At 72.6% G+C, this 51,343-nt stretch carries 45 protein-coding genes; 27 read left to right on the forward strand and 18 right to left on the reverse strand.

Annotated elements, in window-relative coordinates; genetic code table 11:
- Nucleotides 1-307: 307 nt before the first annotated feature.
- The 4 genes from NJ376_RS03980 to NJ376_RS03995 all read left to right on the forward strand — a co-directional run bounded on the left by NJ376_RS03980 (nt 308) and on the right by NJ376_RS03995 (nt 5,609).
- Nucleotides 308-2,884, forward strand: coding sequence for an MMPL family transporter (locus tag NJ376_RS03980; protein ID WP_252951931.1), 2,577 nt, complete (start codon nt 308-310; stop codon nt 2,882-2,884).
- A 140-nt stretch (nt 2,885-3,024) separates the two neighbouring features.
- The gene (lnt, locus tag NJ376_RS03985) at nt 3,025-4,515 is read left to right on the forward strand and encodes an apolipoprotein N-acyltransferase (protein WP_252951932.1); all 1,491 of its coding nucleotides are present in this window, start codon (nt 3,025-3,027) and stop codon (nt 4,513-4,515) included.
- 233 nt (nt 4,516-4,748) lie between these two features.
- Nucleotides 4,749-5,201: a helix-turn-helix domain-containing protein gene (locus NJ376_RS03990; RefSeq protein WP_252951933.1), complete on the forward strand. Its 453-nt coding sequence runs from the start codon at nt 4,749-4,751 to the stop codon at nt 5,199-5,201.
- A 57-nt stretch (nt 5,202-5,258) separates the two neighbouring features.
- Complete coding sequence (locus NJ376_RS03995; RefSeq protein ID WP_256476138.1) at nt 5,259-5,609, forward strand: GFA family protein; 351 nt, start codon at nt 5,259-5,261, stop codon at nt 5,607-5,609.
- A 32-nt stretch (nt 5,610-5,641) separates the two neighbouring features.
- On the opposite strand, the gene NJ376_RS04000 is transcribed toward NJ376_RS03995, so the two are convergent.
- Complete coding sequence (locus NJ376_RS04000; protein WP_252951935.1) at nt 5,642-6,145, reverse strand: DUF2244 domain-containing protein; 504 nt, start codon at nt 6,143-6,145, stop codon at nt 5,642-5,644.
- A 137-nt stretch (nt 6,146-6,282) separates the two neighbouring features.
- Here NJ376_RS04000 and nth point away from each other — a divergent pair, with 137 nt between their 5' ends.
- A complete protein-coding gene (nth, locus tag NJ376_RS04005) occupies nt 6,283-6,930 on the forward strand; it encodes an endonuclease III (protein ID WP_252951976.1) in 648 nt (215 codons plus the stop codon).
- 271 nt (nt 6,931-7,201) lie between these two features.
- Here nth and NJ376_RS04010 read toward each other — a convergent pair whose 3' ends face one another.
- Together NJ376_RS04010 and NJ376_RS04015 are read right to left on the reverse strand one after the other, a co-directional pair.
- Entirely contained in the window at nt 7,202-9,007 is a 1,806-nt protein-coding gene (locus NJ376_RS04010) for a UdgX family uracil-DNA binding protein (protein WP_252951936.1), read from the reverse strand.
- The gene (locus NJ376_RS04015) at nt 9,004-10,260 is read right to left on the reverse strand and encodes a putative DNA modification/repair radical SAM protein (protein WP_252951937.1); all 1,257 of its coding nucleotides are present in this window, start codon (nt 10,258-10,260) and stop codon (nt 9,004-9,006) included. Before NJ376_RS04015 ends, NJ376_RS04010 begins: the two co-directional genes overlap by 4 nt.
- Nucleotides 10,261-10,389: 129 nt before the next feature.
- On the opposite strand from NJ376_RS04015, the gene NJ376_RS04020 reads away from it, so the two are divergent.
- The 4 genes from NJ376_RS04020 to NJ376_RS04035 all read left to right on the forward strand — a co-directional run bounded on the left by NJ376_RS04020 (nt 10,390) and on the right by NJ376_RS04035 (nt 14,042).
- Nucleotides 10,390-10,785: a hypothetical protein gene (locus NJ376_RS04020; RefSeq protein ID WP_252951938.1), complete on the forward strand. Its 396-nt coding sequence runs from the start codon at nt 10,390-10,392 to the stop codon at nt 10,783-10,785.
- Between the two features lie 219 nt (nt 10,786-11,004).
- Nucleotides 11,005-12,063, forward strand: coding sequence for a type III polyketide synthase (locus NJ376_RS04025; protein WP_252951939.1), 1,059 nt, complete (start codon nt 11,005-11,007; stop codon nt 12,061-12,063).
- Nucleotides 12,063-12,749: a methyltransferase domain-containing protein gene (locus NJ376_RS04030; protein ID WP_252951940.1), complete on the forward strand. Its 687-nt coding sequence runs from the start codon at nt 12,063-12,065 to the stop codon at nt 12,747-12,749. The genes NJ376_RS04025 and NJ376_RS04030 overlap by 1 nt, the downstream gene beginning before the upstream one ends.
- Before the next feature lie 210 nt (nt 12,750-12,959).
- Entirely contained in the window at nt 12,960-14,042 is a 1,083-nt protein-coding gene (locus NJ376_RS04035; protein ID WP_252951941.1) for an NAD(P)/FAD-dependent oxidoreductase, read from the forward strand.
- A gap of 260 nt (nt 14,043-14,302) precedes the next feature.
- Here the strand turns inward: NJ376_RS04035 and NJ376_RS04040 are convergent, their stop codons facing one another.
- From NJ376_RS04040 to NJ376_RS04050, 3 genes are all read right to left on the reverse strand, one after another.
- Nucleotides 14,303-15,286: a Bug family tripartite tricarboxylate transporter substrate binding protein gene (locus tag NJ376_RS04040; RefSeq protein ID WP_252951942.1), complete on the reverse strand. Its 984-nt coding sequence runs from the start codon at nt 15,284-15,286 to the stop codon at nt 14,303-14,305.
- Between the two features lie 36 nt (nt 15,287-15,322).
- The gene (locus NJ376_RS04045) at nt 15,323-16,294 is read right to left on the reverse strand and encodes a tripartite tricarboxylate transporter substrate binding protein (RefSeq protein WP_252951943.1); all 972 of its coding nucleotides are present in this window, start codon (nt 16,292-16,294) and stop codon (nt 15,323-15,325) included.
- A 346-nt stretch (nt 16,295-16,640) separates the two neighbouring features.
- A complete protein-coding gene (locus NJ376_RS04050; protein WP_252951944.1) occupies nt 16,641-17,609 on the reverse strand; it encodes a tripartite tricarboxylate transporter substrate binding protein in 969 nt (322 codons plus the stop codon).
- Nucleotides 17,610-17,765: 156 nt separating this feature from the next.
- Here NJ376_RS04050 and NJ376_RS04055 point away from each other — a divergent pair, with 156 nt between their 5' ends.
- Nucleotides 17,766-18,380, forward strand: a complete 615-nt coding sequence (locus tag NJ376_RS04055; protein WP_252951945.1) for a PadR family transcriptional regulator — start codon at nt 17,766-17,768, stop codon at nt 18,378-18,380.
- Entirely contained in the window at nt 18,380-18,688 is a 309-nt protein-coding gene (locus NJ376_RS04060) for a DUF2218 domain-containing protein (protein WP_252951946.1), read from the forward strand. Before NJ376_RS04055 ends, NJ376_RS04060 begins: the two co-directional genes overlap by 1 nt.
- Before the next feature lie 225 nt (nt 18,689-18,913).
- Here NJ376_RS04060 and NJ376_RS04065 read toward each other — a convergent pair whose 3' ends face one another.
- The gene (locus tag NJ376_RS04065; protein WP_252951947.1) at nt 18,914-19,861 is read right to left on the reverse strand and encodes an SMP-30/gluconolactonase/LRE family protein; all 948 of its coding nucleotides are present in this window, start codon (nt 19,859-19,861) and stop codon (nt 18,914-18,916) included.
- Between the two features lie 125 nt (nt 19,862-19,986).
- Here NJ376_RS04065 and NJ376_RS04070 point away from each other — a divergent pair, with 125 nt between their 5' ends.
- Nucleotides 19,987-20,838 (forward strand): hypothetical protein, encoded by an 852-nt coding sequence (locus NJ376_RS04070; RefSeq protein ID WP_252951948.1) that lies wholly within the window; start codon nt 19,987-19,989, stop codon nt 20,836-20,838.
- Between the two features lie 54 nt (nt 20,839-20,892).
- Here the strand turns inward: NJ376_RS04070 and NJ376_RS04075 are convergent, their stop codons facing one another.
- Nucleotides 20,893-21,894, reverse strand: a complete 1,002-nt coding sequence (locus NJ376_RS04075; RefSeq protein WP_252951949.1) for an SMP-30/gluconolactonase/LRE family protein — start codon at nt 21,892-21,894, stop codon at nt 20,893-20,895.
- Nucleotides 21,895-21,967: 73 nt separating this feature from the next.
- Between NJ376_RS04075 and NJ376_RS04080 the strand changes: the two genes are divergently transcribed.
- The 6 genes from NJ376_RS04080 (at nt 21,968) to NJ376_RS04105 (ending at nt 28,530) form a co-directional block, all read left to right on the forward strand.
- Complete coding sequence (locus tag NJ376_RS04080) at nt 21,968-23,659, forward strand: acyl-CoA dehydrogenase family protein (protein WP_256476132.1); 1,692 nt, start codon at nt 21,968-21,970, stop codon at nt 23,657-23,659.
- The gene (locus NJ376_RS04085; protein ID WP_252951950.1) at nt 23,656-24,414 is read left to right on the forward strand and encodes a 2-keto-4-pentenoate hydratase; all 759 of its coding nucleotides are present in this window, start codon (nt 23,656-23,658) and stop codon (nt 24,412-24,414) included. Before NJ376_RS04080 ends, NJ376_RS04085 begins: the two co-directional genes overlap by 4 nt.
- Nucleotide 24,415: 1 nt before the next feature.
- A complete protein-coding gene (locus tag NJ376_RS04090; protein ID WP_252951951.1) occupies nt 24,416-25,030 on the forward strand; it encodes a TetR/AcrR family transcriptional regulator in 615 nt (204 codons plus the stop codon).
- 214 nt (nt 25,031-25,244) lie between these two features.
- Complete coding sequence (locus NJ376_RS04095; RefSeq protein ID WP_252951952.1) at nt 25,245-26,399, forward strand: Gfo/Idh/MocA family protein; 1,155 nt, start codon at nt 25,245-25,247, stop codon at nt 26,397-26,399.
- A 63-nt stretch (nt 26,400-26,462) separates the two neighbouring features.
- Entirely contained in the window at nt 26,463-27,620 is a 1,158-nt protein-coding gene (locus NJ376_RS04100; RefSeq protein ID WP_252951953.1) for a dihydrodipicolinate synthase family protein, read from the forward strand.
- 73 nt (nt 27,621-27,693) lie between these two features.
- The gene (locus NJ376_RS04105; protein ID WP_370287835.1) at nt 27,694-28,530 is read left to right on the forward strand and encodes a sugar phosphate isomerase/epimerase family protein; all 837 of its coding nucleotides are present in this window, start codon (nt 27,694-27,696) and stop codon (nt 28,528-28,530) included.
- 13 nt (nt 28,531-28,543) lie between these two features.
- Here the strand turns inward: NJ376_RS04105 and NJ376_RS04110 are convergent, their stop codons facing one another.
- The 3 genes from NJ376_RS04110 to NJ376_RS04120 form a co-directional block, all read right to left on the reverse strand.
- Nucleotides 28,544-29,800, reverse strand: a complete 1,257-nt coding sequence (locus NJ376_RS04110; RefSeq protein ID WP_252951954.1) for an alpha/beta fold hydrolase — start codon at nt 29,798-29,800, stop codon at nt 28,544-28,546.
- An 80-nt stretch (nt 29,801-29,880) separates the two neighbouring features.
- Nucleotides 29,881-30,096 carry a hypothetical protein gene (locus NJ376_RS04115; protein WP_252951955.1) on the reverse strand — a complete coding sequence of 72 codons (216 nt, stop codon included), beginning with the start codon at nt 30,094-30,096 and terminating at the stop codon, nt 29,881-29,883.
- Nucleotides 30,093-30,755, reverse strand: a complete 663-nt coding sequence (locus NJ376_RS04120) for a ribonuclease HII (protein WP_252951956.1) — start codon at nt 30,753-30,755, stop codon at nt 30,093-30,095. The genes NJ376_RS04115 and NJ376_RS04120 overlap by 4 nt, the downstream gene beginning before the upstream one ends.
- Before the next feature lie 276 nt (nt 30,756-31,031).
- Here NJ376_RS04120 and NJ376_RS04125 point away from each other — a divergent pair, with 276 nt between their 5' ends.
- From NJ376_RS04125 to NJ376_RS04140, 4 genes are all read left to right on the forward strand, one after another.
- Nucleotides 31,032-31,676 carry an SRPBCC family protein gene (locus NJ376_RS04125; RefSeq protein ID WP_252951957.1) on the forward strand — a complete coding sequence of 215 codons (645 nt, stop codon included), beginning with the start codon at nt 31,032-31,034 and terminating at the stop codon, nt 31,674-31,676.
- Nucleotide 31,677: 1 nt separating this feature from the next.
- On the forward strand, nt 31,678-33,342 hold the full coding sequence (locus NJ376_RS04130; RefSeq protein WP_252951958.1) for a thiamine pyrophosphate-binding protein: 1,665 nt from the start codon (nt 31,678-31,680) through the stop codon (nt 33,340-33,342).
- 153 nt (nt 33,343-33,495) lie between these two features.
- A complete protein-coding gene (locus NJ376_RS04135; RefSeq protein WP_252951959.1) occupies nt 33,496-35,037 on the forward strand; it encodes an ATPase domain-containing protein in 1,542 nt (513 codons plus the stop codon).
- Nucleotides 35,015-36,736, forward strand: a complete 1,722-nt coding sequence (locus NJ376_RS04140; protein WP_252951960.1) for an ATP-binding protein — start codon at nt 35,015-35,017, stop codon at nt 36,734-36,736. Before NJ376_RS04135 ends, NJ376_RS04140 begins: the two co-directional genes overlap by 23 nt.
- A 121-nt stretch (nt 36,737-36,857) precedes the next feature.
- Here NJ376_RS04140 and NJ376_RS04145 read toward each other — a convergent pair whose 3' ends face one another.
- Entirely contained in the window at nt 36,858-37,838 is a 981-nt protein-coding gene (locus tag NJ376_RS04145) for a Bug family tripartite tricarboxylate transporter substrate binding protein (protein WP_252951961.1), read from the reverse strand.
- A 282-nt stretch (nt 37,839-38,120) separates the two neighbouring features.
- Nucleotides 38,121-39,092, reverse strand: coding sequence for a TAXI family TRAP transporter solute-binding subunit (locus tag NJ376_RS04150; RefSeq protein WP_252951962.1), 972 nt, complete (start codon nt 39,090-39,092; stop codon nt 38,121-38,123).
- A gap of 140 nt (nt 39,093-39,232) precedes the next feature.
- Between NJ376_RS04150 and NJ376_RS04155 the strand changes: the two genes are divergently transcribed.
- A complete protein-coding gene (locus NJ376_RS04155; RefSeq protein WP_252951963.1) occupies nt 39,233-39,931 on the forward strand; it encodes a CBS domain-containing protein in 699 nt (232 codons plus the stop codon).
- 143 nt (nt 39,932-40,074) lie between these two features.
- Here NJ376_RS04155 and NJ376_RS04160 read toward each other — a convergent pair whose 3' ends face one another.
- On the reverse strand, nt 40,075-41,322 hold the full coding sequence (locus tag NJ376_RS04160) for an MFS transporter (protein ID WP_252951964.1): 1,248 nt from the start codon (nt 41,320-41,322) through the stop codon (nt 40,075-40,077).
- Nucleotides 41,319-41,879, reverse strand: coding sequence for a mismatch-specific DNA-glycosylase (locus NJ376_RS04165; RefSeq protein WP_252951965.1), 561 nt, complete (start codon nt 41,877-41,879; stop codon nt 41,319-41,321). Before NJ376_RS04165 ends, NJ376_RS04160 begins: the two co-directional genes overlap by 4 nt.
- 82 nt (nt 41,880-41,961) lie before the next feature.
- On the opposite strand from NJ376_RS04165, the gene NJ376_RS04170 reads away from it, so the two are divergent.
- Nucleotides 41,962-43,182, forward strand: a complete 1,221-nt coding sequence (locus NJ376_RS04170; RefSeq protein ID WP_252951966.1) for a cupin domain-containing protein — start codon at nt 41,962-41,964, stop codon at nt 43,180-43,182.
- Nucleotides 43,179-43,589: an OmpA family protein gene (locus NJ376_RS04175; RefSeq protein WP_252951967.1), complete on the forward strand. Its 411-nt coding sequence runs from the start codon at nt 43,179-43,181 to the stop codon at nt 43,587-43,589. The genes NJ376_RS04170 and NJ376_RS04175 overlap by 4 nt, the downstream gene beginning before the upstream one ends.
- A gap of 105 nt (nt 43,590-43,694) precedes the next feature.
- On the opposite strand, the gene NJ376_RS04180 is transcribed toward NJ376_RS04175, so the two are convergent.
- From NJ376_RS04180 to NJ376_RS04190, 3 genes are all read right to left on the reverse strand, one after another.
- On the reverse strand, nt 43,695-45,101 hold the full coding sequence (locus NJ376_RS04180; RefSeq protein WP_252951968.1) for an alginate O-acetyltransferase AlgX-related protein: 1,407 nt from the start codon (nt 45,099-45,101) through the stop codon (nt 43,695-43,697).
- A gap of 199 nt (nt 45,102-45,300) precedes the next feature.
- A complete protein-coding gene (locus NJ376_RS04185) occupies nt 45,301-46,734 on the reverse strand; it encodes an amidase (RefSeq protein ID WP_252951969.1) in 1,434 nt (477 codons plus the stop codon).
- A 43-nt stretch (nt 46,735-46,777) separates the two neighbouring features.
- Nucleotides 46,778-47,731: an NAD(P)H-dependent flavin oxidoreductase gene (locus NJ376_RS04190; protein WP_252951970.1), complete on the reverse strand. Its 954-nt coding sequence runs from the start codon at nt 47,729-47,731 to the stop codon at nt 46,778-46,780.
- Nucleotides 47,732-48,124: 393 nt separating this feature from the next.
- On the opposite strand from NJ376_RS04190, the gene NJ376_RS04195 reads away from it, so the two are divergent.
- Together NJ376_RS04195 and NJ376_RS04200 are read left to right on the forward strand one after the other, a co-directional pair.
- Nucleotides 48,125-49,954: a di-heme-cytochrome C peroxidase gene (locus tag NJ376_RS04195; RefSeq protein WP_252951971.1), complete on the forward strand. Its 1,830-nt coding sequence runs from the start codon at nt 48,125-48,127 to the stop codon at nt 49,952-49,954.
- Nucleotides 49,951-51,204 (forward strand): cytochrome P450, encoded by a 1,254-nt coding sequence (locus tag NJ376_RS04200; protein WP_252951972.1) that lies wholly within the window; start codon nt 49,951-49,953, stop codon nt 51,202-51,204. The genes NJ376_RS04195 and NJ376_RS04200 overlap by 4 nt, the downstream gene beginning before the upstream one ends.
- The last annotated feature ends 139 nt before the right edge of the window (nt 51,205-51,343 follow it).

Raw genomic sequence — 51,343 nt, forward strand, 5'->3', positions numbered from 1 at the left:
TAGCCCGCCGCAGGAAGGGGAGGGCAGGGGACTCCCCCCTCCGGCCGGGGATGGCGGCGGGCCAGACCCGGCTACCGTGCCCCGGCCCGAAGCGACGCATCGTCCTGTCCTCCCATCGACGCCGGAACCACCCGGCAGCGTGACCGCGGGAGCGCCGGCCCTTTCTGGGCTGCCGGTTCCCCTTCGACCAGCATGGAGCTAGGAGGCGCGGCCATGCCAGACACGGTCCTCCCGACCCCGCCCTTGCCGCAGGTGGCAGGCTGCACCCCTGCCACGGCCCCGGCGCCGCAGTGAGCCGGCCCCAGCCATGACCACCGCGTGGCCGGCGCGCCTCGCCGCCGCGATGGTCCGCGCCAGCATCGCGCGGCCGCGCCTCGTCCTTCTCCTCTCCCTCCTGCTCGGCGCCTGGGCCTGCTGGGTGGTGGCGACGCGCTTCGCCATGGACACCGACGTGGTGAAGCTCTTCCCGGCCGAGCTGGCCTGGCGGCAGACGGAGGAGGCGATGGACGCCGCCTTCCCGAACCGCGTCGATGTCATCGCCGTGGTGCTGGATGCCCGCACCCCGGACGAGGCCGACCGCGCCGCCGGCCAGCTCGCCGAGGCGCTCGCCAACCGTCCCGGCCTGTTCCACGGCGTCTCCCAGCCCGGCGCCGAGCCCTTCTTCCGCCAGAGCGCCCTGCTGTTCCTTGAGGAGAAGGAGGTGCAGGCGGCGACCGAGCGCATCATCGCCGCCCAGCCCCTGCTCGGGACGCTGGCCGCCGATCCCAGCCTGCGCGGCCTGGGCAAGGCGCTGGAATTGCTGGCGGAGGGGCTGAAGCGGGAGGAGGGCGACCGCGCCCTCACCGCCCCGGCGCTCGCCGCGTTGACCGAGGCGGCGCAGCAGGCGGAGGCCGGCCGGGTCGCGCCGGTGGACTGGGCCGCGCTGTTCACCGGCCGGGCCTCCGATCCCTCCTCCCTGCGCCGCTTCCTGCTGCTGCGGCCGGTGCCGGATTACAGCGCCCTGGCCCCCATCGCCGATGCCATCGCGACGGTGCGGGCCGAGGCGCGGCGCCTCGGCCTGACCGAGGAGAACGGCATCCGCATCCGCCTGACCGGCGACCTGGTAATGGGGGACGAGGAATTCTCCACCGTCTTCGGCGGCGCCATCGAGGAGAACATCCTCTCCCTGCTCTCCGTCGCGCTGCTGCTCTGGCTGGGGCTGCGCTCCGGAAGGCTGATCTTCCCCATCCTCGGCACGCTGGTGCTGGGGCTGCCCATCACCGCCGCCTTCGGGCTGATGGTGGTGGGGCCCTTCAACCCGCTCTCCATCGCCTTCGCCGTGCTGTTCATCGGCTTCGGGGTGGATTTCGGCATCCAGTACGCCGTCTGCCTGCGGGAACAGCGGCATGTGCTGCAGGACCAGCCCCTGCCCGCCGCCCTCGTCGCCGCTGCCGGCACGGCGGGGGAGGGCATCGCGCTGGCCGCCCTGGCGCTCGGCATCGGCTTCCTCGCCTTCCTGCCGACGGACTACCGGGGCCTGTCGGAACTCGGCCTGATCGCCGCCGCGGGCATGCTGATCGCCGTCATCATCAGCCTGACGACGCTGCCGGCCTGGCTGGTCTTCACCAAACCGAAGCCGGAGAAGGAGGGGGTGGGCTACGCGATGCTCGCCCCGCTGGATGCCTGGCTGACGCGCCATGCCCGGGGTGTCGCCGGGGCGGCGCTGCTGGTCGGGGTCGGCTGCCTGCTGGCCCTGCCGCTGCTGCGGTTCGACACCAATCCGCTCAACCTGCGCGATCCGCATACCGAGGCGGTTTCCACCTTCCGCGAGCTGATGCGGAACCCGGACACCACGCCGAACACGCTGGAAGCCCTGGCCCCGGACCTGCCGGCCGCCGAGGCCCTGGCGCGGCGGCTGGAGGCGCTGCCGGAGGTGGCGGACACCCTCACCCTGGCCAGCTTCGTGCCGCAGGACCAGGCGCCGAAGCTCGCCCTCATCCGCGACGCGGCCGACCTGCTGGGTCCGACGCTGGAGCCGCCGGCGGTGGCGCCCGCACCGGACGATGCGGCGGCGGCGGAGGCGTTGGTGAAGGCCGGGACGGCGCTGCGCGAGGTGGCGGCGCCGCTCTCCCAGGCGCTGGAGCGCCTGGCCGGGGGCGATGCTGCCGGCCGCGCCCGGCTGGCGGCCGCCCTGCTGCCAGGTCTCAGGGACACGCTGGCGACGCTCCGCCTCGCCCTCCGGGCCGCGCCGGTGACGGTGGAGAGCCTGCCGGACAGCCTGAAGCGGGATTGGATCACGGCGGATGGAAGGGCGCGGGTGGAGATCCGGCCGCGCGACCTTTCCGACCGGACGGAGGCGATGGCGGCCTTCGCCACGGCGGTGCAGCGCGTGGCCCCAGCGGCGAGCGGCACGGCCATCTCCGTCCAGGCCAGCTCCGCCACCATCGAGCGCAGCTTCCTCATCGCCGGGGCGCTGGCGACGGCGATGACGGTGGTGCTGCTGCTGGTCTCGCTGCGGTCCTGGCGGCTTGCCCTGCTGGCCCTGGCGCCGCTGGCCCTGGCCGGGCTGCTGACCCTCGTCACCTGCATCCTGATCGGAATGCCGCTGAACCTGGCGAACATCATCGCCCTGCCGCTGCTCTTTGCCCAGGGCGTGGCCTTCGACATCTACTACGTCGCGGCCTGGCGGCATGGGGAGAGGCGGCTGCTGCCCTCCTCCCTGACCCGGGCGGTGCTCTACAGCGCGCTGACCAATGGGACGGCCTTCGGGACCCTGGCGCTGTCGCCGCATCCCGGCACGGCCAGCATGGGGGTGCTGCTGACGATGAGCCTGCTCTATGCGCTGGTGGCGGTGATGTTGACCCTGCCCGCGCTGCTGCCGCTCTTCGCGGGAGAGAAGAAGTAGGAGAAGGCGAGGCCCAAACTCACACCGGGGTCCGGGGCCAGGTCCTGGCCCCGGCGGGAGGGCAGAGGGCAGAGCCCTTTGCCGGGGGCATGGGGGCGGAGCCCCATTGACCACAGCCGCAACCCCGCCCTACTGGCCCCGTGCCCCCGCTCCTCCTTGCTTTCGGCCTCGGCCTGATCTCCGCCCTGGCCCTGCCGCCCGTGCACGCCGTGCCCGTGCTGCTCCTCGCCATTCCCGGCCTCATCCGCCTGGTCGCCGCCGCCCCGAATTGGCGCCGCGCCGCCTGGCTGGCCTTCGCCTGGGGCTGGGGGCACAGCCTGGCGGGCATCTACTGGGTCACCCATGCCATCCTCACGGATGTCGAGCATTACTGGTGGCTGGTGCCGCTGGCCGCGCCGGCCCTCGCCATTCCCCTGGCGCTCTTCGTCATTCCCCCGGCGCTTGTCGCCCGGGCCCTGCCGCCCGGCTGGCGGCGCCTGGCCGGCTTCGCCGGCGCCTGGGTGCTGGCGGAGCTGGCCCGCGGCGTCCTCTTCACCGGCTTCCCCTGGAACCTGATCGGCACGGTCTGGGCCTTTGCCGCCCTGCCGGTGCAGGCGGCTGCCCTGATCGGCGTGCACGGGCTTTCCCTCGTCACCATCCTCCTGGCCGGGTTGCCCCTGCTGCCCGGCTGGCGGCCCTGGGCGGTGGGTGCGGCGGTGCTGGCCCTGTTCGCGGGCTTCGGCGCCTGGCGCCTGGCGCAGCCCCAGCCGGAGGCGCCGGGGGTGCAGGTGGCGCTGGTGCAGGGGAACATCACTCAGGAGGTGAAGTGGCGCCCGGAGGAGCGCCTGCCGAATTTCCGCCGCTACCTGGAGCTGACGGCGGAGGCCGCCCGCGCCGCGTCGCCGGACCTTCCCCTCGCCGTCATCTGGCCGGAGACCGCCAGCCCCTTCCTGCTGGCCCAGGATCCGGAGGCACGCCGCTTGGCCGCGGAGGCGCTGACGCCCAATGCCCGGCTGCTCGGCGGCACGGTGCGCGCGGTTTGGGATACGGGGGGCGCGCTGCGGGAGCTCTACAACAGCCTTGCCGTGCTGGATTCCGCCGGGGAGGTGCAGGCGGTCTATGACAAGGGGCATCTCGTCCCTTTCGGGGAGTACATGCCGCTCGCGGGCCTCATCCCCATCCGGATGGTGACGGGGGGGATGGATTTCTCCGCCGGTCCCGGCCCGGTGACGCTCTCGCCCCCCGGCCTGCCGCCCTTCGGCGCCCTGATCTGCTACGAAGTGATCTTTCCCGGCGCCGTCACCCCCACCCCCCGCCCCGCCTGGCTGGTGAACATCACCAATGATGGCTGGTTCGGCATCTCCGCCGGGCCCTGGCAGCACTTGGCGGCGGCCCGGCTGCGGGCGGTGGAGGAAGGGCTGCCCCTGGCGCGGGCGGCACAGACCGGCATTTCGGCCCTATTCGATGCGAGAGGGGAACGTCTATTGATGCTTCCCCTCGATGTGAAGGGGGTGGTGGCGGGGCCATTGCCCGGGGCCCTGCCGCCCACGCCCTTTGCCCGGTTCGGGCTGGCGTTGCCGCTGTCCCTGGCCTTGCTGGCGGTTGCGCTGGGGGTGCTGCGCGGCCGCGGTACGGCTGCCGTATTTTGTTAGGACGCCCTACCGGTTCACGCCTGTAAGATTGGTTGTATCCAGACCTGCTAGACCACCTGGTCCGCGAGTGTGATCTTTATTGAGAATTCTCAAAAGTATTGACGCTTTGCTAATGCTCCCGTAAAAGGGGCCCATCGCCCGCGGGTCGATGGTCCCCCCGAAGCCTGTCGGCGTCCGCCTTTCAGCAGAATCACCGCCCTAGAAGGGGTTGGCGCGCTATGGGATCGACGGCGATGGCAAGTGAGGAAGGCGTGGAACGCGTCGAACGCGAGCATCGTCCCAGCCCCATCGATGTGCATGTCGGCGGCCGTGTCCGCCTGCGCCGAACCCTCCTCGGCATGAGCCAGGAGAAGCTCGGCGAGGCCCTCGGCCTCACCTTCCAGCAGGTGCAGAAGTATGAGCGGGGCGTGAACCGCATCGGCGCCAGCCGGCTCTTCGACCTGGCCCGGGTGCTCGACGTGCCGATCGGCTTCTTCTTCGACGACATGCCCGATGCGCTGGGCGGCGGCATGAACGCCATGCGCCGGGCCGTCGGCGGCTTCGCCGAGCAGCAGGAAGGCTTCGAGGACGACACGCTGCACCGGCGCGAGACGCTGGAGCTGGTGCGCGCCTATTACCGCATCACCGACAGCTCCGTCCGCAAGCGGGTCTTCGAACTCATCAAGAGCCTCACGCCGACCGACTAGGCCATGGCGTTCCGCGGCAGCTGCCTCTGCGGCACGGTGCGCTAGGAGATCGACGGGCTGGACACGCCGCCCGGCCATTGCCACTGCGCCGCCTGCCGCAAGGCCCATGCGGCGCCCTTCACCACCACCGCACGGGTGGCGCGCAGCCGCTTCCGGCGGCTGGCCGGGGCGGAGGCGCTGCGCGATTTCGAATCCTCGCCGGGCAAGCTGCGCCGCTTCTGCGGCCGCTGCGGCACCCATATGCTGGCCGAGCGGCCGGCCGAGCCGCATGTGGTGCTGCGGGTCGCGACGCTGGACGACGATCCCGGGCTACGCCCGGTCCTGCATGTCTGGACCACGCATGACGTGCCGTGGCTGAGCGAGGAGACCCTCGCGCCGCGCCACCCGGAATGGCCGCCGGGCCGCTGACGCGGCACCACCGCCAGGCGCGAAGCGCACGGCTAACGCAGCTGCGGGTTGTCGAAGACCGGCTCGCGCCAGCGCCGCAGCGCAGCGTCCAGCGCGGCGGCCAGGTCGCGCTTCTGATCCTCGCCCAGCAGCCGCCCGATCTCCACCGCCTCGCCCCGCCGCCGCAGCACCAGCAGGCTGACCCGCCCCGGCCGCTCCTCCAGCCGGAGGCGCGTCCAGTAGGGGTCCAGCACCAGCTCCTCCCGCCGTCCGCGCGCATCGGTGCGGCGGATGGTCAGCGCCCCCTCGGTCAGCACCAGCACCTCCGCCGTCCGCGCCGCCCAGCGCCGGTGCAGCGCCAGCAGGCCCAGCACCAGCATCGCCTCCCCGCCGGAGAAGCCGAGGACCGGCCAGGCCCCCAGCCACAGGAACAGGCCGCCGGTCACCGCCGAGGCCAGGCCCAGCGCCAGGCAGAGCGCCAGCATCCCCCGCTGCCCCAGGCTGCGGGCCGGGGTGCAGATCGCTTCGAACAGGACCGTGTCGGCGCGGGATGACATCGGCCCCATCATCTGGGATAGGCGGGGTGTCCCGCTACCCCCGCCGCCACCCGCCGAGCCCCCGCATGCCCCGTGCCTCCGCCAAGCCCGCCGCGCCGCTGCACGGCACGGCCGACGCCCCCCGCCGCGCCCGGCGCATGTCGGCCGAGCAGGCCGCCGCCTTCATCCGGGCGCTGGCCGTCGCCAACCCGGCGCCGGAGACGGAGCTGCTCTACGATACCCCCTTCACCCTGCTGGTGGCCGTGGTGCTCTCCGCCCAGACGACCGATGCGGCGGTGAACAAATGCACCCCCGCCCTGTTCGCCGCGGCGCCCACCCCGGCCGCCATGGCGGCGCTGGGGGCGGAGGGGATCGGCCCCTATATCCGCCGCATCGGGCTGTGGCAGGGCAAGGCGAGGAACGTCGCCGCCCTGGCGGCCCAGCTTGTCGAGAAGCATGGCGGCGAGGTGCCGCGCGACCGGGCGGCGCTGGAAGCCCTGCCGGGGGTGGGGCGGAAGACCGCCAATGTGGTGTTGAACGTCGCCTTCGGCGAGAACACCATGGCGGTGGACACCCACATCTTCCGCCTCGGCAACCGCACCGGCCTGGCGCCGGGGAAGACCCCGCGAGAGGTGGAGGAAGGGCTGATGAAGCGCTGCCCGCCGGAGCTGCTGCGCGATGCGCATCACTGGCTGATCCTGCACGGGCGCTATGTGTGCAAGGCGCGGGCACCGGAATGCTGGCGCTGCGTTGCCGCGGCGCATTGCAACTACCGGGACAAGGTGCTGGCGCCGCTGGCGCGGTGACGGGCGGAAGACCTGGCGCCATCGCTTCGAGAGGGGCGCCGCCCCGCATGCGACGGACCAGGCTGTGGAGCGCAGTGGGGCCCAGGGGCGGAACCCCGCAAGCCCCCACCGGGGGCCAGGACCTGGCCCCGGACCCCGGTCTGCGTTTCCGGCCCGTGGGTCGCACCTGCAAACTCACACCCGGATCCGGGGAGGGGTGGGGGATGGCGGCACTGCCGCCAACGGGCCGAGCCCCCAATGGGGTTTCAGGGGCGAAGCCCCCATCGGCCCCTCACGCCACCTCCCGCCGCGCCGCCTTCAGCTCCCCGACGAAGCGCGCATATTCCCGCGTCTTGCTCTCCGCATCCGGCAGCCGCAGCAGGTAGCTGGGATGCACCGTGGGAAACAGGCGGATGCCGTCCGGCGAGGTCATCACCGCGCCGCGGTTCTTGCCGATCGGCAGCGGCTTGCCGGTCATCGCCCGGAGTGCCGTGGCGCCGAGCGTCACGACGAGTTGCGGCCCGACCAGCTCGACCTCCCGCTTCAGGAAGGGCCGGTAATAGGCGATGTCGCCGGCATCCGGGCTCTGGTGCAGGCGGCGGCGCCCGGTCGGCTTGAATTTGAAGTGCTTCACCGCATTGGTCACATAGGTCTGCGGCCGCTCCACCCCCGCCTCCAGCAGCGCCTTGTCGAAGAGCCGCCCGGCCGGGCCGACGAAGGGCTTGCCGGCCAGGTCTTCCTCATCCCCCGGCTGCTCCCCCACGAAGAGCAGGGGGGCGCCGGGCGGGCCCTCCCCGAACACCAGCTGGGTCGCCTGCGCCGCCCAGGGCGGCAAATCGTTGCGGCGCTCCAGCTCCTCGCGCAGGGCGCGGAGGGCGGTGGCGGGGTCCTCGGTGGCGGCGAAGAGGTCGGCGGGCATGTCCGTGGCAACGTCCGGCGCGGGGCGCAGATGCAGCGGGCGCTGGCGGCGGGGGGCGGGCGGCGAGGCGCCGCGCGCCACCATGGCCGCCTCCCGCGACCGGGCCTCTGCCATCAGCCGGGGAATCTCGCGCGCTTCCGGCAGGTTCTTCCAGTACCTCACCGGCATCTGCGCCCGCATGGCGGCGGGCTTGAGGCGGGCGGGATTGAAGATGCTGGCGTAATAGGCGCGCCAGAGTTCCTCATGCGCATCCTCGGGCGGCGCCTCGGCGCGGGTGCTGCCGGGGCCCATCGTCAGCGTCTCCCCATCCCAATGCGCGCTGGCGGTGGGCGTGAGGATGGACCAGCGGAGCGCGGCGAAGCGGCGGATGAAGAAGCCGGCCTCGGCTTCCAGAATGTGGTGCTCAGGCTCGAACCAGGCGATGTAGCAGGGGCTGTCCGGATCCGGTTTGGCCGGTTCGTGCCCCGGCGCGCTGTCTTCCGGCGATAGGGTGGCGGTGTCCGCTCGGGCCGAGCCATGCCTCCAGGTGTCGTCTTCCGGCGATGGGGTGGTGGCGTCCGCTCCGGCGAATTCACGCCTCCAGGCACCGTCTTCCGGCGGGCGGCCGGCGGCAGCCGCCCTGGCTGATTCAAGCCTCCAGGCTTCATCCTCCTGCGACCGGGCGGAAGTCCCCGGTCCGGCCGATTGAGCCGTCCAGGCGTTGCCCTCCGCCGACCGGGCGGACGGATCCGGCATGGCCGGTCCATGCCGGCCGGCCTCGCCCGCCGGCGACCGCGTGGGCAGGTTCACGGCGCGGAAGCGGATGAAGGCATGCAGCTTGTGCGCCTCCCGCTGCACCGCCTTCTCCATCGCCTCCAGCCGCAGGATGTCGGGGTCGGTCGCCGCCTCCAGCAGGTGGCGCTCGCCATGGGTCAGCCGCCAGAGCAGGCGGTAGAGCAGGGCAAAGCGCGCCGGGTCGCGGTGGCGGATGGCGATCTCCGCCCGCGGCAGGAAGGCGCGCGGCACGACGACGGGCGGGCCCTCCGCCCGGGGCGGGGGCGTGCCGCCGAACAGGCCCGGCGCCTCCCCGGCCACGCACCATTCCACCTGCTCCGGCGGGATGCCGGCCTGCAGCAGGCGCCGCGCCTGCTGCCGCCAGGCGGGGAAATCCGCCGGGCCGGGAAGGACGACGGTAATCACAGCAGGCTGAGCTGGCGCGGCTGCACGGCGCGGAGGAAGCCGGTCTCCGGCGCCACCAGACGGCGCAGCCCCGCGCTGTCCAGCACCCCGCCGCGCGGCCGGTGGTCCGCGGTGATGAGGAAGGGCAGCAGCTTCGGCAGGGAGAGCTTCAGCCGCGCGAGATCGGCCGCCCGGATCGCGCCATGCCGCCGCGCCGCCAGCAGCCGCTCCACCGTCTTCGCGCCGAGGCCGGGGACGCGCAGCAGCGCCTCCCGCGGCGCGCGGTTCACGTCCACGGGAAACTCCCCGCGATGCTTCAGCGCCCAGGCAAGCTTCGGATCCACCCCGAGATCCAGCATCCCGCCCTCGCCGCCGGCCAGGATCTCCTCCAGTTCGAAGCCGTAGAAGCGCAGCAGCCAATCCGCCTGGTAGAGCCGGTGCTCCCGCACCAGAGGCGGCGGCGCGGGCGGCAGCAGGCGGGAGGCATCCGGGATGGGCGAATAGGCGGAGTAGTAGACGCGCTTCAGCCCGTAGCTGGCATAGAGGGTGGCGGAGCTGCGCAGCACCGCGGCGTCATCCGCGGCATCGGCGCCGATGATCATCTGGGTGCTCTGCCCGGCCGGGGCGAAGCGCGGGGCGGGGGCGCGGCGCTCGGTGCGCTTCGCCTCCTGCGCCGCCGCGATGCGCTCCCGCATCCGGGCCATGGCGCGGCGGATGCCGGGGGCGTCCTTCTCCGGCGCCAGGGTTTTCAGGGAATGCGCCTCCGGCAGCTCCACATTGATGGAGAGGCGGTCGGCATGGCGCCCGGCCTCGGCCAGCAGCTCCGGCGCGGCATCGGGGATGGTCTTCAGGTGGATGTAGCCGCGGAAGCCGTGCTCCTCGCGCAGCAGCCGCGCCACCTCCACGATCCGCTCCATCGTGTAGTCCGGGGAGCGGATGATGCCGGAGGAGAGGAACAGCCCCTCGATGTAGTTCCGCCGGTAGAAATCCAGCGTCAGATTGACCAGCTCCCGCACCGTGAAGCGGGCGCGGGGCACGTTGGAGCTCGCGCGATTGATGCAGTAGGCGCAGTCATAGACGCAGGCATTGGTCAGCAGCACCTTGAGCAGGGAGATGCAGCGGCCATCCGGCGTATGGGCGTGGCAGATGCCCATGCCCTCCGTGCTGCCCAGCCCGCCGCCGCGGCTGTCCCGCCTCTCCGTGCCGGAGGAGGCGCAGGAGGCATCGTATTTCGCGGCATCGGCGAGGAGTTCGAGTTTGCGGCGAAGGTCCATGGGGGCGCTCATGTTCATTATATGTTCTTGTTGGCGCGCATTCAAGCTTGGCGGGCCTCGCCCGGCGCATCCGGCACGAGCCGCTCGGCCTCGGATGCAACCTTTCGCGTGCCGGCGGATTAACCGGCCATGCGCAGCCTTCTCCTTGCTCTCCTTCTGTTCTCTTCCCCGGCCCTGGCGCAGGAGCCCGCCTGGCTGAATCCGGACCAGGTGCGCGTTATCCTGACCGCCCGCGGCTTCAGCGACGTGCAGGGGCTGGAGCGGGAGGGCCCGGATTACGTGGTGCGCGAGGCGAAGCGCTACGGCCAGCCGGTCGGGAACCTCCGGCTGGATGCGCTGACCGGCCTGCCGCGGGAGACCCCGCCCCTGACGGACCGGGAAGCCGAAGCCATGCTGCGCGACCGCGGCTACACCGATGTGGAACCGCTGGGCCGCGAGGGCGACGTGATCCGCCTGCGGGCGAAGCGGGAGGGCGCGGCGGTGGAGCTGGCGGTGGATGCGCGGACCGGGGCGGTGCGGCAATAGCGCGGTGCCGGGCCGGGCGCCGCCCTTGGCATTCCCGACCTCCATGGGCTGCCAGAGGGTGGACTGCCCTCCGGCCCCCGCTGCGGGTTCCAGGCCTGCGGAGCTGAACCTGCCGGACGGCGAAGCCGCGCCCTGCCCGCGCTGGACGCCGGATGATATCCGCCACAGGCGCTGCCGCCCGCCCTTCCGCGGCAAGACCGCTGCCCCATCTGTCCGGGCGTGACCCCTCGCGCCCATATCAACCGCATCGCCACCGCCCTGCCGCGGCATGAGGTGCACGAGGCCTTCCGGCGCTTCGCCGGGCGGCAGATCGCCGATTCCCGCACCCGCATCGCCTTCGCCCGGCTGGCGGAGCGCTCCCAGATCGCCCGGCGCTATTCCGTGCTGCAGGCCGATGCGGCGGCGACCGGCACGGTGGACGGCTTCTACCGCCTGGACCACTTCCCCCCGACCGGCTCGCGCATGGCGCGCTACGAGGCCGAGGCGCCCGCTTTGGCCGAAGCCGCCTGCGACGCGCTGGGGCTGGCGGCGGAGGCGCCGCGCCTCACCCACCTCATCCTGGCGAGCTGCACCGGCTTCGCCGCCCCCGGCCTCGATCACCATCTGATCCGCCGCTACGGCATCCCGGGCGGGGTGGAGCGCAGCATCGTCGGCTTCATGGGCTGCCAGGCGGCGGTGAACGCGCTGAAGCTCGCGCATCACATCGTGCGCAGCGAGCCGCGCGCCCGCGTGCTGGTGCTGACCCTCGAGCTCTGCACCCTGCACCTGCAGCCTTCCACCGAGATCGAGCAGCTGCTCTGCTTCCTGCTGTTTGCCGATGGCTGCGCCGCGGCGCTGGTGACGGCGGAGCCGGAGGGGCTGGCGCTGGAAGGCTTCCACGCCGCCCTGGTGCCGGAGGCGGCGAGGCAGATCACCTGGCGCATCGGCGACCTCGGCTTCGACATGACGCTCTCGGGTTTCGTGCCGCTGACCCTGGCGCGCGCCCTGCCGGCGGAGGCGGGGGCCATCCTCGGTGGCGTCCCGACGGCGGAATTCGACCTCTGGGCGGTGCATCCCGGCGGCCGCGCCGTGCTGGATGCGGTGGCGCATGGGCTGGAACTGCCCGATGCGGCACTGGCGGAAAGCCGGGCGGTGCTGCGAGACTGCGGCAACATGTCCTCCGCCACCCTGATGTTCGTGCTGGCGCGCATGCTGGCGGCGCCGCGGGGCGCCCGTGGCGTGGCGCTGGCCTTCGGCCCCGGTCTCTCGGCCGAGAGCTTCCGCTTCCGGGTGGCATGATGCTGCGCACCCGCCGCGAGGCCGCCGAATGGATGGACGATCCGGCGGCGACGGAGGCGGATTTCGCTGCCGCGCTGCGCGACCTGGGCCGCATCAACCGCGCGACCTTCGCCTATCGCCCGGCGCTGCGCTTCCTGGAGCGCGTGGTGGCGGAGACCGGGGCGCGGCGGCTCTCCGTGCTGGATGTGGGCTGCGGCGGCGGCGACACGCTGGCGGCAATCGCCGATTGGGGCGCACGGCGCGGGGTGGAGCTGGCGCTGACGGGCCTCGACCGCTCGCCCCATGCGGCGCGCTACGCCGCAGCGCGCGGGGTGCCGGCGCGGATCGTCACGGCGGATCTCTTCGAGCTGGACCCGGCGGAGCGGTTCGACGTGGTGCTCTGCGCGCTCTTCACCCATCATCTGGCGGAGGCCGAGCTGGTGCGCTTTCTCGGCTGGCTGCGGGCGCGGGCGGTGCGGGGTTGGCTGATCTCCGACCTGCACCGGCATTGGCTGCCCTATGCCGCGGTCTGGGCCGGGTTCCGGCTGCTGCGGCTGCACCCGATGGTGGTGCATGACGGCCCGCTCTCCTTCGCCCGCGGCTTCGTCCGGGCGGATTGGGAGAGGGCGCTGGCGGCGGCGGGGGTGACGGCGGAGGTCAGATGGGAATGGGCCTTCCGTTGGGTGGTCTCGGCGCGGGCGGCATGATGGCGGCGGCGGTCGCTGCGCGGCGTGGCAGGAATGACCCCGCTGCCAGGCAGCTTCGCTGCGGCTGCCATGGCCGCAATTCCGGATGCGGGATTTGCTGCCAGCGCGGCGGCGCTGCGGCGCGGATTGGCCGGCGCCCGGTGGCTTCCGTGCGGGGGCCATGATCGCGGCGGCGGGCACGGGGCTGGCAGGCAAGGCGGCGACCTTGCCATGGGCGCGGCCCCGCCATCGGGCGGCTGCGGTGCCGGCGCCATGATCGCGGTGCTGGGCGCCGGGCCGGCAGGCTGCGCGGCGGCCATCGCGCTGGCGCGGGCGGGGCGGCGGGTGCTGCTGCTGGAACGCCAGGCGGTCCCGCGGGAAAGCGTCTGCGGCGAGTTCCTGGGTCCCGATGCGCTGGCGGCGCTGGCGATACTGGGCGTGGCGCCGGCGGCGCTGGGCGCGGTGCCGCTGCACCGGCTGCGTGTGGCGCAGGCGGGGCGGGAGGCGGCGCTGGACCTGCCCTTCCCCGCCTGCGCCCTGCCGCGCCAGGTGCTGGACGGCGCGCTGCGCGAGGCGGCCGTGGCAGCGGGCGCCGAGTTGCGGACAGGGGTGCAGGTGACCGAAGCCACGCCCGTGCCCGGCGGCTGGCGTCTGCGCTGGGCGGAGGGCGAGGCGATGGTGCCGCGCCTGCTGCTTGCCACTGGCAAGCACGCGCTGCGCAGCCTGCCACGCCTGGGCGCCCCGCGCGGCGCGGTGGGGCTGAAGCTGCATCTGGATGGCGTGGCGGCCGGCGAGGCCGTGACCCTGCTGCCCTTTCCCGGCGGCTATGCCGGCCTGCAACCGCTGCCGGATGGCGGCGCCAATCTCTGCGCCGCGCTGTGGGACGCGCCGCCGCAGGGCGTTGCCGCCTTCCTGGCGCGGGTGGCGGAGGGCTCGGCCCTTGCCGCGCGGCTGCTGGACGGGGCGCGGCCGCGCTGGGAGAAGCCGCTGGCGGTGGGCGGCCTGCCCTATGGCTGGCGGCAGGGGGCGGGCGGGCCGGAGGGGCTGTACCGCCTCGGCGACCAAGCGGCGGTGATCCCGAGCTTCACTGGCGCCGGCGTGGCGCTGGCGCTGCACTCCGGGCTGGCGGTGGCGGAGGCGATCGCGGCGGGCGCCTCGGCGGCCGACTTCCACGCGGTCTGGGCTCGCCGCATCGCCGGGCCGATGCGCTGGGCCGGGCTGGGCGCGGCGGTGCTGCGCCGGGCGCCCTGGGCACTAGTGCCGGGGGCGGCGCTGGCGGCAGGCAGGCTGGCCCGGGCAACGCGGCTGGCCTGACGGGGCACCCCACCCAGAGCATTTTCGGTTCACATGCGTTCACCGAAAGCGCCCTACGCCTTTGTTAGCAGCGGGCGGTGCCGCCCTACGGCGATCTGCTCCAGATGCGCACCGCAACGGTTCTGTGCTTCACGTGGAACAAGGGGGGCGCAGGAGCCCGCCATCGCCCCTGCCGCGGCTTGGCCGCGGCAGGCTGCGCAAGGCCGCTGACATCAGGCGCCTTCCGGGGGCCGCAGAGTCGTGCAGCGGCTCGGGCGGCGTCAGTCGATGCTCAGATTGAGCCGCGCCACCATCCGCTTCTCGTACTCCACCCGCTCCCGTGCGAAGGAGAGATAGGCCGCCGGCCCCAGATATTCCTTCGGCATGTCCCAGCGCCGGATGATCGCCTGGCTCGCCTCGTCCTCATAGGCCTTGCGGAAGGCGCGGTGCAGGAACTCCACCAGCTCCGCATCCATCCCCTTCGGCCCGACGATCCCGTAGGGCGAGGTGACGGTCATGCCGTAGCCGAGGTCGTGCAGCGTCGGCACATCGGGGAAGGCCGCCAGCCGCTCCCGCGTCCAGACCGAGAGCAGCCGCAGCTCCCCCGCCTCCACATTGGGGCGCCAGGAGGAGCTGTCCGCCACCACGTCGATCTGCCGGCCGAGCAGCGCCGTCACGCCTTCCTGGCTGCCGCGGAAGGGCACATGCGTCATCTGCACGCCCTCGCGCTCGCAGATCTCCTCCATCGCCAGGTGGTTGGTGGTGGCGATGCCGCTGGTGGAGAAGGTCAGCTCGCCCGGCTTGCGCCGCGCCGCGGCGATCAGGTCCTGGAAGCTCCTGTACGGCCCGTCGCTCCGCACCGCCGTGCCGAAGAGGAAGCCGCTGACCTGCATGATGTAGCTGAAATCCGCCACCGGATCCCAGGTGCGCGCCTTGGTCAGGAAGGGGTGGCGCAGGATGGAGAGGTGGTGGTGCGCCAGGGTGTAGCCATCCGGCTGCGCCTGGTTGATGAGGAAGAGGGCCGCCTGGGTGCCGCGCGCGCCGGGCCGGTTCTCGATCAGCACCGGCTGGCCGAGATCCTTGTGCATGATCTCGAACATCTGCCGGTGCAGCGCATCCAGCGCCCCGCCCGGCGGCCAGGGGATGAGGAAGCGGATCGGCCGGTTGGGAAAACGCCCCTGGCCGAGCGCCGGTGCGGCAAGGGGGACAGCGCACAGGGCGGCCGCCGCGCCGAACAGGGCGCGGCGGTGCAGCGGATGAGTCATTCTTGTCGTTTCCTCCTGCGGTGAACCCCGATGGCGTCAGCCGTCCAGGGAGAGATTCAGCCGGCGCACCATCGCCTTCTCATACTCCACCCGCTCCACCACGAAGCGGCGGTAATCCTCCGTGTTGTAGTAGACCAGCGGCATGTCGAATTGCCCACGCACCCGGGCATTCTCGGCATCGAACAGCGCCGCCTTCAGCGCGTCGTGCAGCACCCGCACCACGCCTGCATCCATGCCCTTCGGGCCGCTGATGCCATAGGGGCTCGTCACCTCCATGTCGTGGCCCAGCTCCTTCAGCGTCGGCACGTTGGGGAAGCGGGAGGCACGCTCGGCGGTCCAGACGGAGAGCGCGCGCATCTGGCCGGATTCGACGAAGGGGGCCCAGGCGCTGCTGTCGCAGACCATGTCCACCTGCCCGGCCAGCACCGCCGTCACCCCTTCATTCGCGCCGCGGAAGGGGACATGCGTCAGCTCGATCCCCGCCTGCTCCTGCAGCGTCTCCATCGCCAGGTGGTTGCTCGTGCCGATGCCGCTGGTGCTGTAGGTCAGCTTGCCGGGGTTGCGCTTGGCGTAGGCGATCATGTCGGCCCAGCTCTGCAGCGGGCTGTCCGCCTTGATGGCGGTGCCGAACAGCCAGCCGGTCAGGCCGATGATGTGGGTGAAGTCCCGTACCGGGTCCCATTGCGGCGTGCGCATCATCCAGGGTCGGCGCAGCACGGAAAGGTGCATCTGCGTCAGGCTGTAGCCATCCGGTCGCGCCTGCTGCGCGACGGTCATCGGGCCCAGCGTGCCGCCGGCGCCGGTGCGGTTCTCCGCCACCACCGGCTGGCCCAGCGCCTTGCCGGCAAGCTCGGCGAGGGAACGGAGCTGCGCATCCGAGGAGGTGCCGGCCGGCCAGGGGATGACGAGGCGGATCGGGCGATCGGGGAAGCGGGGCTGCGCCAGGGCGGGGGTGGCCAGGGCAGCGGCGCCGAAGGCAAGGGCGCCGCGGCGGGTGAGTTGCGTCATTCCTGCGTCGTCTCCGACTGGTCGAGGCTTCCAGATGGGACGTCCCCGCGCCGCTTGGCAAGCCTGCCCGCCCGGCTCCGGCGCGCATCCGCGCGGCGTGCCGGACGGGCGGGAGGGACGGCCGGCGAGCGCGGGTTTCGCCCGAGGGATCGGGGCGCGATCCGGCACGCCGTTGCGGATCCCGGGCGTCCGCCCCAGGGCCTCCGGCCGGGACGATGGCGGCTGGCCGAATGTCGCCCAGGCCCGCCCCCGAGGCCCTGTGCGCTCCGCTCCAGGCCGCCAGCCCGCATCCCTGCCGTCTGCCGGTTCCTTTACCGGGCAGGCCTGCGAAGCCCGGGGCCGGATGCTAGTCGATCCGCAGGTTCAACCGCTCCGCCATCGTCCTCTCATAGGCGGCGCGGCGCGCGACGAAATCGCGATAGGCCTCCGGGTCGTAATACTCCAGCGGCATGTCGAATTGCGCCCGCACCGCGGCGTTGGCGGAGTCGAACAGCGCCGCCTTGAAGGCCTCGTGCAGGCTGCGCACCACGCCCGGATCCATGCCCTTCGGTCCCGCGATCCCGTAGGGCGAGGTGCCGACCATGTCGTGCCCCAGCTCCTTCAGTGTCGGCGCCTGGGGGAAGCGGGGGGAACGCTCGGCGGTCCAGACGCAGATCAGCCGCAGCGCGCCGCTGTCCACCAGCGGCGCCCAGGCGGAGCTGTCGGCGACGCTCATCACCTCGCCGGAGGCGACGGAGACCGCCGCCTCGTTGGAGGCGCGGTAGGGCACATGGGTCAGCTCCACCCCCTCCTTCGCCGAGAGCTCCTCCATCGTCAGGTGGTTGGTGGTGGCGATGCCGGAGGTGGCGTAGGTGAGGCGGCCGGGATGCGCCTTCGCATAGGCGATGTAGTCGGCCCAGCTTTTGATCGGCCCGTCCGCCTTCACCACGATGCCGAACAGCCAGCCGGTGAGGCCGATGATGTGGGTGAAATCCTGCACCGGATCCCAGGGCGGGTTGCGCACCAGGAAGGGCCGCCGGATCACCGAGAGATGCATCTGCGCCAGGGCGTAGCCATCCGGCCGCGCCTGGGTGGTGAGGAATTGCGCGCCGAGGGTGCCGGAGGCGCCGGCGCGGTTCTCCGCCACCACCGGCTGGCCCAGCGTGCGGCCGGCGAGTTCCGCGAGCGAGCGGAGCTGGGCATCGGCGGAGCCGCCCGGCGGCCAGGGGATGATCAGGCGGACCGGCCGGTCCGGGAACCGGCCCTGCGCCAGGGCGGGGGCGGCGAGGGTGGTGGCGGCAAGGCTGAGGGCGGCGCGGCGCGTCGGTCCCGGCATCTGGTTCGGTCCTCCCGGTTGGTTGGCGCCAGCCTAGCAACGGGGAGGGTGGGGCAATCCACCGAAATCGCAAGGTACCGGGCGCCATGGGATTCCCTTGCAACCGAGCTATACTAGATATATCTAAACATATTCTGGAACAGATTAGAGGACAGCATGCATCCCAGACACGGCCATTCCGAGCGCCGCCACCACGGGCCCCACCACAGCCACTGCCATCCCGAGCATAATCGCCGCTTCGCCCGCGGCGAGCGGGGCTTCGACGGGCCCTTCGGCCATCGCCGCCATGGCGGCGGCCGCGGCGGGCTCGGCCGCCTCTTCGCCCATGGCGATCTTCGCCTGGTCCTGCTGCAGCTCATCGCGGAGAAGCCGCGCCATGGTTATGAGCTGATCAAGGCCATCGAGGAGAAGGTGGGCGGCGCCTACAGCCCGAGCCCGGGCGTGATCTACCCGACCCTGACCCTGCTGGAGGAGCAGGGCTACGTCACCGCCAGCACGGAGCCGGGCGGGACGCGCAAGCTGCACGACGCCACGCCGGAGGGCCGCGCCTTCCTCGCCGCCAACCAGGCGGCGGTGGAGGCGCTGCTGGCCCGCATGGCGGAGGCAGCGGAGCGCCATGGCGGGGAGCCGGCGCCGCAGATCATCCGCGCCATGGAGAACCTGAAGCTCGCTCTCCGGCTGCGCCTGCACCGCGGCAGGCTGAGCGAGGACGCGGCCAATGCCATCGCCGCCGCGCTGGACGAGGCGGCGCGCGCGGTGGAGCGGAGCTGATGGCGGCCGAACCCTGGGCGGTGGCGGAGGCGCGCTTCCCCACCGCGACGGCGGGCCGTTACCTCGGCCAGCTCTGCGCCCATTTCGGCCACCGCATCCCGGCGGTGCGGGAGGGCGATCGCGGCAGCCTGGAATTCCCCGATGGCCTCTGCACGCTGGAGGCCGATGCCGAGGCGCTGCGGCTGCGCCTGGCTGCGGCAGATGCCACGGCGCTGGCGCGGCTGCAGGAGGTGGTGGGCAGCCACCTGCTGCGCTTCGCCTTCCGCGAGGCGGCGGCGGCGCTGGAGTGGCAGCCGGGCGCGGCCTGACCGCGCCCGGCAGGGGAGCTAGAGCAAACTCCGATCAGATGGAATCATCTAATCGGCGGTATTTGCTCGCTATAACACCAACCTGGAGCGGGCTCCGTGAGCCAGTGCGAACGGAAACCGCTCTAGAGCAGATCGCGTGCAGATGGAATCATCCGAACGCGTCAAGATGCTCGCAAAACAACGGCCGAGAGCATGCTGCGTGAGCGCAAGCGAACGCAGCATGCTCTAGGCCCCCGCCGCGCCCTGGGTGTTCACGTAGAGCGCATAGAGCGACTGCGCCGCCGACATGAACAGCCGGTTGCGGTGGCGCCCGCCGAAGCAGAGATTGGCGCAGCGCTCCGGCAGGTGGATATGGCCGATATAGGCGCCGGCGGGGTTGATCACCCGCACGCCGTCATACTCCGGCGTCATCCCCCAGCCGCACCAGAGATTGCCGTCGATATCCACGCGGAAGCCGTCCGGCGTCTCGCCCGGCCGGCATTCCACGAAGACCCGGCGCTTCGCCAGCCTGGTCCCGCCCACCACGTCGTAGACCAGGATGTGGCGCGGCTCGCTGCGGCTCTCGATGACGTAGAGCAGGCTTTCATCCGGGCTGAAGGCGAGGCCGTTCGGATGGTTCACGTCGTCGGCGACGCAGGTGATCTCGCCGGTCTGGCCGTCCACCCGGTAGACATTGGTGTGCGGCAGCTCGGCCTCGGTCTTGATCCCCTCATAGAAGGCGTAGGTGCCGAAGGGCGGGTCGGTGAACCAGATGCTGCCGTCGCTCTTCACCACCACGTCGTTCGGGCTGTTCAGCTTCTTGCCCTGGTAGCTGTCCGCCAGCACGGTGATGCTGCCGTCGTATTCGAAGCGCACCACGCGCCGCCCGGCATGCTCGCAGGCGATGATGCGGCCCTGGCGGTCCCGCGTATGGCCATTGGCGTTGTTGCTGGGCTTCCGCCATTCGGAGACGGTGCCGGTGGTCTCGTCCCACTTCAGCACGCGGTTGTTCGGAATGTCCGACCACAGCAGGCAGCGGGCATCGCCCAGCCAGACCGGGCCTTCCCCCCAGCGGGAGCCCTGCCACAGCCGCTCCACCGCGGACAGTGCCAGATGATACTTCCTGAAGGACGGATCGAGGGCGACGATGGCGGGGTCCGGGTAGCGCTCGCTCGGCTGCCAGCGTTCGGTCATGGCGGTCTCTCTCCCCTGATGGCGGCGCGATCCTGGCCCCGCCCGGGGGGCGGCGGCAAGCCTGGCAGGGCGGGGCGGCGCCGGCTATGTTCCGGATGCGGTGCAACCCAGGGAGGGGGCAGGTCTTGCTGCATCAGCGCGTCCATATCCGTCTGGGCGGGCGCCGCTGGCGCCTCTCCGCCAATCCGGAAGACCGCTTCGACGGCTTCCACGATGCCGGGCTGCTGGAGCTGGCCATGGGCGACCAGACGGCGATGGAAGCGCTGCGCCGGCTGCACCATGACCACCATCCCGGCGCCACCATGGCGCCGATCCCGGATGACGAGGTGATCCGGCAGGTGGGCGGGCTGCTCCAGACCGGCCGCATCTGCATGATCGCGGACGGGCAGTTCGACAGCTATGTGGCGCCGTTCGAGCCGCGCTACAGCGGCAGCGCCTGGTGGCATGCGCATGAGGGGAAATACCCCAACAGCACCAGCATCGACGACCTGTCCGACCTGTTCCGCCCGCGGGTGAGGGCCTTCGTCGATGCGCTGGAGGAGGCCGGCGCCATGGTGCAGGTGGAGGCGACGCGGCGCGACAAGATCCGTGCCTTCCTCATGCATTATGCCTGGCTGGTGGCGCATGGCGGCATCCTGCCGAAGAAGGTGCCGAAGCGGGACGGGCTCAGCATCATCTGGGACCACGGCAACCTGAAGGCGTCGAAGAAGGCCGCCATGGAGATGGTGAAGCTGTTCGAGATGGCGCATATCGCCGCGCTCAGCTCCAACCACATCGCCGGCAATGCCATCGACATGAGCATCACCTGGAGCGGCACGCTGGAGGTGAAGAACGCCAAGGGCAAGGTGGTGAAGGTGAAGGCGCCGCGGAATGGCGGGAAGAACACCACCCTGCATGCCGTCGGCGCCAGCTACAAGGTGTACAAGTTGGTGAAGGACCCGCCGGACGACCCGCACTGGTCGCACAATGGCGGATGAGGCCGGCGCGCCCGGCGAAGCCGCTGCCTGGCTTCGCCGGGCGCCGGGTTCCGCTCAGGTATAGGGCAGGCCCTGGGTGTTCACGTAGAGCGCATAGAGCGACTTGCTCGCCGGCATGAACAGCCGGTTGCGGTGCCGCCCGCCGAAGCAGAGATTGGCGCAGCGCTCTGGCAGCCGGATATGGCCGATCGGCGCGCCTTCCTTGTTCAGCACGCGGACGCCGTCCAGCGCCTCGCTGCCCATGCCCCAGCCGCACCAGAGGTTGCCGTCCACATCCACCCGGAACCCGTCCGGCGTCTCGCCCTCCTTGCACTGGTGGAAGACGCGGTTGTTGGAAAGGCGGCCATCCTCGGCGACGTCGAAGACGCGAATGACGCGCGGCGTTGCCGCCGCCTCCACCACATAGAGCTTCGATTCATCCGGGCTGAAAGCCAGGCCGTTGGGGCGGCCGACCTCGGCGGTCGCGACCGTGATGCGGCCGGTCTGGCCATCCACGCGGTAGATGTGGGTCGGCAGCTCCGGCTCCGCCATCTCGCCTTCATAGAAGCCGAGCACGCCGAAGGGCGGGTCGGTGAACCAGATGCTGCCGTCGCGCTTCACCACCACATCGTTCGGGCTGTTCAGCCGCTTCCCCTCGAAGCGGTCGGCGATGACGGTGATGGCGCCGTCCGGCTCGGTCCGCGTCACCCGCCGCGTCAAGTGCTCGCAGCTCAGCAGCCGGCCCTGGCGGTCCCTTGTGTTGCCGTTGCTGTTGTTGGCGGGGGCGCGGAAGACATCCACGCGGTTGCTCGCCTCGCTCCAGCGCAGCATGCGGTTGTTCGGAATGTCGGACCAGATCAGGCAGCGCTGATCGCCGAACCAGACGGGGCCCTCGCTCCAGCGCGCGCCGGTCCAGAGCCGCTCGACGCCGGCCAGCAGCAGGCGGTAGCGGTTGAAGGCGGGGTCCAGGACCTGCACGGCGGGGTCGGGGTAGCGTTCGACGGGCTGGGCAAGGGCCGGGCGCGCAAGCGGCGCCAGCAGCCCGGCGCCCAGCAGGGCGCGGCGTGACGGATTCATCGGTTTCCTCCCTTGGCCGGGGTCCGGCGGCGCGACGCTAGCACAGGGGGCGCCATCGGGGCATGCTGCCAGCATGGATACGCTGCCTCATCCCCTGCCAGCTCCCACCGGCGCGGCGGCCGTGCCGGACAGTGCCGGCCTCAACCTCTGGCGCGCCGACCCCTGGGGCCAGGCGCTGCTGCGCCTCTATTTGCCGGCCGATCTCGCCGCGCATCTCGCGCCGCACCTGGACCGCATGGGGGCGCTGGCCGGGGGTGAGCTGGACGCGCTGGCGGCCGAGGCGGACCGCAACCCGCCCGTGCTGCAGCCGCGCACGCGGCGGGGCGAGGATGCGCCGCACCGCATCGCCTACCATCCCGCCTACCGCGCCATGGAGCGCATCGCCTTCGGGGAATACGGGCTGGCGGCGATGTCGCATCGCGGCGGGGTGCTGGGCTGGCCGGCGCCCATGCCGCCGGCGGCGAAATACGCGCTGACCTATCTGTTCGTGCAGGCGGAATTCGGCCTGTGCTGCCCGCTCTCCATGACGGATGCGCTGGCCCGCACCTTGCGCCGCTTCGGCGACCCCGAACTCGTCGCGCGCTACCTGCCGGCGCTGACGGCAACCGACCTCGACGCGCTGCGCCAGGGCGCCATGTTCATGACCGAGCAGGGCGCGGGCAGCGACATCGCCGCGACGGCGGTGACGGCCCGGCCGAATGATGACGGAAGCTGGTCGCTCTCCGGCGACAAGTGGTTCTGCTCCAACCCGGATGCCGGCATGGCGCTGGTGCTGGCGCGGCGGGAGGGCGGCGCGCCCGGGCTGCGCGGCGTCTCCCTCTTCCTGCTGCCGCGGGAACGGCCGGATGGCACGCCCAACGCCTACCGGATCATCCGGCTGAAGGACAAGCTCGGCACCCGCAGCATGGCTTCGGGCGAGATCCGGCTGGAGGGGGCGATGGCCTTTCTCGTCGGCGCGCCGGAGGCCGGCTTCAAGCAGATGGCGGACATGGTCAATGCCTCCCGCCTCTCCAACGGCATGCGCGCGGCGGGGCTGATGCGCCGGGCGGTGACGGAGGCGATGTTCATCGCGCGGAACCGCATCGCCTTCGGCAGGCGGCTGGTGGAGATGCCGCTGATGCGGCGGCAGCTCGGCAAGCTGATCCTGCCGGCCGAGCAGGCGCGCAGCATGATGTTCCAGGCCGCCGAGGCGATGCGCCGCAGCGATGCCGGGGAGGAGGGCGCCTATGCGCTGCTGCGCATCCTGACGCCGCTGCTGAAATTCCGCGCCTGCCGGGATGCGCGGCGCGTCACCGGCGATGCGATGGAGGTGCGCGGCGGCTGCGGCTACATCGAGGAATGGGCCGACCCCAGGCTGCTGCGGGACAGCCACCTGGGCAGCATCTGGGAAGGCACCAGCAACATCGTGGCGCTGGACGTGCTGCGGGCGGCGGAGCGGGAAGGCTCGCTGCCGGTGCTGCGGGCGCATCTGGCGGGGCTGCTGGGCAACGGTGCCGCGCTGCCGGAGGCGCTGCCGCTGTTCGATCGCGCGGCGGCGCTGGCGGCGGCGGCGCAGGGCAACCCGGCCCTGGCGCGGCAGGCGGCGAGCGCGCTCTATCACCTGACCAGCGCCGCGGCGATGGCCTGGGAGGCGGCGCGGCTGGAGGACCCGGTGCGGGCGGAGCTGGCCCGGCTGGTGCTGCGCCACCGGCTGCGGCCGAAGGACCCGCTGGCGGCGGAGGACGACCCTGTGCCGGAGGCGCTGCTGGCGCGGGTGCTGGCATGAGCCTCGCCGCCATGCTGCTGGCCGCGCGGCGGGAGGCGCGGCAGATCGCCGTGCTGCCGCCCGACCTGGTGCCGCAGGATGCGGATGCCGCCTATGCGGTGGCGCTGGAGGTGGCGGGCGCGCTGGGCTGGGCGCCGCTCGGCTGGAAGATCGCCGCGACCACGAAGGTGATGCAGGCGCGGCTGCGCATGGCGGAGCCGATCTTCGGCCGCAGCTTCGCGCGCTTCCTGGTCGAGAGCCCGGCGCGTTTCGCCCATGCCGCGCTGCTGGACCCGATCGTGGAGGCGGAGTTCTTCTACCGCCTGAACCGCGACCTGCTGCCGCGCGCCACACCGTACGCCGAGGCGGAGATCGCCGAGGCGGTCGCCGTGGTGCATGCGGGGGTGGAGGTGGCGGAATGCCGCTTCCCCACCTCTGCATTGCCGCCGCCCAATGCGGTGCTGGCCGATGGCAGCGGCAATGGCCGGTACGTGCTGGGGCCGGCCATCCCGCCCGGCACGGATCTGGCGGCGATGGAGGTGGTGGTCGCGGTGGATGGGGTGGAGCGGCGCCGCGGCAGCGGGGCGGAGGTGATGGGCCACCCGCTGCGGGCGCTGACCTGGCTGGCCAACCGCCTGCCGCGCGCGGGCACCCATCTGCGGGACGGGGAATGGGTCAGCACCGGCACGGCGAGCGGGATGTTGGCCGCGCGCCCCGGCCAGCGCGTGACGGCGCGCTTCGGGGCGCTGCCGGAGATCGTGATCGATTTCGCCTGAGATGCCGGAGCTGTCCCCCCGTGCCGCCGCCACGCGCCAGCGCATCCTGGACGCGGCGACGGCGGAATTCGCCGCGCATGGCCTGGCCGGGGCGCGGGTGGACGAGATCGCGGCCCGGGCCGGCGCCAACAAGCGCATGCTCTACGCCCATTTCGGCAACAAGGAGGAGCTGTGGCTGGTGGTGCTGGAGACCGCCTATGCCGCCAAGCGCGCGGAGGAGCGGGCCCTGGCGGTGGAGGCGCTGCCGCCGGCGGAGGCGATGCGCCGGCTGGTCGCCTTCAACCTGCGCTACACCGCCGCGCATCCGGAATTCGTCGCCCTGCTGAACCAGGAGAACATCCACCGCGCCGCCTATCTGCAGCGCTCGGAGCAGGTGCCGGCGCTGTATTCGCCGCTGCTGGAGCAGCTGCGCGCGGTGCTGGCGCGCGGCGCGGCCGAGGGGGTGTTCCGGGCGGATGTGGACCCGGTGCAGCTCTACATCAGCATCGTCGGGCTGGGGCATTTCTACCTAGCGAACCTGCACACCCTCTCCACCATCTTCGGCGCCGGCATCGGCACGGTGGAGGAGCGGGAGGTGCACTGCATCGAGGTGGTGCTGGGGTATCTGCGGCCTTGACTCACGGCCTGGGTAACTGGTTGGTTACCTGAAGGATGAGAGGGGCGCTGCCCCTCTTACACTCTCCCCGCCAAGGGCCGAAAGGCCCTTGGAACCCTTGAGGCGGCAGGTTGACCCGCCGGGCCTGAACTCATGGTTTCCAAAGGCCCTTCGGCCTTTGGCGGGGTGAGCCCGAGAGGGGCAGAGCCCCTCTCGGAACCACGGGAGGACTCACATGGCGCAACGTCGCCTCGGCATCGTCATGAACGGCGTCACCGGCCGCATGGGCACCAATCAGCATCTGGTGCGCTCCATCGCCGCCATCCGGGCGGAGGGCGGGCTGCGCCTGGCCAATGGCGACCGGCTGGTGCCCGACCCCATCCTGGTCGGCCGCAACCGGGAGAAGCTGGAGGCGCTGGGGCGCGCCCATGGGGTGGAGCGCATCTCCACCGACCTCGATGCCTGCCTGCGGGACGAGCGGGACGAGCTGTTCTTCGACGCCGCCACCACCCAGATGCGCGCCGGCCTGGTCGCCCGCGCCATCGCCGCCGGCAAGCATGTCTATGTGGAGAAGCCGACCGCCGATCGGCTGGAGGATGCGGTGAAGCTGGCCCGGCTGGCGAAGCAGGCCGGCATCAAGCATGGCGTGGTGCAGGACAAGCTCTTCCTGCCCGGCCTGCGCAAGCTGAGGATGGTGATCGAGAGCGGCTTCCTCGGCCGCATCTGCAGCGTGAAGGGGGAGTTCGGCTACTGGGTGTTCGAGGGCGACCTGCAGCCCGCCCAGCGCCCGAGCTGGAACTACAAGAAGGCGGAGGGCGGCGGCATCATCCTCGATATGCTCTGCCACTGGCGCTACGTGCTGGACAACCTCTTCGGCGAGGTGGAGGCGGTGAGCTGCCTCGGCGCCACGCATATCCCGACGCGCATCGGGGAGGATGGCAGGCCCTACGCGGCGGATGTGGACGATGCCGCCTATGCCACTTTCCAGCTCAAGGGCGGGATCGTGGCGCATATCAACTCCTCCTGGGTCACGCGCGTCCGGCGGGACGACCTGGCCACCTTCCAGGTGGACGGCACCCATGGCAGCGCCGTGGCCGGATTGCAGAAATGCTGGACGCAAAGCCGCGTGGCGACGCCGAAGCCGGTGTGGAACCCGGACATCCCCCAGCCCATCGACTTCTTCGCCGGCTGGCAGGAGGTGCCGAACACGGAGGACTACCCCAACGGCTTCCGCGCCCAGTGGGAGATGTTCCTGCGCTACCTGGCGGGGGAGGTGCCGAGCTTCCCCTGGGACCTGACCGCCGGCGCCAAGGGCGTGCAACTGGCCGAAGCCGGGCTGTGGAGCTGGCGCGAGCGCCGCTGGATCGACATTCCTGCGCTGGAGGTGTGACGCGATGGCCGGAGCGCCGCAGGGCGCGGCGGCCTGAATCGCCTCGCCGAAAGGGAGAACGCCATGCCCACGCTGAACCTGCCGACGCCGGAGGGGCTGCGCCCCTTCACCACCAGCACGCCGCGGGCATTCCCGCAGGCGACGCCGCCCTTCCCGCGCATCGCCCTGGCCGCCGCGCATGTGGTGGCGGACCCGCTGGCGGCGCAGGATCCCTGGCTGGATGCCAAGGTCGATTGGGACGCCACCATCGCCTATCGCCGCCATCTCTGGTCGCTCGGCCTGGGCGTGGTGGAGGCGATGGACACGGCGCAGCGCGGCATGGGGCTGGACTGGGTGGCGGCGCAGGAGCTGATCCGCCGCTCGCTCGACGCAGCGAAGGACGTGCCGGGCGCGGTCATCGCCAGCGGCGCCGGCACGGACCATCTGGCGCCCGGCCCGGATGTCACCATCGACGACGTCATCCGCGCCTATGAGGAGCAATGCGAGGCGGTGGAGCGGCTGGGCGGTCGCATCATCCTCATGGCCTCCCGCGCCCTGGCGAAGGCGGCGCGCGGCCCGGCGGATTACGAGCGCGTCTATGGCCGCATCCTGGCCGGGGTGAAGCAGCCCGTCATCATCCACTGGCTGGGCGAGATGTTCGACCCGGCCCTCGACGGCTACTGGGGCAGCGGCGACCACTACCAGGCGATGGAGACGGCGCTTGCCGTCATCGCCGCCCATGCGGCGAAGGTGGATGGGGTGAAGATCTCCCTGCTGGACAAGGAGAAGGAGATCGCCATGCGCCGCCGCCTCCCACGCGGCGTCCGCATGTACACCGGCGACGACTTCAACTATGCGGAGCTGATCGCCGGCGACGGGCAGGGCCATTCGGATGCGCTGCTCGGCATCTTCGACCCCATCGCGCCGGCGGTGGGCGGGGCGCTGGCCGCGCTTTCCCGCAACGACCTCGCCACCTTCCACGAGATCCTGGTGCCGACCGTGCCGCTCAGCCGACACATCTTCCAGGCGCCGACGCGCTTCTACAAGACGGGGGTGGTGTTCATGGCCTGGCTGAACGGGCACCAGGCGCATTTCACCATGGTGGGCGGGCAGCAATCGGCCCGTTCCCTCCAGCATCTCGCGGAGCTGTTCCGCCTGGCCGATGCCGCGGGGCTGCTGCGGGACCCGGACCTCGCCGCGGCGCGGATGCGCGCGCTGCTTGCGGTGCATGGCGTGGCGTGATGGCTTCCGGGTATCAGATGCCCAAACATCACGACCAGATCGCGGAACGCCGCGGCACAGCGAGGAGCGAAACGTGAACCCACCGCATGAACAGACCTCGCCCGGTCCCCTTTCGCTGAACACCGTCACGGTGCGGGACCGCTGGACCCTGGCGCAATGCATCGAAGGCTGCGCGCGCCACGGCATTCCCGGCATCTCCCCCTGGCGAGACAAGGTGGCGGAGCTCGGGCTGAAGCAGGCGGCGCGGCAGATCCGCGAGGCCGGGCTCTTCGTCTCCGGCCTCTGCCGCGCCGGCATGTTCCCCGCCGCCGATGCCGCCGGCCGCCGCGCCGCCATCGAGGAGAATCTCCGCGCCATCGAGGAGGCGCATGAACTCGGCGCGCGCTGCCTCGTCACCCTCGGTGGCGGGCTGCCGCCGGGCAGCAAGGACCTGCCCGGCGCGCGGCAGATGTTCCATGACGGGCTGGCGGAGGTGCTGCCCGCCGCCCGTGCCGCCGGCGTGACCCTGGCGCTGGAGCCGCTGCACCCGATGACCTGCGCCGACCGCTCGGTCCTCACCACCCTCGCCCAGGCGCTCGACCTTTGCGACGAGTTCGGCGAGGGCACCGGCATCGCGCTCGATGTCTATCACGTGTGGTGGGACCCGGACCTGCCGCGGCAGGTGGCGCGGGCGAAGGGCCGCATCGCCGCCTTCCATGTCTGCGACTGGCTGGTGCCGACCACCGACACGGCCTTCGACCGCGGCATGCCGGGGGATGGCGTCATCGACATCCCGGCCATCCGCGCCATGGCCCAGGCGGCGGGCCATGACGGGAGCTGCGAGGTGGAGCTGCTCTCCCGCCGCTGGTGGGCGGAGGATCCGGAGCAGGTGCTGAAGCTGGCGAAGGAGCGGCACGCGACGGCGTGCTGAGCCGCGCCGTGCCTCAGCCCGCCATCTCCTCCAGCGCCGGCAGCAGGTAGGGGCGCAGCGCGGCGTAGTCCTCGCTCATCGGGAAATGGCCAAGGCCGGGCATGATGACGGCCTTGGCGCCGGGGATGGCGGCCGCCGTCGCCCGGGTATCCTCTGGCCGGCAGGAATAATCGTATTCCCCGGTCAGCAGCGTCACCGGGCAGCGGGCGGTGTCGATCCGCCCCAGCTTGCCGCGCAGATCGCCTTCCTCGGCGTAGAAATGCAGGTCGCCGCGGAACACGCCGGGGCCGCCCTGCATGTAGTGCCACAGCGTCTCCCAGCGGGACGCCTCCGGCGCCGTCGGCGCGATGAGGCCGGAGACCATGGCGCCGCACACCTCCCCGCCATGGATGCGCGGATGGTGCAGCACGGACAGGTCGTAGTAGCGGCCGGTGAAGGCGCTGCCCTGCAGGCCGATGACGCCGCGCAGCTCCCCCGCATGTTCCGCCGCCAGGTCCAGCACGATGCGGCCGCCGATGGAGCAGCCCATGACGATCGGCCTATCCAGCCCCAGCGCCCGCGCCATGGTCATCACCAGCCCGGTATAGGCGGCGGTGGTCAGGGCGTAGCCCTCATGCTGCCAGCCGGCGGGGGGCGAGGACTTGCCGTGCCAGGGCATGTCGAAGGCGATGCAGCGGAAGCGGCGCGTCACCTCGGCGTCGTTCAGCAGCTCCCGCCACTGGCGGCCGTCGCTGCCGGCGGTGTGCAGCAGCAGCAGGGGAATGCCTTCCCCGGCTTCCTCGACATAGACGCGGTGCGGCTTTCCCGCGATGTCCATGCGCAGGTAGCGGCCGCGGATCGGCTCCTCCGTCACGCTGCCGAAGGGCGCGGGCGGCAGGGCGGCGGGGGCGGGCGGCGCCTCCCGCAGCAGGGCCAGCACGCCCTTGAACCACATCAGGTGGGCGAAGAAGGCGGCGACGTCGCCTTCCACCACCAGGGCGCCCTGGCGGCGCAGCGCCAGCAAATCATGCCAGCCGGGCGGCGGGGTGGGGGAAAGGAAGCGGTCCAGCGCCTCCGCCCCGATGCGGGTGGCGAGGGTGTAGGCGGGCATCTGGAAGGGCCCCTCGGCGATGGCGGCGATGGCGCCGTCGCGCACCGTCAGCAGCCACTCCGCGTCACCGAGCCGGAGCAGCCAGTCGGCCTGCAACCCGCGGCCCCAGCGCGCCAGCTCCGGCGCGTTGCGCAGCTTCCCGGGCAACGCCTGCAGGGCGGTGGTCGGCAGTGACAGCATCGGCATTCCCCCTTCGATGCCCGGTTCCGGGCTTCAGGGGATGATGCCGGGGATGCCGCCCGGGGGAAAGCGCGTCCGGCTCAGCCCGCCATCGGGGGCAGGGCGGCCAGCCGGTCCCGGTGACCGTCATCCGGCACGTGGTAGCGCTCCATCGGCACATGGCTGCCGAGGCCCGGGCGATACCAGGGCGGCGGCGCGCCCTCCAGCCCGGCGCAGCCGGAGAGGCCGCCCATCAGGGCCAGCAGCAGGGCGGCGCCGCAGCGCAGGCGCAGCCTGGAGGCAGGTCGCTGGGTCATGGCTCGCAAGGCTCCCTCATCGCGTCCGGTAGGCGTGGCTCGGAGACCGATCGGAAGGCGGCCTGCCCGACCGGGGTGAAGGAGTGGCGGTGGTGCCGGGTCGGCCCGCAGCGGCCGAGCGCGGCCAGATGCGCCGCGGTGCCGTAGCCGACATTCCCCGCCCAGCCGTAGTCCGGGTAGCGCGCATGCAGCCGCGCCATCAGCCGGTCCCGCAGCACCTTGGCGAGGATGGAGGCGGCGGCGATCTGCGGCACCAGCGCATCCCCGCCCACCACCGCGCGGCAGCGCCCGGCGAGCAGCGGCGGGATATCCCGCCCATCCACCGCGACCGGGGCGGCAAGGCCCAGCCGCCGCACCGCCCGCGCCATGGCGGCCAGCGTCGCCTGGCGGATGTCGCTGGCATCGATGGCCGCGGCGCCGCTGGCGGCGAAGGCGAGACGGGCATGCGCCGGCAGCGCCTCGGCCACCGCCTCCCGCTGCGCCCGCTTCAGCCGCTTGCTGTCGTCCAGCGCCTCCAGCAGGGCGGGGGGCAGCGCGCAGGGGTCGAAATAGACGGCGGCCACCACCACTGGGCCGCACAGCGCGCCCCGCCCCACCTCGTCGCAGCCGATGAGGGGCGGGTGGCGGGTGGCTTCCGCGGCGGGGAAGCGGATGGGCATGGGTGGCATCTCCTTCCTGCATAGCCGGGCCGGGCCCCGGCTGCGAAGCTTTTTCCTTGGCGGGAGCCGCTTGCCGGCCCCTCCCTTGCGCCTGCCGCCCAGGTTGCGCAGGCTAGGGGCCAAGCCCGCCACGGCAGGCGCGAGACGGAAGGGCAGCGGGATGCAAGCGCTGGCCGCCAGGGCAGGGCGTGCCGCCTTCCCGGGCGCGCCGCCGGCGTCCGCCCTCCTCCGGCTGCGTCCCCGCCGCCGGGCCGGAAGCCGGGCAGGGAACGCCGCATGGAAATCACCGAACGAACGCGCATCCCCGCGCCGCTTGCCGTTGTCTGGCCGCTGTTGCGCGACCCTGCCCTGGTGGCCGGCTGTATCCCGGGCGCCAGCCTGGCACCGGACCAGGGGGACGGCGTGTGGCGCGGCTCCATCCGGGTGAAATTCGGCCCGACCGCGGCGGTGTTCCGCGGCGAGGCGACGCTCTCCTTCGACGATGCCGCGCATCGCTGCGCCATCGAGGGGCGCGGGATCGACCAGCGCGGCGCCTCCCGCGCCCTCTCCTCCGGCAGCATCGAGGCGCAGGAGGAGGGCGACGGCACGCTGCTGCTGGTCGCCGGCAGCTTCACCGTGACGGGGCCGCTGGAGACCTTCGCCAATGCCGGCGGCGTCCATCTGGCGCGGGCGCTGCTGGCGGATTTCTCCGCCAACATGGCGAAGCTGGTGGCGGAACGGCAGGCCGACGCCGCGCCGGCCGCCGCCTCGGCGCCGGAGGCCGCGCCCGCCACGGAAGCTGCGCCCGCCACCGCTTCACCGCCACCCCCGCCGCCGCGGCCCGCCCCGGCACCGGTGCGGGAGCTGAGCGCCACCCGCCTGCTCTGGCAGGCGCTGCTCTCCTGGCTCCGCAGCCTGTTCGGCACAACGAGGAAACCATGAAATGTCCAAGCTGAAGCTGTCCGACATGCTGGCCCAGGCCTTCCAGGCCGAGGGCTGCGAGGTGCTCTTCACCCTGATGGGCGACGCCAACATGTACTGGTCGGAGGCGATGTCGCGCCTCCCCGGCATGCAGGTGATCCATGCGCGGCACGAGCATTGCGCCGTCGCCATGGCGGATGGCTATGCCCGCGCCACCGGCAAGGTCGGCGTCGCCTCCACCACCTGCGGCCCTGGCTTCACCCAGATCATGACGGCGCTGACCATCGCCGCGCGGGCCTATGTGCCGCTGGTGGTCTTCGCGGGCGATTCGCCGATGACCGCGCCCTACTACATCCAGCAGATCGACATGGCGCCGCTCGCCCAGGGCACCGGCGCGCACTACATCCCGATCCGCAGCATGGACCGGGCGCTGGACAACGTTCGGGAAGCCTTCCACATCGCCCAGCTCGAACGCCGGCCGGTGGTGCTCTCCGTGCCGATGGATCTGCAGAAGCAGCCCTTCCCCTTCACGCCGGACTACATCCCCTCCGCCGATGTGCTGCCGACCCGGCAGCGGCCGATGCCGGACCCGGCGCTGGTCGAGCAACTGGTGGGCATGATCGCGGAGGCCGAGAAACCCATCCTGATCGGCGGCCGCGGCGCCAAGCAATCCGGCGCCAAGGCGGCGATGGAGGCGCTGGCGGAGCAATCCGGCGCGCTGCTCGCCACCTCCCTGCAGGGCAAGGGAATGTTCGATGGCAATCCTTTCGCCCTCGACATCGCCGGTGCCTATTCCAGCGACTATGCGCGGGAGCTCTTTGCCGAGAGCGACCTCGTCATCGGCGTCGGCGTCGGCCTCGGCGCCTATACGACCGAGAGCGGCTATCTCTACCCCGGCGCCCGTACCGTGCAGATCGACATCAACCCGCGCGGGCTGTGGCAGGGGCTGCGCACCGCGGACATGCACATCCAGGCCGATGCGAAGTCGGGCGTGGAGGCGGTGACGGCGGCGCTGCAGGCGCGCGGGGTGAAGCGGGAAGGCTACCGCACCGCCGCCGTGGCGAAGGGCATTGCCGAGGACGTGCCGGACCGGAAGGAATTCGCCATCGCCCCCGGCACCGTCGATCCGCGCAAGGCGATGCTGGAGCTGGACGCCATCGTGCCGAAGGACTGGGACGTGGTGATCGGCGGCGGCCACTACTTCGGCATCGCGATGACGCATCTGCGCGGCCGCGCGGCGGAGAAGTACCATGTGGTCAGCGATTTCGGCGCCATCGGCAACGGCCTGCCGGCGGCGGTCGGCGTCGCCGCCGCGCGCGGCGACGGCAAGGTGCTGCTGATCGAGGGTGACGGCTCCCTGCTGATGCATATCCAGGAGCTGGAGACCATCCGCCGCCAGGGCATCCGCCTGCTGATGGCCATCATCAACGATGGCGGCTACGGCGCGGAGATCCACAAATTCCGCGCCGGCGGGCTGAGCCCCGAGACGGTGATCCATGGCCGCGGCGACCTGGCGGGGGTGGCCAATGGCTTCGGCGTGCGCGGCACCACGGTGAACCAGCTCGGCCGGATGTCCGGGCTGTTCGCCGAGCACCAGGCGGCGAATACCGCCGGGCTGTGGGACGTGCATACTGATGACACGGTGGTGTCGCGCCCCTACCGGCGCATCCACTACGGCGAGGCCTGATGCAACCGCCCGGGGCACGCATTCGTGGCGCCCCGGGTCCCCTGGAGCACCGCCCTCGGCGTGGCGCGATGCATGGATACGGCATAGGGTATCCTCAATAAGCCGGTCGAGTTGCGCGCCATTTCGGTGCCATTCGCCCGGTCGGAGCTCCAGATGGGCGATCACAGTAGCGGAGCGGCGGCGGACCGGGGTGACCCGCCGCGCGTCTCCACGGGCAATACAGGGCTCGACGACATCCTGGGCGGCGGCCTCGACGCCGATCGGCTCTACCTCCTCGAAGGCCGGCCCGGCACCGGCAAGACCACGCTCGCCCTGCAATTCCTGCTCGAGGGCGCCCGCCGCGGCGAGGCCACGCTCTACGTCTCGCTTTCGGAATCCGAGCGGGAGCTTCGCCTCGTCGCGGATCGGCATGGCTGGTCGCTCGACGGGGTGCAGATCTTCGAGCTGGTGCCGGCCGAGGCCTCCCTCGACCCCGAACGCGAGCTGACCGTCTTCCACCCCTCCGAGCTGGAGCTGGGCGAGACGACGCGGATGATCTTCGAGCATGTCGCGGCGCTCGATCCGACGCGCGTGGTGTTCGACAGCCTGTCCGAGCTGCGCCTCCTCGCCCAGGACCCGCTGCGGTATCGCCGGCAGATCCTTGCCCTGAAGCATTTCTTCACGGGCCGCCGCTGCACGGTCATCGTGCTCGACGACCTCACCTCGCATGCCGACGACCTCCAGCTCCACTCCATCGCCCATGGCGTCATCCTGCTGGAGCAGCTCGCCATCGACTACGGCGCGGAGCGGCGGCGCCTGCGCGTGGTGAAGATGCGGGGCATCGCCTTCCGGGGCGGCTTCCACGATTTCGCCATCCGCACCGGCGGGATCGAGGTCTATCCTCGCCTCGTCGCCGCCGAGCACCACCGGCCCTTTGACGGCGAATTCGCGTCAAGCGGCAGCGCCCCGCTCGACGCCATGCTGGGCGGCGGGCTGGAGCGCGGCACCAACGCGCTGCTGCTGGGTGCAGCGGGGGTCGGCAAGTCGTCGCTGGCGCTCACCTACGCCGTCGCGGCGGCCGAGCGGGGCGAGCGCGCCGTGGTCTATGCCTTCGACGAGGGGCGCGGCACGATCGAGGCGAGGGCCAGGACGCTCGGCCTGCCCTTGCAGGCGGCCGTGGACTCCGGCCTGATCCGGATCCAGCAGGTCGACCCGGCCGAACTCTCGCCCGGCGAGTTCGCCAGCCTGGTCCGGCGCGCGGTGGAGGCCGAGGGCGCGCGGGTCGTGGTGATCGACAGCCTCAACGGCTACCTGCAGGCCATGCCGGATGACCGCTTCCTCATCCTGCAGATGCACGAGCTGCTGAGCTATCTCGGCCAGATGGGCGTGCTGACGATCCTCGTGCTCGCCCAGCACGGCCTGGTCGGGCCGATGCAATCCCCGGTGGACCTCAGCTATCTCAGCGATGCGGTGCTGCTGCTGCGCTACTTCGAGTACGAAGGCGAGGTGCGGCGCGCCCTCTCGGTGGTCAAGAAGCGCAGCGGCCACCACGAGCACACCATCCGCGAATTCCGCCTCAGCGCGCAGGGTGTCTCGGTCGGGCCGCCGCTGCGGCAGTTCACCGGGGTGCTCTCCGGCACGCCACGCTACCTGGGCCCGGAATCGCCGCTGCTCGGGGATGAGGACGGAGGACATGGTGACGCCGGCGCCGGCTGACCCGCAGGCGCCGCTCGTGCTCGTTCTCGCCCCGCTGGGGCGGGACGGCCCGGTGGTGGCCGCGTTGCTGCGCCGCGCCGGCCTCCGGGCCCAGCTCTGCACCTCCCTCGCCGAGCTCGTCGCCGGGCTGGAGGCGGGGGCCGAGGTCGCCTTCGTCGCCGAGGAGGCGCTGCTGGGCGCAGCTTCCGCCGGGCTCGAGGCCTGGGTCGCGCAGCAGCCGCCGTGGTCGGACATGCCCTTCGTCGTCCTGACCGGCCGGGACAGCCGTTCCGCCGCGGCGGCGGCACGGGAGTGCCTGGTGCGGTGGCTGGGCAATGTGTCCCTGCTCGAGCGGCCGGTGCAACCGATCACCCTGACAAGCGCGATCCTCGCCGCCGTGCGCGCCCGCCGGCGGCAATACGAGGTGCGCGGCTACCTGGCGGAGCGGGAGCGCGCCGCCGCCGACCTGGAAGGCCTGGTCGCCGCCCGGACGGCGGAGCTGGAGGCGGCGAACCGCGCCCTGCGCACCGAGATGGCCGAGCGCGAACGGGCCGAGGAGGCGCTGCGCCAGGCGCAGCGGATCGAGGTCCTGGGCCAGCTCACCGGCGGGGTGGCGCACGACTTCAACAACCTGCTGATGGTGATCGCGGCCGGCCTCGAGATGATCGACCGCCGGAGCGACCCGGCCCAGCGGCGCCGCATCATGGACGGCATGCGGCAGGCCGCCGCGCGCGGGGCGGCGCTCACCCGGCAGCTTCTGGCCTTCTCGCGCCGCCAGGCGCTGCGGGCCGAGCCCGTGGACCTCGTGCGCCAGGTCGGCAGCATGCGGGAGCTGCTGGACCGCAGCCTGCGCGGGGATGTGGAGGTCTCGCTCGACCTCGCGGCGGATCTCTGGCCGGTCGAGATTGATCCCGGCGAGCTGGAACTCGCCCTGTTGAACCTTGCCGTCAACGCCCGCGACGCGATGCCCTCCGGCGGGACGATCCTGATTCGCGCCAGGAATGCCGCCGGCCTGGCCGAGGACGGGCTGCAGGGCGATTTCGTGCGCCTCGAGGTGATCGACAGCGGCACCGGCATGTCGCCGGAGGTGCAGGCGCGCGTCTTCGAACCCTTCTTCACGACGAAGGAGGTCGGCAAGGGCTCGGGGCTTGGGCTGGCGCAGGTCTATGGCTTCGCCCGCCAGTCGGGGGGGGCGGTGCGGATCGACAGTGAGGTGGGGCGCGGCACCACCATCACGCTGCTGCTGCCGCGCGCGGCGCGCGCCCCCGCTGTGCCCGACCAGAAGCCCGCATCCGGGCTGGAGCGGCCCAGGCAGCCGGCCGGGCATGTGCTGCTCGTCGAGGATGACGACGAGGTGGCCGCCCTCGTGGCGCAGCTGCTCGGCGAGCTCGGCTTCGAGGCGACGCGGGCCTCCAGCGCCGCCGCCGCGCTTGGCGCGCTGGCGAATGGCCGCGCCATCGACCTGGTGTTCTCGGACATCATGATGCCGGGCGGCATGAACGGCGTGGAGCTCGCGGGCGAGGTGCAGCGCCGGCGGCCCGGCCTGCCGGTGCTGCTGACGAGCGGCCACGCCGATGCGGCGCGGCAGCATGCGGATGCCGTAGGCATCGCGGTGCTGCCCAAGCCCTACGGCCTCAGCGAGCTTGCCGCCGCGATCCGTGGCGCGCTCAAGCGGCGCCCCGCCGATGCGAGGGCGCTGGCGGGCCGGGCGCGCGCCTGACGGCCGGCACCCGCGGGTCCGGCGTGCGGGGTTGGCGTGGCGGCTGCGCGCCTCTGGGCCGACATCGGCCGGCATGGCGTCCCTCGCCGCGGCAGGCGGGGGCCGGAAAGCCGCCCGGGCGCTATTCCAGCTTGATGCCGGCCTCGGCCAGCAGGCGTTGCAGCGGGACGGCGGCGGCCTGCATCTCCGCGCTCAGCGCCTCGGGCGGGCCGGGGCGGGGGGTGACGCCCTCATGGGTCAGCCAGGCATGCATCGCCGGCTCGCTGATGATGGCGTTCAGCGCCGCGTTCAGCCGCGTCACCACCGGCGGCGGCAGCGTCGCCGGCGCCAGCACCGCCAGCCCGTCGGTAAGCTGCGCGCCTGGCACCTCCTCCCCCACCGTCGGCAGTTCCGGCATGGCCGGGGCGCGCTCGGCATTGGCGATGGCGATGCCGCGGGCGCGGCCGTCATTCAGGTAAGGCCGGGCGAAGAGCACCGTCGCCAGCGTCGCATCCACCCGGCCGCCCAGCAGGTCCGCCATCCCCGCCGCGCCGCCGCGATAGGGCACATGGTTGAAGCTGAGCCCGCCATAGGCCTGCAACTGCTCGATCAGCAGGTGGTAGGAGCTGCCGACGCCGACGCTGGCGAAATTCACCCGGCCGGGATTGGCCCGCGCATGGGCCAGGAAGCTGCGCAGATCCTGGACCGGCAGGCCGGGCCGCACCAGCAGCACCACGCTCATCGGCCCGACCATCGCCACCGGCTCGAGGTCGCGGAAGGGGTGGAAATCCAGCTTCAGCTCGGCCGCCGCGGCGATGATGAGGGTGCCGTAGGAGGTGAAGAGCAGGACGTGGTCGTCCCCGCGCTGCCGCGCCACATGCGCCGCCGCGACATTGCCGCCGGCCCCGCCGCGATTCTCGACCACGACATTCTGGCCGAGCATCGCGCCCAGCCGCTCCGCGAGGCGGCGGCCGACCGTGTCGGTGATCGCGCCGGGGGGGTAGGAGACGACGAGGACCACCGGCCGTGTCGGCCAGGGCGGGTCCGCCGCGCGGGCGCCCCAGGGGCCGAGCAAGGGGCAGACCAATGCCAGGGCCAGCAGCGCCCGGTGCCATGCGCGCATCCGGTTTCCTCCTGTTTTGTCGCCAGCCTGTTGGCCGCGGCGCCGGAGGTCAAGCGCTGGCGCCGGCCAGGCGCCACCCGTCGCCCTTCCGCGGCTTTGCCGCGGAAGGCTGTGCGAGGCGCCGGTCGTGAGCGCCTCCGGGGTCCCCATGAAGCCGCGCAGCGGCTTCGTGGGGGACTAGAGCATGCTGCGTTCGCTTGCGCTCACGCAGCATACTCCAGGCCCTTGTTTTGCGAGCATCTTCACGCGTTCAGATGATTCCATCTGAACGCGCGATCTGCTCTAGAGGGTCGCCCCCTGGGCCTTCCAGAAGGCCTCGGCCGCGGGGTGCCAGGGGACGCCGGCGGCGGCGGTCTTCTGCTTGTCGAGGGTGAAATTCCGGCCCTCGGCATGCACCTGCGCCAGCTCCTGCCGGCCGTTCCAGGTCACCTCCAGGATCTTCGTCACCAGCTCGTTCGGCATGGTGTCCAGCACCGCCAGGATGTTGGCGACGGACATCTGGTGGTTGTCCGTGGTCTGCCCCGGATAGGTGCCGGCCGGGATCACCTCCGGGAAATAGACCGGGCCGTACTTCTCGGTGATCTTCGGCACGTACTCCGCGTGGTCGATCATCTTCAGCGTGATGCCGGGGGAGGCGCCGAGATCGGTGATGGCGCTGGTCGGCACGCCGGAGACGAAGAAATACGCGTCCAGCTTGCCGTCCTTGATGGCGTTGGTGCTCTCCGCCGGGGAGAGCCGCTCCCGCGCCCGGAAATCCTTGTCGCGGTCGAGGCCCGCCGCCTCGATCAGGCGGAAGGCCATCACCTCGGTCGCCGAGCCCGGCGCGCCGGTGGAGACGCGCTTGCCCTTGAGGTCGGTCAGCTTGGTGATGCCGGCGGCGGCGGTGGTCACCACCTGCATGCGGTTGGTGTAGAGCACGGCGATGGCGCGGACCTTCACCGGCCGGCCGCGGAAGCGGTCCTGGCCGTTCACCGCATCCACGCTGGCATCCACCTGGGTGAAGATCATGCCGACGCGCCCGGCGCCGAGGAGCTGGTTGTTGGCGACGGAGCCGCCCGTCACCTCCACCGTGGCGCTCATGCCCGGGATGTTGCGGGAGAGCAGGTTCGCGAGCCCGCCACCCAGCGGGTAGTAGACGCCGCCCGTGGTGCCGGTGGCGATGGCGAGCTGCGTCGCCTCGGCGCGCGCCGCCCAGGGCGCGGCGAGGGTGGCGGCGGCGAGCCCGAAGGCGGAGCGGCGCGTCAGGCCGGTCATGCTGGAACATCCTCCCGGTTGAGTAATGGACCAGAGATAAGCGCCGCGCGCCCTTCCGGGAAGCCCCAGCTTGCTCTGGATCAAGGCGCTGCCGACATGTCCTGCCCAGCCTCTCACCCTAGGCTGCGGGAGACGCCCCGATGACCCTCCAATTGACCGCCCGGGACCTGATGACGCCGGATGTGGTGAGCGTGCCGCCGGAGACCGCCGTGGTCGCGGTGGCGCGGCTGCTGGCGGAGCGCGGCATCTCCGCCGTACCGGTGCTGGATCAGGCCGGCACGGTGCTCGGCATCGTGACCGAGGCCGACCTGATCCGCCGTCTGGCGGGGCAGGAGGATGCGAAGCCGGGCTGGCTGCGCAGCCTCTTCGCCGACCCGGCGGCGATGGCGGATCGCTACGCCCGCACCCATGGCGCCACTGCCGCCGATGTGATGACGCGGGAGGTGGTGACGGTGGGGGAGGCGGCGACGGCCGCGCGGATCGCGCATCTGATGGAGGATCGCGGCATCCGCCGCGTGCTGGTGGTGACGGAGGGGCGGCTGCGCGGCATCGTCTCCCGCGCCGACCTGCTGCGGGCCGTGGTGGCGGCGCCGAAGGAGGAGACGACGCTGGACGACGACCGCATCCGCCGCGCCGTGCTGGCGGCGATGCGCAAGGAACCCTGGGCGGACAGCTTCTACACCCTGGTGGAGGTGAAGGACGGGGTGGTGGAGTTCCACGGCTTCATGCGCGACGCGGCGGCGAAGCGCGCCCTGAAGGTGCTGGCGGAGCAGGTGCCTGGCGTGAAGGGCGTGGTGGACAAGACGGAGCCGCTGCCGGTGTATCTGTATGGGGTGTAGGTCTGTCCGCCAGCGAGGATGTCTTGGTCCGCCGCCGCAAAGGCGGCCCCCACCAACCCCTTCGCGCCGGCGGAAAGGGGGACAGTCAGCCCCCTTAAACCCTCGTCGCCACGCGGCTGGGGCCGCGTGGCGAGATAGTGAATTCAGGCCCGCGGCACCCTGACCGTCGCCAGGATCGCCGCGCCGAGGCAGAGGAACACCAGCACCGTCGCCATGCCGGCCCGCTGGCTCTCCGTCGCCGCCGTCACCGCCGCCAGCGCGGCCGGGCCGAGGAAGCCGGTGACGCGGCCGGAGAGGGCGAACAACCCGAAATGCGCCGCCACCTCCCCCGCCGGGGCAAGGCGCGCCATCAGCGCCCGGCTTGCCGCCTGGGCGGGGCCGAGGAAGCAGCCGAGCCCCAGCGCCAACGCCCAGAAGGCCGCCTTCCCCTCCACCACCAGCAGCCCCGCGCCCAGCAGGATCATCGCGGTCAGCGCGATCAGCACGGTGCGGCGGGAGCCCATGCGGTCCTCCACCAGCCCGAAGCCGGCGGCGCCGAGCCCGGCCGTGACGTTCAGCGCAATGCCGAAGAGCAGGATCTCCTCGAACCCCATGCCGAAGACGCCGGCGGCATAGATGGCGCCGAAGGCGAACAGCGTGTTCAGCCCATCCGTGTAGAACAGCCGGGCGACCAGGAAGCGCAGCATGGCGGGGTTGGCCGGCAGGCGGCGCAGCACCGCCCAGATCTCCGCCAGCCCCCCCCGCGCCGCCTGCGCCCAGCCGGGGCGGGCGCCCGGCGGGTCCGGCAGGGCCAGCAGCACCGGCCAGCCGAACAGCAGGATCCATCCCGCCACCAGCAGCGCCGTCGCCCGCACATGCTCCGCCGCCGCACGATCGAGCCCGAGCGGCGAGGGATCCGGCTGCACCAGCACCACCAGCGCCACGGCGAGGCAGCAGAGCCCGCCGGCATAGCCGAGGCCCCAGGCGAGGCCGGAGACCCGCCCCAGCCGCCCGGGCGGCGCCACGAGCGGCAGCATGGCGTTGTAGAACACCGTCCCGATCTCGAAGGCGACCGTCGCCACACCGACGCAGAGCAGCGCCCAGAGCGCGTCCGCCGGCACCGGCTGGGCGAACCAGATGCCGGCCGTCGCCACCGCCATCACCGCGGTGCTCAGCGCCAGCATCAGCCGGCGCCGCCCGCCGGCATCGGCGACGGCGCCGAGCACCGGGGAGAGCAGGGCGATGGCGAGCCCCGCCAGGGTCTGCATCCAGCCCCACCAGGCTTGGCCGGTCGCCTCGTCCGGGGCGATGCCCTTGGCGAAATAGGCGGCGATGACGAAGGTGGAGACGACGGTCGGGAAGGCACTGTTCGCCCAGTCATAGAGGGCCCAGGCCCAGGCCTGGCGGCTCATGCGGCGCGTAGCCTCGCGGCCAGGGCATGCCAGGGCGCCGGGTCCCACCAGCGCCGGGCGGCGCCGGAGGTGGAGGGCAGCGCCACCACCTCAAAGCCCGCGCCCGCCCCGGACTCCATGAAATGCCGCCAGGGCGCGCGGCCATTGAAAGCGAGGATCCGCGGCGCCGCCGCCCGCAGCCGGGCCGCCAGCCCCGCCGCGTCATAGGCGGCGGGGGAGAGCGCCGCATCCGCCCCGCTCTCATGCTTCGCCAGATCGGTCAGGCCGATGCCCCAGCGTGGCAGTTCGGTGAATTCCTCCGGCGCCAGCAGGCGTGGGGTCAGCCCGGTCTCCGCCAGCATCGGCCAGAAGCGGTTGCCCGGCCCGGCGTAGTAGGCACCGCGCGCGGCCGAGACCGCGCCGGCTGCGCTGCCGACGAAGACGACGCGCAGCCCCGGCGCCAGCACATCCGGCAGCACCGGGCGCGGCGACGAGGCGGGGGCCGGGACGCTGTCCGGCGCGCCGGCCGGGGCTCCGTCCTGCCGCCCCGCGGGCGCAACGCCCGAGAGGGCGGCCACAGCGTGTCCTGGCGGCATCACCGGCGGCGCCGCGTGCCCCGCCCCTCTCCGGCTGCGGCGCAATGAGCTATGCTGTTCCGCCATGACCCTCTCGCTGGACGATCTGCTGGCGCCGATGTCCCCGGCGCAGTTCTTCGCCGAATACCACGACCGCCAGCCTTTGCATGTGAAGGGCGGCGCGGCGAAATTCGCCAGCGTGCTGTCCTGGCGGCAGATCAACCGGCTGCTGGACATGACGCATATCTGGTCCAGCCACTCTCTGCAGCTTGTCCTGGACGGCAACAAGGTTCCACCGGAACAGTATTGCGGCCGCGCCACCAGCCGGGACAACGAGCAGCTCTGGCAGCCCGAGGCGGCGAAGGTGCGGGACTGGGTCGGCCGCGGCGCCAGCCTGGTGCTGAACGACGTGGACAGCCTGACCCCTGGCCTCGCCGCCATCTCCGCCGCGCTGGAAGGGGCGGGGCTGGGGAAGGCGCAGGCCAACGTCTACGTCTCCTGGCAGAGCCACAAGGCCTTCCCGGCGCATTTCGACACCCACGACGTCTGGGCGGTGCAGGTGGAAGGCGAAAAGACCTGGAACATCTGGGAGGGCCGGGCCGACTGGCCGATCCCCCACCCCGCCTTCCGCGCCATGGGCCAGGCGCAGCACGAGCAGGCCAAGGGCAGGCTGCGGGAGAAGGTCACGCTGCGGGCCGGCGACCTGCTCTACCTGCCGCGCGGCTGGTACCACGACGCGCTGGCCGAGGCCCCCGCTTCCGTCCACATCGCCTATGGCGTGCATGCGGTCCATGGCATCGATCTGATGAACATCCTGCTGGACCGCGCGGTGCGCGATGTGGAGTTCAGGAAGCCCCTGCCGCGGCAGGATGGCTCGGCGGCGGCGCGCTTCGCGCTGACGGCGCGGGCCGGGCAGCTCGGCCAGCGGCTGGCGGAATTCTGCCGGGAGCCGCAGGTGATGGCGGTGCTGGAGCAATTCGTCGCCGGCTACCGCTACCAGCGCGGCGGCAACGACCTGCTGGCGGCGCGCGGCCTGGCGGCGCCCGCCGCGGCGGCGGAGGACGCGGCGGCGGCGGTGTTCCGGGTGCTGGCGGGCGGTGCCAAGCCGGTGCGGCGCGGCGCCGATTGGGTGTTGAAGACCGCTGCCGGCGTGGTGCCGCTGAGCCCGCCCGAGGCGGAGGCGGCGGGCTGGATCCTCGGCCGGCCGGATGTGGCGGAGGGGGAGCTGCGGGCGGCGCACCCGGCGGTGGATGCCGCGGCGCTGCTCACCCGGCTGCGCGAGGCCGGCCTGCTGGTGGCGGCGTGATCCCGGCCCTGCTGCTCGCCCTGCTGCTGCCGGCGGTGGCCGGCGCGCAGCCCCGGCAATTCTCCTGCGTCGGCGCGGAGAAGCTGGAGGACGACGTCTTCGCCATCCCCTTCACCCGCGGCGCGGCGGCGCCCGGCGATGCCGCGCGGGCCGGCCTGGCCGCCGCGGCGGAGCGGGCGAAGCAGGTGCCGGAGCGCAATATCTGCGTGCTGGGCCATGCCGGCGGGCAGGAAGGCGGGGCGCAGACCGGGCTGCAATTGGCGGCGCGCCGGGCGAGCGCGGTGGCTGAGGCGCTGGCCAAGCTCGGCGTGGAGCGCGACCGGGTGCGGGCCGAGGCGCGGCGCGCGGCCTTCGCCCGCGGCGTGGTGCCGGAGGAGCGCAGCGTGACGGTGGTGGTGCTCCCCTGACGGGATGCCCTGCCATGGCTTTGCCGCGGCAGGCTGTGCGAGGCCCAGGGCATCGAGCGAATCCGGGGCCCCACAAAGGCCCGCAGCGACGTCGTGGGGATAGGGCTATGCTCCCGGCACCGCCGGCAGATACCGCTCCACCGTCTGGCACAGCACCCAATCCGGCCGCACCCGCGCCACCTCTTCCCAGTCCAGCGCCGGGGACCAGAGGAAGTGGACCTCCTCCACATACTGCGCCAGCCACCAGCACAGCCCTTCCTGGCCATCCGGCGCGGCGAAGGAGTTGCCGCAGACCAGCAGCCGCCCGCGACCCTTGGCCGCCGGGTTCCGCCAGGCCCGGCGGGTGCCGAGATGCGCGCCGCCCGGTGCGGGCGCATCGAGGATCACCTCCGGCCGGGCCAGCCGCACCGCCTCGGCCTCCGCCAGGGGCTCGGCCATCGGCACGCCGAAGAAGCGGAGCGTCAGGTCGCCGCCGCCGAGGCGCCCGCGCGGGGCGAATTCCGGCGCCAGCTCGAGGGGCGGCAGGCCGAGGCTGGCCGCCACCGCCGCCGCCAGCCGCCACGCCCCCTCCGGGGTGAAATGGCTGTCGAGCCGGCGGAACATCGCCTCGGGCGGCGCCTGCCGCAGCACCGCGAGGCCGGAGAGATAGTCGCCCTCCAGCCCGCCCAGCGCCGCTTCCAGCCCCGCCAGCAGGCAGGAGGGGGTTTCGACCGCCAGCGGCAGACGCTCCGCCAGCAGGGAGAGCTTCTCCGGGATGATGAGCTGGCGGAAGCCGATGCCCCGCTGCGCGCAGGCCGTCCGGCGGGCGCGGCAGAGCGCGGCCCATTTCGCCACATCCTCGGCCACGGAGGCCGGGCTCGCCATGGGCGGGTAGAGGTCCAGCACCCGGTTCGGCCCGCCGGTCAGGAACAGCCAGCCGCCCCTGCCCAGCATCGCCGCCCCGTCGCCGGAGACGAGGCCGACCGGCAGGGGCAGCCAGGCGACGCGGTCCTCCTCCGGCCGGCTGTCATCCAGCAGGGCGCGCTGGGCCCAGCCGGAGGCGAAGGCGGTGGTCATCACCTCCAGCATCCGGGCGGCCATGCCGCCGGGCTTCGCGGTCAGGCGCAGCTCGGCCAGGGCATGGGCGTCCAGCGCCTCAAGCGCCGCCACCACGGCGGCGGCGCCGGGGCGGGCGGCCTCAGGCGGGCGGAGGGAGGGGCTGAGGGGCAGCGTCACCGGCGCCAGGCCGGGGGCCTCGGCGGTGACCACCACCTCTCCCGAGGCCAGCTCCGCCGCGGTGAGGGGGGCCGCGGCGTCCAGCCGGAAGGCGCAATCGCCGAGCTGGTGCTGGGTGAGGTCCGGCCGCGCCAGCTCGGCCAGGGCGCGGGCGATCTCCGCGCCGCCGCGGCGGGCGATGATGGTGACCTTCGCCTCCCCACCCTGCAACCGGGCCCAGCCATGCAGGGTGCCGGGCGGGGTCAGCACATCCACCATGCCGATCAGGCTGGGGGGCGGGGAGGGGTCACTTTGCATGCGGCCGGGGTGCTAGCGCAGGCGGGGGGGGAGGGAAAGCAGAGGCAGGGGGCTCTGCCCCCTGCGACCCCTGCCGGGGAGGGGACCCCTCCCCGGCCCCCGGTCTGAGTCCGCTGGTTCAACCTGCCGACTCAGACCGGGGTCCGGGGCCAGGTCCTGGCCCCGGCGGGGGCATGGGGGCAGCGCCCCCATTCTTTCCTCAAAGCTCCGGCCACCTCTCTGCCCAGGGCTCTGCCGCTTCCCACTGCACGGCCATGGCGCAGAGCAGCCCATCCGCCCCGGCCGGCCCGACAAGCTGTACCCCGATAGGCAGGCCGGAGGGCGCGGGCGCGATGGGCAGGGCGATGCCCGGCAGCCCCGCAATATTGGCGAAGTTCGTGAAGATCGCATGGCCCCGCGGCCCCACCGCCTGCCCGGCGATGCTGGGCGGGGCGATCTGCTCCGCCGGCCAGGGCAGGGCGGCGGCGGCGGGCGTCAGGATCAGGTCCCAGGCGCCGAACAGGGCGGCGAAGCGGCGGCGGAACCCGGCCACCGCATCCACCGCGCCGAACAGCGCCGTCGCCGGCAGGGCGCGGCCCGCCTCCGCCATCTGCTGCAGCATGGGCGCGGCCGGTGCGCCGCCCCGCTCTGCCAGCAGCCAGGCGAGGCCGGCTTGGCTGACCGGGCCGAAGATCGCCATCGTCTCCTCCACGGTGAAGGGCGCCTCAGCCTCCTCCACCAGATGGCCGAGGGCGCGGAACCCCGCCGCCGCCTCCGCCGTGGCCGCGGCGATGACCGGCTCCACCGGATGCGCACCGAGCCGCGGCAGGTAGAGGATGCGCTGCCGCCCCGGCACCGCCGGCACGGCCAGGGGCGGCAGGGCGCGCGAGGCCGGGTCTCGCGCATCTTCCGGCGCCAGCACGCGGAGCAGCGCGACGAGGTCCGCGCTGGTCCGGGCGATCGGCCCGATCTGCTCGAAATCCAGCAGGATGGCCGGCAGCCCGTCGCAGCGCGGCACCCGGCCGGGCGTCGGCTTCAGCCCGAGCAGCCCGGTATGGGAAGCGGGCCGGCGGATGGAGCCGCCGCCATCCGTCCCGAGCGCCAGCGGCCCAAGCCCGGCGGCCACGGCCGCCACCGCGCCGCCGGAGGAGCCGCCCGGCGTCAGCGCCGGGTTCCAGGGGTTGCGCGTCGGGCCGAACAGCGTGTTGTCGGTGTAGCCCTGCAGGGTGAATTCCGGGACGTTGGTCTTGCCGAGGATCACCATCCCCGCCGCCCGGCAGCGCGCCACCGGCAGCTCGTCCCGCTCCGGCGCGAAATCCCGGAAGACCGGCGAGCCCCAGGCGCAGGGCAGGCCGGCGACGGTGATGTTGTCCTTCACCGAGATTGGCACGCCATCCAGCGGCGAGAGCGGCGTGCCGGCCCGCCAGCGCGCGGCGCTGGCCCGGGCGGCGGCGCGGGCACCGGCCTCGTCCAGCGCGATGATGGCGTTCAGGCGGGGATTCAGCCGGGCGATGCGCGCCAGCACCGCCTCCAGCGCCATCTCGGGCGAGAGGGCGCCGCTGGCGAAGCGGCCGGCGAGGGCGGTGGCGGAGAGGAGGGCTGCCTCTTCCCCCGCTGGCGGGGAGAGGGCAGGGCGGGCGGGCGGAGGGCTCATGCCGCAAGCTTCCCCGCCGCGGCCCCGCCCCGCAAGCAGAGCGTCAGAACATGCCGCGCAGCCGGGCGAGGCCCGCCCCGGCCTCCGCCACCATCCGCTCGATGATGGCGCCGGCCGGCTCCACCCGGTCGATCAGCCCGACGCATTGCCCGGCCCAGACATAGCTGCCGGCCAGGTCGCCCTCATCCGTGCCGCGGGCATTGGCGGTGCCGGCGATCATCGCCACGATCTCCTCCTTCGGCGCCCCCGCCGCCTCCGCCGCGACGATCCTCTCGGCATAGGGGCTGACCAGCACGCGGCCGGGCATGCCGAGGGTCTTCTTGATGATCATGGTCTCGCCCGGCTGCGCCGTGGCCAGGGCCTGCTTGTAGGCGGGGTGCGCCTTGGCCTCCGCCGCCGCGACGAAGCGGGTGCCCATCTCCACCCCCTCGGCACCCAGCGCCAGCGCCGCGAGCAGCCCGGCGCCGGTGGCGATGCCGCCCGAGGCGAGGACCGGGATCTTCACCGCCGCCACGGTGCGCGGGACCATGACCATGGTGGTCTCGTCCGAGCGGCCGAGATGCCCGCCGCCCTCATAGCCGACGGTGGCCACCATGTCGGCGCCGGCCGCCTCGGCCTTCTTCGCCAGCTCCGGCCCGGCGGTCAGCACCAGGGTCTTCGCCCCCACTTCCAGGCAGCGCTTGATGTAGGGGGCGGGGTTGCCGGCGGTCAGCGCGATGATGCGGACGCCTTCCTCCAGCGCCGCCTCCAGCCCCGGCCAGATATCCTGGCGGCCGATCGGGAAATTCACCGCGAAGGGCTGGTCGGTCAGGGCGCGGCAGCGGCGGATCTCGGCGCGCAGCGCTTCCGGGCCGGAGAGCCCGGCACTGGCGATCTGGCCGAGGCCGCCGGCCGCGGAGACGGCGGCGGCAAGCTCCGCCGTGGCGACGCGGGCGAGGCCGCCCTGGACGATGGGGTAGCGGATGCCGAGCAGGCGGGTGACACGGGTTTCGAGCATGGTGTGCATGCCGCCATGCTGACCCGGCCCGCGATCATGCGCCAGAGCGGCACCTCTTTCGGGGGCGCTGCCTGCTGGTGGCAGTGCCGGCAACCTTCTGCCGGAGCCAGGCCCTGGCCCCGGGCCCGGGCGTGAGCCTCCGGTTGAACCGCCGGGTCTGAAACTCCCACCGGGGTCCGGGGACCGGTCTTTGCCGGCAGTGCCGGCAACCCCCGGCGGGAGGGCAGAGGGCAGAGCCCTCTGCCGGGGCCATGGGGGCGGAGCCCGCACCACCCTGCACGGCCTGTGACCTGGGTCACGCTTTCGCGCGCCCTCGGCCTTGTCACCTCTGCAACCAGAAGCATAGCTTGCCCCGGCCCGGAAACGACCGCACGGCGGCAGGGGGAGAGCGTCATGCGCAGGCGGAAGGCCGCGAAATGGATGGGTCTGGCCGGGGGCCTGTTGCTCGGCGCCTGCAACCTCGGCGCGTGGGACCCGCTGCCGCCCACCCCGGGCCAGGTGCCCTGGTCCCTGCCGGCGCAGCCTGTGAGCACGCTGCCGCAGGGCTGGTCGCCGGAGCTTGCCGCCCGCTTTCACTTCTCCGCCCAGGGCTCGCATCTCATTCCCCGCGCCTGGTTCGCCGCGCTGAATCGCGCCGATGGCGAGGGCCGCTTCGCCGCGCCGGAGAACCTCGCCCGCTACGGCCTGCTCTTCGCCGATGATGCCGGCACCGGGCTGAACCCGGACCGCCTGCCCATCGGCTTCGCCATCGACCCCGTGTCGAATCCTGCCACCGGCCCCTGGCTCGGCCTGACCTGCGCCGCCTGCCATACCGGGGAGGTGGCCTTCCGCGGCACGAGGCTGCGCATCGAGGGCGCGCCGGCCCGCTTCGACTTCGACCGCTTCGTGGCGGATCTCGACGCCGCCGTGCAGGCCACCGGCCGCGACCCCGGGCGCTTCGCCGCCTTTGCCGAACGCGCTGGCACGACGCCCGCCGCGATCACGGATGCCTATGCCGCCTATGCCGCGCGGAGCGCCCGCCACGCCGCGGTGCAGCGGCCGGCGCATGTCGCCGGCTTCTCCCGCGTCGATGCGCTGGGGCAGATCATCAACAGCATCGCCGTGCTTCATCTTGCCGCCCCGCCGGAGGTGGTGGAGGCCAACCGCCAGCCGCCGCGCGCCCCCGTCTCCTACCCCTTCCTCTGGACCGCGCCGCGGCAGGACTGGGTGCAATGGGTGCCCATCGCCAGCTCCCCCATCGGGCGGAATTCCGGGGAGGTGCTGGGGGTCTTCGGCGAGTCCAACCTGACGGCCCCGGGCACTCCCGGCCGCTTCGATTCTTCCGTGCAGTACCAGGCGCTGGCGGCGCTGGAGGATTGGCTGCGCAACCTGGAGCCGCCGGCCTGGCCGGAGGCGACCTTCGGCGCCATCGACCGCGCCCGCTGGCAGGAAGGCCAGCGCATCTTCCAGCGCGACTGCCAGGGCTGCCACAACATGCCGCCCTTCCGCCTGACCGATCCGCGGCAATCGCTCGACGGCAGCCAGTTCATCCGCATCAGCGCCGTGCCGCAGCGCGTGGTGGGCACCGACCGCACCTATCTGGACGCGCTGCAGAATTGGCGCATCCGCACCGGCCCGCTGGCCGACCTCTTCGAGGGCCGGGAGGAGGTGGCGGCGGCCGACTACTTCCTGACGACGGTGAAGCAGGTGGTGGAGACCGGCACCGCCGCCGCCGGCCTGACGCGCCGCCGGCTGCTGGACACCGGCGAGGCCCGCGCCTGCCCGGGCGGCTATTCCCGGCGCATGGTGGCGCAGATCCCCCGCCCCACCGGCGCCTTCGAGGTGCGCGACGCCTGCGCCATCCCCGATGGCCGCCTTGCCCGGCTGGCGCCGGAGCGCTGGAACATGCCGGCCAGCCAGCTCGACAGCCTGAAGGCCGGGCCGCTCCTCGGCATCTGGGCCACCGGGCCGTTCCTGCACAACGGCTCCGTGCCGACGGTCTATGACCTGCTCTCCCCGCCCGCCGAGCGCCCCGCGGTGTTCTGGGTGGGAAGCGCGGAGCTGGATGTGGAGAAGCTCGGCTTCGTCGCCGCCGAGGCGCCCGGCCTGTTCCGCTTCGACACCTCGCAGCCGGCGAATTCCAACCAGGGCCATGCCTTCCCGCGCCGCAGCCTGACGCCGGCGCAGCGGCTGGCGGTGGTGGAGTACCTGAAGAACCCGCAGCGCTGGGAGGGTGCGCGATGAGCTTCCTGGACCGGCTGGACGCATTGCCGGAGGCGGAGCGCTTCCCGCTCATCTGGCAATGGATCAACAGCGAGGACCCGCGCCCCTTCTTCGCGGAGCTGCGCGCCCGCCGCCCAGTGCTGGCGACGCCGGTCTGCACCCTGGTGGCGCGTTTCGACGACGTGATCGAGGTGCTGCGCCTGCCCACGGTCTTCACCGTGCAGCCCTACGTGAACGCGCTCGGCACCTACATGCTGGCGCAGGACGAGACGCCAGACCATGCGCTGGACAAGAGCGTGATGACGGCGATGCTCGACCGGCGGGACCTGCCGCGGGTCCGCGCCTTCGTTGCCGCCGAGACGGACAAGGTGCTGGACGGGGCGGGGGAGCGGATCGAGGCGGTCTCCGGCATCACCCGCCACATCCCGGTGCGGCTGGTGCAGGAGTATTTCGGCTTCGCCGGCAGCGACGCGGCGAAGCTGCAGGAATGGTCCTACTGGGCGCAGATGGACGGGTTCCACAACTACCCCTGGGACCTCGGCGCCGACCATGACCACATCCATGCCGAGGCACGCCGCAGCCTGGGCGAGATGAAGGACTACCTGGCCGGGCTGCTGCGCGACCGGGTGGCGGCGCTGAAGGCGGGGAAAGCCCTGCCGGACGACATCGTGGCGCGGCTGCTGCAATCCCGCATCGCCGGCCCCGTGGGCTTCCCGCCGGAGAAGCTGCTGCTGAACGTCGGCGGGCTGCTGATCGGCGCGGTCGAGACCTCCTCCCAGGCCACGGCGCAAATCATCGAATGGCTGCTGCAGCGGCCGCCGCGGCTGGAGGCGGCGGTGGCCGCGGCGCAGCTTCCCGACCCGAAGGCGTTCGACGGGCATGTGTGGGAGGCGCTGCGCTTCGCGCCGATGTCCCACTACCTGTTCCGCAAATCCGCCGCGGCGCATGTGCTCGGCCGCGGGCAGGCGTGGGAGACGGAAATCCCGGCCGGCACCCATGTGCTGCCGCTGATCGGCAGTGCGAGCTTCGACGGAACGCGCTTCGCCGCCCCGGATGCCTTCGACCCGACGCGGCCGATCCACAGCGCCTTCCATTTCGGCTGGGGCCACCATGCCTGCCTGGGCGGGCACATCGCGGAGGTGCTGATCCCGGAGATGGCGCGGCGCGTGCTGCTGCGCTCCGCCATCCGGCTGGAAACGCCGATCGACCGGCGCGGCGGGCCGTTTCCGGAGACGCTGGGCATTGCCTGGGCGTCGGGGGGCGCGGTGTAGGGAGAGGTTGGGGGCTCCGCCCCCAAACCCTCGCCGGGGAGGATACTCCTCCCCGGACTCCGGCGTGGGTCTGCTGGTTCGACCTGCCGACTCACACCGGGGTCCGGGGCCAGGTCCTGGCCCCGGAGGGAGTGCAGAG

It is taken from the genome of Siccirubricoccus soli, assembly GCF_024178315.1.
GTDB lineage: Bacteria > Pseudomonadota > Alphaproteobacteria > Acetobacterales > Acetobacteraceae > Siccirubricoccus > Siccirubricoccus soli.

Coding starts and splice junctions, on each gene's coding strand:
- NJ376_RS03980 (WP_252951931.1), top strand. CDS start 308: ATGACCACCGCGTGGCCGGCGCGCCTCGCCGCCGCGATGGTCCGCGCC.
- NJ376_RS03990 (WP_252951933.1), top strand. CDS start 4,749: ATGGCAAGTGAGGAAGGCGTGGAACGCGTCGAACGCGAGCATCGTCCC.
- NJ376_RS04000 (WP_252951935.1), bottom strand. CDS start 6,145: ATGTCATCCCGCGCCGACACGGTCCTGTTCGAAGCGATCTGCACCCCG.
- nth (WP_252951976.1), top strand. CDS start 6,283: ATGTCGGCCGAGCAGGCCGCCGCCTTCATCCGGGCGCTGGCCGTCGCC.
- NJ376_RS04015 (WP_252951937.1), bottom strand. CDS start 10,260: ATGGACCTTCGCCGCAAACTCGAACTCCTCGCCGATGCCGCGAAATAC.
- NJ376_RS04020 (WP_252951938.1), top strand. CDS start 10,390: ATGCGCAGCCTTCTCCTTGCTCTCCTTCTGTTCTCTTCCCCGGCCCTG.
- NJ376_RS04030 (WP_252951940.1), top strand. CDS start 12,063: ATGCTGCGCACCCGCCGCGAGGCCGCCGAATGGATGGACGATCCGGCG.
- NJ376_RS04035 (WP_252951941.1), top strand. CDS start 12,960: ATGGGCGCGGCCCCGCCATCGGGCGGCTGCGGTGCCGGCGCCATGATC.
- NJ376_RS04040 (WP_252951942.1), bottom strand. CDS start 15,286: ATGACTCATCCGCTGCACCGCCGCGCCCTGTTCGGCGCGGCGGCCGCC.
- NJ376_RS04045 (WP_252951943.1), bottom strand. CDS start 16,294: ATGACGCAACTCACCCGCCGCGGCGCCCTTGCCTTCGGCGCCGCTGCC.
- NJ376_RS04050 (WP_252951944.1), bottom strand. CDS start 17,609: ATGCCGGGACCGACGCGCCGCGCCGCCCTCAGCCTTGCCGCCACCACC.
- NJ376_RS04055 (WP_252951945.1), top strand. CDS start 17,766: ATGCATCCCAGACACGGCCATTCCGAGCGCCGCCACCACGGGCCCCAC.
- NJ376_RS04060 (WP_252951946.1), top strand. CDS start 18,380: ATGGCGGCCGAACCCTGGGCGGTGGCGGAGGCGCGCTTCCCCACCGCG.
- NJ376_RS04065 (WP_252951947.1), bottom strand. CDS start 19,861: ATGACCGAACGCTGGCAGCCGAGCGAGCGCTACCCGGACCCCGCCATC.
- NJ376_RS04075 (WP_252951949.1), bottom strand. CDS start 21,894: ATGAATCCGTCACGCCGCGCCCTGCTGGGCGCCGGGCTGCTGGCGCCG.
- NJ376_RS04080 (WP_256476132.1), top strand. CDS start 21,968: ATGGATACGCTGCCTCATCCCCTGCCAGCTCCCACCGGCGCGGCGGCC.
- NJ376_RS04085 (WP_252951950.1), top strand. CDS start 23,656: ATGAGCCTCGCCGCCATGCTGCTGGCCGCGCGGCGGGAGGCGCGGCAG.
- NJ376_RS04090 (WP_252951951.1), top strand. CDS start 24,416: ATGCCGGAGCTGTCCCCCCGTGCCGCCGCCACGCGCCAGCGCATCCTG.
- NJ376_RS04095 (WP_252951952.1), top strand. CDS start 25,245: ATGGCGCAACGTCGCCTCGGCATCGTCATGAACGGCGTCACCGGCCGC.
- NJ376_RS04100 (WP_252951953.1), top strand. CDS start 26,463: ATGCCCACGCTGAACCTGCCGACGCCGGAGGGGCTGCGCCCCTTCACC.
- NJ376_RS04110 (WP_252951954.1), bottom strand. CDS start 29,800: ATGCTGTCACTGCCGACCACCGCCCTGCAGGCGTTGCCCGGGAAGCTG.
- NJ376_RS04115 (WP_252951955.1), bottom strand. CDS start 30,096: ATGACCCAGCGACCTGCCTCCAGGCTGCGCCTGCGCTGCGGCGCCGCC.
- NJ376_RS04120 (WP_252951956.1), bottom strand. CDS start 30,755: ATGCCCATCCGCTTCCCCGCCGCGGAAGCCACCCGCCACCCGCCCCTC.
- NJ376_RS04125 (WP_252951957.1), top strand. CDS start 31,032: ATGGAAATCACCGAACGAACGCGCATCCCCGCGCCGCTTGCCGTTGTC.
- NJ376_RS04130 (WP_252951958.1), top strand. CDS start 31,678: ATGTCCAAGCTGAAGCTGTCCGACATGCTGGCCCAGGCCTTCCAGGCC.
- NJ376_RS04135 (WP_252951959.1), top strand. CDS start 33,496: ATGGGCGATCACAGTAGCGGAGCGGCGGCGGACCGGGGTGACCCGCCG.
- NJ376_RS04140 (WP_252951960.1), top strand. CDS start 35,015: ATGGTGACGCCGGCGCCGGCTGACCCGCAGGCGCCGCTCGTGCTCGTT.
- NJ376_RS04145 (WP_252951961.1), bottom strand. CDS start 37,838: ATGCGCGCATGGCACCGGGCGCTGCTGGCCCTGGCATTGGTCTGCCCC.
- NJ376_RS04150 (WP_252951962.1), bottom strand. CDS start 39,092: ATGACCGGCCTGACGCGCCGCTCCGCCTTCGGGCTCGCCGCCGCCACC.
- NJ376_RS04155 (WP_252951963.1), top strand. CDS start 39,233: ATGACCCTCCAATTGACCGCCCGGGACCTGATGACGCCGGATGTGGTG.
- NJ376_RS04160 (WP_252951964.1), bottom strand. CDS start 41,322: ATGAGCCGCCAGGCCTGGGCCTGGGCCCTCTATGACTGGGCGAACAGT.
- NJ376_RS04170 (WP_252951966.1), top strand. CDS start 41,962: ATGACCCTCTCGCTGGACGATCTGCTGGCGCCGATGTCCCCGGCGCAG.
- NJ376_RS04180 (WP_252951968.1), bottom strand. CDS start 45,101: ATGCAAAGTGACCCCTCCCCGCCCCCCAGCCTGATCGGCATGGTGGAT.
- NJ376_RS04185 (WP_252951969.1), bottom strand. CDS start 46,734: ATGAGCCCTCCGCCCGCCCGCCCTGCCCTCTCCCCGCCAGCGGGGGAA.
- NJ376_RS04190 (WP_252951970.1), bottom strand. CDS start 47,731: ATGCTCGAAACCCGTGTCACCCGCCTGCTCGGCATCCGCTACCCCATC.
- NJ376_RS04195 (WP_252951971.1), top strand. CDS start 48,125: ATGCGCAGGCGGAAGGCCGCGAAATGGATGGGTCTGGCCGGGGGCCTG.
- NJ376_RS04200 (WP_252951972.1), top strand. CDS start 49,951: ATGAGCTTCCTGGACCGGCTGGACGCATTGCCGGAGGCGGAGCGCTTC.